42 protein-coding genes and 1 tRNA gene are annotated in these 52,174 nt (G+C 72.5%); 14 read left to right on the top strand and 29 right to left on the bottom strand.

The annotated features are described in order from the left end of the window. Positions 1-35: 35 nt before the first annotated feature. Positions 36-109: transfer RNA gene (locus tag ABZ854_RS13145), tRNA-Met, on the bottom strand. 41 nt (positions 110-150) lie between these two features. Next, a complete protein-coding gene (locus ABZ854_RS13140) occupies positions 151-3,018 on the bottom strand; it encodes a UPF0182 family protein (RefSeq protein WP_361208740.1) in 2,868 nt (955 codons plus the stop codon). Positions 3,019-3,181: 163 nt separating this feature from the next. Here ABZ854_RS13140 and ABZ854_RS13135 point away from each other — a divergent pair, with 163 nt between their 5' ends. Next, positions 3,182-3,724 (top strand): PPA1309 family protein, encoded by a 543-nt coding sequence (locus tag ABZ854_RS13135; RefSeq protein WP_361208733.1) that lies wholly within the window; start codon positions 3,182-3,184, stop codon positions 3,722-3,724. A 95-nt stretch (positions 3,725-3,819) separates the two neighbouring features. On the opposite strand, the gene ABZ854_RS13130 is transcribed toward ABZ854_RS13135, so the two are convergent. The 4 genes from ABZ854_RS13130 to ABZ854_RS13115 all read right to left on the bottom strand — a co-directional run bounded on the left by ABZ854_RS13130 (position 3,820) and on the right by ABZ854_RS13115 (position 7,012). Continuing rightward, positions 3,820-4,917: a PDZ domain-containing protein gene (locus tag ABZ854_RS13130; protein ID WP_361208731.1), complete on the bottom strand. Its 1,098-nt coding sequence runs from the start codon at positions 4,915-4,917 to the stop codon at positions 3,820-3,822. Between the two features lie 50 nt (positions 4,918-4,967). After that, entirely contained in the window at positions 4,968-5,141 is a 174-nt protein-coding gene (locus ABZ854_RS13125; protein ID WP_361208728.1) for a hypothetical protein, read from the bottom strand. A gap of 96 nt (positions 5,142-5,237) precedes the next feature. Next, entirely contained in the window at positions 5,238-5,699 is a 462-nt protein-coding gene (locus ABZ854_RS13120; protein ID WP_361208726.1) for a molybdenum cofactor biosynthesis protein MoaE, read from the bottom strand. 200 nt (positions 5,700-5,899) lie between these two features. Continuing rightward, positions 5,900-7,012: an SDR family oxidoreductase gene (locus tag ABZ854_RS13115; RefSeq protein ID WP_361208723.1), complete on the bottom strand. Its 1,113-nt coding sequence runs from the start codon at positions 7,010-7,012 to the stop codon at positions 5,900-5,902. A gap of 193 nt (positions 7,013-7,205) precedes the next feature. On the opposite strand from ABZ854_RS13115, the gene ABZ854_RS13110 reads away from it, so the two are divergent. Next, positions 7,206-8,681 (top strand): zinc-dependent metalloprotease, encoded by a 1,476-nt coding sequence (locus tag ABZ854_RS13110; RefSeq protein WP_361208721.1) that lies wholly within the window; start codon positions 7,206-7,208, stop codon positions 8,679-8,681. Next, on the top strand, positions 8,678-9,193 hold the full coding sequence (locus ABZ854_RS13105) for an NUDIX hydrolase (protein WP_361208718.1): 516 nt from the start codon (positions 8,678-8,680) through the stop codon (positions 9,191-9,193). Before ABZ854_RS13110 ends, ABZ854_RS13105 begins: the two co-directional genes overlap by 4 nt. 68 nt (positions 9,194-9,261) lie before the next feature. Here ABZ854_RS13105 and ABZ854_RS13100 read toward each other — a convergent pair whose 3' ends face one another. The 4 genes from ABZ854_RS13100 to ABZ854_RS13085 all read right to left on the bottom strand — a co-directional run bounded on the left by ABZ854_RS13100 (position 9,262) and on the right by ABZ854_RS13085 (position 13,144). Continuing rightward, the gene (locus ABZ854_RS13100; RefSeq protein ID WP_361208715.1) at positions 9,262-10,017 is read right to left on the bottom strand and encodes an AIM24 family protein; all 756 of its coding nucleotides are present in this window, start codon (positions 10,015-10,017) and stop codon (positions 9,262-9,264) included. A 15-nt stretch (positions 10,018-10,032) separates the two neighbouring features. Beyond that, a complete protein-coding gene (locus ABZ854_RS13095; RefSeq protein ID WP_129306726.1) occupies positions 10,033-10,713 on the bottom strand; it encodes an AIM24 family protein in 681 nt (226 codons plus the stop codon). An 11-nt stretch (positions 10,714-10,724) separates the two neighbouring features. After that, positions 10,725-12,425 (bottom strand): TerD family protein, encoded by a 1,701-nt coding sequence (locus tag ABZ854_RS13090; protein WP_361208712.1) that lies wholly within the window; start codon positions 12,423-12,425, stop codon positions 10,725-10,727. Between the two features lie 122 nt (positions 12,426-12,547). Then, the gene (locus tag ABZ854_RS13085; protein ID WP_361208709.1) at positions 12,548-13,144 is read right to left on the bottom strand and encodes a M48 family metallopeptidase; all 597 of its coding nucleotides are present in this window, start codon (positions 13,142-13,144) and stop codon (positions 12,548-12,550) included. A gap of 274 nt (positions 13,145-13,418) precedes the next feature. Here ABZ854_RS13085 and ABZ854_RS13080 point away from each other — a divergent pair, with 274 nt between their 5' ends. Both ABZ854_RS13080 and ABZ854_RS13075 read left to right on the top strand, forming a co-directional pair. After that, positions 13,419-14,633 carry a TOMM precursor leader peptide-binding protein gene (locus ABZ854_RS13080; protein WP_361208706.1) on the top strand — a complete coding sequence of 405 codons (1,215 nt, stop codon included), beginning with the start codon at positions 13,419-13,421 and terminating at the stop codon, positions 14,631-14,633. After that, positions 14,626-15,978: an AarF/ABC1/UbiB kinase family protein gene (locus tag ABZ854_RS13075; protein ID WP_361208703.1), complete on the top strand. Its 1,353-nt coding sequence runs from the start codon at positions 14,626-14,628 to the stop codon at positions 15,976-15,978. The genes ABZ854_RS13080 and ABZ854_RS13075 overlap by 8 nt, the downstream gene beginning before the upstream one ends. A 26-nt stretch (positions 15,979-16,004) precedes the next feature. Here the strand turns inward: ABZ854_RS13075 and ABZ854_RS13070 are convergent, their stop codons facing one another. From ABZ854_RS13070 to ABZ854_RS13050, 5 genes are all read right to left on the bottom strand, one after another. Then, the gene (locus ABZ854_RS13070; protein WP_361208701.1) at positions 16,005-16,217 is read right to left on the bottom strand and encodes a hypothetical protein; all 213 of its coding nucleotides are present in this window, start codon (positions 16,215-16,217) and stop codon (positions 16,005-16,007) included. Positions 16,218-16,352: 135 nt separating this feature from the next. Then, the gene (locus tag ABZ854_RS13065) at positions 16,353-16,676 is read right to left on the bottom strand and encodes a hypothetical protein (protein ID WP_361208698.1); all 324 of its coding nucleotides are present in this window, start codon (positions 16,674-16,676) and stop codon (positions 16,353-16,355) included. Further along, the gene (locus ABZ854_RS13060) at positions 16,673-17,041 is read right to left on the bottom strand and encodes a WhiB family transcriptional regulator (protein ID WP_129306739.1); all 369 of its coding nucleotides are present in this window, start codon (positions 17,039-17,041) and stop codon (positions 16,673-16,675) included. Before ABZ854_RS13060 ends, ABZ854_RS13065 begins: the two co-directional genes overlap by 4 nt. 175 nt (positions 17,042-17,216) lie before the next feature. Beyond that, positions 17,217-17,549, bottom strand: coding sequence for a hypothetical protein (locus ABZ854_RS13055; protein WP_129306741.1), 333 nt, complete (start codon positions 17,547-17,549; stop codon positions 17,217-17,219). Positions 17,550-17,713: 164 nt separating this feature from the next. Then, positions 17,714-19,912 (bottom strand): ATP-dependent DNA helicase UvrD2, encoded by a 2,199-nt coding sequence (locus ABZ854_RS13050; RefSeq protein ID WP_361208694.1) that lies wholly within the window; start codon positions 19,910-19,912, stop codon positions 17,714-17,716. A gap of 183 nt (positions 19,913-20,095) precedes the next feature. Between ABZ854_RS13050 and ABZ854_RS13045 the strand changes: the two genes are divergently transcribed. Further along, on the top strand, positions 20,096-20,353 hold the full coding sequence (locus ABZ854_RS13045) for a mycoredoxin (RefSeq protein WP_129306745.1): 258 nt from the start codon (positions 20,096-20,098) through the stop codon (positions 20,351-20,353). Between the two features lie 96 nt (positions 20,354-20,449). Here ABZ854_RS13045 and nudC read toward each other — a convergent pair whose 3' ends face one another. The 5 genes from nudC to ABZ854_RS13020 form a co-directional block, all read right to left on the bottom strand. Beyond that, positions 20,450-21,394: an NAD(+) diphosphatase gene (gene nudC, locus ABZ854_RS13040; protein ID WP_361208691.1), complete on the bottom strand. Its 945-nt coding sequence runs from the start codon at positions 21,392-21,394 to the stop codon at positions 20,450-20,452. Positions 21,395-21,479: 85 nt separating this feature from the next. After that, positions 21,480-22,892 carry a dipeptidase gene (locus tag ABZ854_RS13035; RefSeq protein ID WP_361208688.1) on the bottom strand — a complete coding sequence of 471 codons (1,413 nt, stop codon included), beginning with the start codon at positions 22,890-22,892 and terminating at the stop codon, positions 21,480-21,482. Positions 22,893-22,939: 47 nt separating this feature from the next. Further along, complete coding sequence (locus ABZ854_RS13030; RefSeq protein ID WP_361208685.1) at positions 22,940-26,413, bottom strand: UvrD-helicase domain-containing protein; 3,474 nt, start codon at positions 26,411-26,413, stop codon at positions 22,940-22,942. 93 nt (positions 26,414-26,506) lie between these two features. Then, positions 26,507-29,929 carry an ATP-dependent DNA helicase gene (locus ABZ854_RS13025; protein WP_361208682.1) on the bottom strand — a complete coding sequence of 1,141 codons (3,423 nt, stop codon included), beginning with the start codon at positions 29,927-29,929 and terminating at the stop codon, positions 26,507-26,509. Between the two features lie 257 nt (positions 29,930-30,186). Continuing rightward, the gene (locus ABZ854_RS13020; RefSeq protein ID WP_361208680.1) at positions 30,187-30,573 is read right to left on the bottom strand and encodes an MGMT family protein; all 387 of its coding nucleotides are present in this window, start codon (positions 30,571-30,573) and stop codon (positions 30,187-30,189) included. Between the two features lie 186 nt (positions 30,574-30,759). Here ABZ854_RS13020 and ABZ854_RS13015 point away from each other — a divergent pair, with 186 nt between their 5' ends. From ABZ854_RS13015 to ABZ854_RS13005, 3 genes are all read left to right on the top strand, one after another. Continuing rightward, positions 30,760-33,636: a lysylphosphatidylglycerol synthase domain-containing protein gene (locus tag ABZ854_RS13015; protein ID WP_361208677.1), complete on the top strand. Its 2,877-nt coding sequence runs from the start codon at positions 30,760-30,762 to the stop codon at positions 33,634-33,636. A gap of 129 nt (positions 33,637-33,765) precedes the next feature. Beyond that, the gene (locus ABZ854_RS13010) at positions 33,766-35,310 is read left to right on the top strand and encodes an alpha/beta hydrolase (RefSeq protein WP_361208674.1); all 1,545 of its coding nucleotides are present in this window, start codon (positions 33,766-33,768) and stop codon (positions 35,308-35,310) included. Between the two features lie 133 nt (positions 35,311-35,443). Beyond that, on the top strand, positions 35,444-36,988 hold the full coding sequence (locus tag ABZ854_RS13005) for an alpha/beta hydrolase (protein WP_361208671.1): 1,545 nt from the start codon (positions 35,444-35,446) through the stop codon (positions 36,986-36,988). 77 nt (positions 36,989-37,065) lie between these two features. Here the strand turns inward: ABZ854_RS13005 and moeZ are convergent, their stop codons facing one another. The 8 genes from moeZ to ABZ854_RS12965 all read right to left on the bottom strand — a co-directional run bounded on the left by moeZ (position 37,066) and on the right by ABZ854_RS12965 (position 46,389). Then, complete coding sequence (moeZ, locus tag ABZ854_RS13000) at positions 37,066-38,244, bottom strand: adenylyltransferase/sulfurtransferase MoeZ (RefSeq protein WP_361208669.1); 1,179 nt, start codon at positions 38,242-38,244, stop codon at positions 37,066-37,068. Positions 38,245-38,307: 63 nt separating this feature from the next. Continuing rightward, positions 38,308-39,126, bottom strand: coding sequence for a spherulation-specific family 4 protein (locus tag ABZ854_RS12995; protein ID WP_361208666.1), 819 nt, complete (start codon positions 39,124-39,126; stop codon positions 38,308-38,310). Continuing rightward, positions 39,114-40,073, bottom strand: coding sequence for an NAD-dependent epimerase/dehydratase family protein (locus ABZ854_RS12990; RefSeq protein ID WP_361208663.1), 960 nt, complete (start codon positions 40,071-40,073; stop codon positions 39,114-39,116). Before ABZ854_RS12990 ends, ABZ854_RS12995 begins: the two co-directional genes overlap by 13 nt. 67 nt (positions 40,074-40,140) lie before the next feature. Beyond that, on the bottom strand, positions 40,141-40,425 hold the full coding sequence (locus ABZ854_RS12985) for a hypothetical protein (RefSeq protein ID WP_361208660.1): 285 nt from the start codon (positions 40,423-40,425) through the stop codon (positions 40,141-40,143). After that, entirely contained in the window at positions 40,422-41,558 is a 1,137-nt protein-coding gene (locus tag ABZ854_RS12980; RefSeq protein WP_361208657.1) for a hypothetical protein, read from the bottom strand. The genes ABZ854_RS12985 and ABZ854_RS12980 overlap by 4 nt, the downstream gene beginning before the upstream one ends. A 260-nt stretch (positions 41,559-41,818) precedes the next feature. Then, entirely contained in the window at positions 41,819-43,540 is a 1,722-nt protein-coding gene (locus ABZ854_RS12975; RefSeq protein ID WP_361208654.1) for a DUF3492 domain-containing protein, read from the bottom strand. Positions 43,541-43,774: 234 nt separating this feature from the next. After that, positions 43,775-45,352 carry a DUF3152 domain-containing protein gene (locus ABZ854_RS12970; RefSeq protein ID WP_361208651.1) on the bottom strand — a complete coding sequence of 526 codons (1,578 nt, stop codon included), beginning with the start codon at positions 45,350-45,352 and terminating at the stop codon, positions 43,775-43,777. An 8-nt stretch (positions 45,353-45,360) separates the two neighbouring features. After that, on the bottom strand, positions 45,361-46,389 hold the full coding sequence (locus ABZ854_RS12965; RefSeq protein ID WP_361208648.1) for an alpha/beta hydrolase: 1,029 nt from the start codon (positions 46,387-46,389) through the stop codon (positions 45,361-45,363). Positions 46,390-46,620: 231 nt separating this feature from the next. Here ABZ854_RS12965 and ABZ854_RS12960 point away from each other — a divergent pair, with 231 nt between their 5' ends. The 4 genes from ABZ854_RS12960 to ABZ854_RS12945 all read left to right on the top strand — a co-directional run bounded on the left by ABZ854_RS12960 (position 46,621) and on the right by ABZ854_RS12945 (position 48,515). Then, on the top strand, positions 46,621-46,845 hold the full coding sequence (locus ABZ854_RS12960; protein ID WP_361208645.1) for a hypothetical protein: 225 nt from the start codon (positions 46,621-46,623) through the stop codon (positions 46,843-46,845). 157 nt (positions 46,846-47,002) lie between these two features. Next, positions 47,003-47,644 (top strand): TetR/AcrR family transcriptional regulator, encoded by a 642-nt coding sequence (locus ABZ854_RS12955; RefSeq protein WP_129306775.1) that lies wholly within the window; start codon positions 47,003-47,005, stop codon positions 47,642-47,644. A gap of 179 nt (positions 47,645-47,823) precedes the next feature. Then, complete coding sequence (locus ABZ854_RS12950) at positions 47,824-48,051, top strand: DUF3107 domain-containing protein (protein ID WP_361208641.1); 228 nt, start codon at positions 47,824-47,826, stop codon at positions 48,049-48,051. Positions 48,052-48,245: 194 nt separating this feature from the next. Then, positions 48,246-48,515, top strand: a complete 270-nt coding sequence (locus tag ABZ854_RS12945; protein ID WP_361208639.1) for a hypothetical protein — start codon at positions 48,246-48,248, stop codon at positions 48,513-48,515. 126 nt (positions 48,516-48,641) lie between these two features. Here ABZ854_RS12945 and ABZ854_RS12940 read toward each other — a convergent pair whose 3' ends face one another. Then, positions 48,642-49,409, bottom strand: coding sequence for a ferritin-like fold-containing protein (locus ABZ854_RS12940; protein ID WP_361208636.1), 768 nt, complete (start codon positions 49,407-49,409; stop codon positions 48,642-48,644). A gap of 529 nt (positions 49,410-49,938) precedes the next feature. On the opposite strand from ABZ854_RS12940, the gene ABZ854_RS12935 reads away from it, so the two are divergent. Next, a partial coding sequence (locus tag ABZ854_RS12935; RefSeq protein WP_361208633.1) for a DEAD/DEAH box helicase occupies positions 49,939-52,174 on the top strand: 2,236 nt, incomplete at its 3' end.

Below are 52,174 nucleotides of genomic sequence, written 5' to 3'. Positions count from 1 at the left end.
CGGGTTCCCGTGTGGTTCGGGGCCTTCGACTTCAGTAGCGGGGACAGGATTTGAACCTGCGACCTCTGGGTTATGAGCCCAGCGAGCTACCGAGCTGCTCCACCCCGCGCCGTTGCCTGGTAACAGTACCACGGTACGGGGTGGAGTTGATCAACCCTTCTTGCCGGACTGGGCCTCCTGGGCCTTCTTCAGCGCCTCCTGGAGGTCCTTCTGGGCCTTGGCGTACGCGTTCCAGTCCGGGCCGCCCTGCTTCGTCAGCGCCTGCTGCCCGGCCTCGTAGGCCTTCTGCGCGTCGTTCAGGGCCTGTTGGACCGTCGGGTTGCCGGTGGAGGGCGGTGGCTTGGTGCCCGTGTCCGAGGGTGGTGTCGTGGACGGCTTCGCGCCGAACACCACGTCGAGCGCCTCGTCGAGGGTGTTCTCGAACGCCGTCTTGCCCTCGTAGGTGACCAGAACCTTGCGCAGCAACGGGTACTTCAACCCGCCGCCGCGTACGTAGACCGGCTCCGCGTACAGCAGGCCCCCGTCCAGCGGGACGGTCAGCAGGTTGCCGTACTCCACTTCGGAGTCGCCGCCCTTGAGAAGCTTGATGGCGGCGGCGATCTCCTGTTCGGAGTTGAACTTGCTCTGTACCTGTTTGGGTCCGTCGACCGTCGTACTGGTCGGCAGTTTCAGGATTCTGATCTTGCCGTAGTCGCTGCTGCCGGCCTCGGAGTCGACCGTCATGAACGCGCTGAGGTTGGGCCGGCCGTTCGGTGTGAACGTCGTCGACAGCGAGAACGCCTGCTTGCTCTGGTCGGGCATCCGCAGGCTCAGGTAGTACGGCGGCACCGCGTTGCCCGATTTGTTGGTCGGGTCGTCCGGGACCTGCCAGACCTCGCTGCCGGTCAGGAACGTCTGCGCGTCCGTGACGTGGTAGCGGGTGAGCAGCTCGCGCTGGACCTTGAACAGGTCCTGCGGGTACCGCAGATGGGCCATCAGGTCCGGGGAGATCGACTCCTTGGACTTCACCGTGCCGGGGAAGGCCTTCATCCAGGTCTTCAGCACCGGGTCCTGGGTGTCCCACTGGTAGAGCTTGACCTCGCCGGTGTACGCGTCGACGGTCGCCTTCACCGAGTTGCGGATGTAGTTGACCTGGTTCTGCTGGGCCACCACCGCACGGGAGTTGTTGGTGGCGGTCAGTGAGTCGGCGGTGGTGTCGCCGAGGGTCGTACGCGAGGAGTAGGGGTAGCCGTTCGTCGTCGTGTAGGCGTCGACGATCCACTGGATGTGGTGGTCCACGATCGCCGGGTAGGCGTCGCCGTCGATGGTCAGCCAGGGCGCGACGGCCTCGACGCGCTCCTTGGGCGTGCGGTTGTACAGGATCCGCGAGCCCTTGCCGATCGCTCCCGAGTACAGGATCTGCGGCTCGTTGAACGCCACCGCGTACGCGGCCCGGTTGAGCGGGTTGGCCAGGTTGACGCCGCTCTTGCCCCGGTAACTCGTCGTCTTCTCACCGTCGTCGGTGGAGTAGTCGATCTCCTTCTGGGGGCCGCCGACGATCGAGTACGTGGTGGTCTTCTCGCCGTAGTACACCCGCTGCTGGTACGACGGAAGGTCACCGGTCGTGGGCAGGTTCTTCTCCGTGAAGACCGGTTCGCCGTCGGCGGCCTCGGTGCCCTTCGCCGCCACGAAGCCGAAGCCGTGCGTGTACCGGAAGTGGTCGTTGATCCAGTTGTTCTTCGGGATGCCGTCCAGGTTCAGCTCGCGCAGTCCGACGACGGTGTCCTGGTCCTCGCCGTCCTTGGTGGAGTACCGGTCGACGTCCAGGTTGGTCGGGAACCCGTAGAAGTTCTTCATCTGCTGGAGCTGCTGGAACGTGGGCGAGACGATGTTCGGGTCCATGATGCGGATGCTGGCCGCGCCGTTCACGTCGTCGCGCAGCTTGCCCTTGTCCGAGGTGCTGGGCTTGCCCGAGTAGTCGGTGACCTTGGCGTCGTCGATGCCGTAGGCCTCGCGGGTGGCCTTGAGGTTCTTCTGGACGTACGGCGCCTCCTTGGCCTGCTCGTTGGGCTGCACCTGAAACTTCTGCACGATGGCCGGGTACAGGCCGCCGATCAGGATCGCCGAGAGGACCATCAGGCCGAAGCCGATGACCGGCAGCTGCCAGGTGCGCCGCCACAGCGTCGCGAAGAACAGCAGCGCGCAGATGACGGCGATGCAGAACAGGATCGTCTTGGCCGGCAGGTACGCGTTGGCGTCCACGTAGCGCAGGCCGGTCCAGTTGCCCGTCGCCTTGAAGTCGCTGGACTTGACCGCGAGGCCGTACCGGTCGAGCCAGTAGGCGACCGCCTTCAGCGCGACGAAGATGCCGAGGAGCACCGACAGGTGCCCGGTCGCGGCGGCGGTGGCGCGCGCGCCGGGGCTGGTGACCCGCAGACCGCCGTACAGGTAGTGGGTGAGCGCCGCGGCGACCAGGGACAGGATCGCCGCGGCGAAGCCGAAGCCCAGCAGGAAGCGGTACCAGGGCAGCTCGAACGCGTAGAACGAGATGTCCAGGTGGAACTGGGGGTCCGTCTTGTGGAAGGGGACGCCGTTGACCCACATCAGCCAGGTCCGCCACTGGCCGGCCGCCGAGGCGCCGGCGATCAGGCCGATGAGCGCGGTGATGGCCAGCAGCAGCCACGTCTTGTACGGCGCGATGCCCATCCGGTAGCGGTCCAGGCTCTGCTGCTCCATGGACATGGCGCTCAGCGGGGGCCGCAGCCGGTGCGCGAGCCAGATGTTGACCCCGACCGCGACGGCCATCAGCAGGCCGAAGACGAAGAACAGCCCGATCTTGGTCCACAGCGTGGTCGTGAACACGGACGAGTAGTGCACCGACCGGTACCACAACCAGTCCGTCCAGAAGCCCGCGAACATGGTGAACGCCATGCCGAGGACGGCCAGGACGCCCAGGGTCATGAGCAGGGTCCGGACACCCCGGGACGGGCGGCCCGCTCTGATCCGCGGTCCCGTCGGACCTCCGCCGCGGTCCGGCATCTGGAAAGCCAAGGTGCGCCCCTCGAAGTCGCTCTCGATCCGTCCGGCCCCCGTGTTCGCGGGCCGTCCGTGGCCCCCCGTGATCGCGGGCCCACACCTATGCAACTTACTCACGGTTCACACGGTTCCCGGTTCCGGCCGGGAACGAGGCAGGATTGTGACCATGTCCAACACTCCCATGGCAGCGAACCCGCTCACCCGGGCCGTACTCGAGATCGACGAGTACGCCTCCGGCCTCGGCTGGGACCAGCCCGCTCGCCTCTTCGCCCTCGTCGACACCGCACGGCTGCGGGCCCAGGAACCCTCGCTCGCGGCCCAGCTGGGCCTGCGGGACGAGCCCGAGACCACCGGTCTCACCCCGATCGAGCAGGACGAGATCCCCGCCGGCAAGCAGCTCGACGAGTTCCTCGGCACCATCGCCTGGCCCGACGCGGTGGCCGGCTGCGCGCTGACCGTGGAGCGCCTGATGCTGCCGCCGTCCGCCGAAGCTCAGGTCCCGCAGGGGCTGGGCGAGGCCAAGCTGGCGAAGTGGGTGGCCGAGCACCCCGAGCGCCAGGAGGTCAGGATGACGGTCGCGGTGCTGCGCGACGGCAGCCGCGACTCGGCGCTGCGCCTGCGCGAGAAGGACTCCCCCACGGAGGTTCTGACGGGCCCGGACCTGGTGCCGCGTCTGGCGGAGGCGCTTACGGCCACGTTCGAGGACTGATTCCGGGGGCACGAGGACGAGGATGCCGGGGGCGCCCGAGTGGCGGGGGCGCCCCCACCGGCAGCGGCGCCCCCGGACGGCTCACCGACGGTGGCTCAGCCCTTGGTGGTGCACTTCGGCAGGGCGTCGGTGTGGTGGGTGCGGATGTCCTTCAGGGCGGCGAGGGCGTCGCCGATCGTCCTGACCTTGACGAGCCGGAGCCCGTCCGGGGTGTTCTTGGCGGCGCTCGCGCAGTTCTCGGCGGGCGTCAGGAAGTACTGGGCGCCCTTCCGGCGCGCGCCGATCGTCTTCATCTCGATGCCGCCGATCGGGCCGACCTTGCCGTCGTCGTCGATGGTCCCGGTGCCCGCGACGAACGCGCCGCCGGTGAGACTGCCCGGGGTGAGCTTGTCGTAGAGCCCGAGGGCGAACATCATGCCGGCGCTGGGGCCGCCGACGTCGGCGAGCTTGATGTCGATGCTGAACGGGAAGGCGTGGTCGGTCCCGGCGGTGATCCCGACGATGGCGCGCTTGGCGCCGGTGTCGTGGGATGTGGTCGTCGTCAGGGTGACCTTCCGTGTCGCGGTGGCCGGCTTGCCGGCCTTCGCGGCGGCGGCCTGGTCCTTGGCCGGGACGACGGTGAAGACGACGTTCTGGCCGGGCTTGTGCTTGGTCACCAGCTTGGCCACGTCGGAGGGCTGCTTCACGGCGGTGCCGTCCACCGCCTTGATCGCGTCGCCCGCGTGCAGGCTGCCCTCGGCCGGGGAGTCCTTGACGACGGCGGAGACGATCACCCAGGACTTCACGGGGATGTGCAGCTGCTCCAGGGCGGCGACCTTGGCGCTCTCCTGGGACTCGCTGAACTCCTCGGCGTTCTCCTGGGTGGACTGCTGCTCCGTCTTGCCGTCCGGGTACAGGGTGTCGTGCGGCACGATCACGCTGTCGTGTGCCAGCCAGCCGTAGACGGCCTCCACCATGTTCATCCGGAAGTCGGCGCTGGTGACCCGGACGGTGGTCATGTTCAGATGCCCGTCCGTCGGATAGGTCTTGTGCCCGGAGATCTGCAGCACCGGCTCGCCGCCGTGGTTCCCGAGCGTGTTCACGGTCGGCCCGGGGGACATCTCCGCGTACGGCACGGGGATGAGCACTCCCGCGCACAGGAGCGCGATCAGCATCAGGGTGGAGGCGAGCATCGTCGCGGTGCGGCGTGGCATGGAACGACAGTACGGGACGCCTCTGTCAGCGGACCGTCAGGGCACCCCGGTCACGCCCTGCGGGCGCCCGGGTCGGACTTCTCCATGGCCGCGCGGAAACGCGCGTACCCGTCGAGCTCGGGGCCGTCACTACGGGCCTTCCGGGTCCGGTTGGCCCAACTTCCCCACAGCCCGGCCGCGATCGCGGCCACCAGCGGAATCAGCAACCAGACGAGTGCCGCCATGCCGACCTCCCAACCCCATGAGCGTCCGCGACTGACTGATCAACAGATTAACCATTCGCACGGACAACGCTCACGCGCGCCCCCCGGTTACGCAACTCAGCAGGCGCCGACCCACTCCTCCGTACCATCCGAGAACCTCTGGTGCTTCCAGATGGGCACCTCGTGCTTGAGGTCGTCGATGAGCTTGCGGCACGCCTCGAAGGCCTCGCCCCGGTGCGGGCACGACACGCCGACGACGACCGCGAGGTCCCCGATCCTGAGGTCCCCCACCCGGTGAACCGCGGCCAGCGCCCGCACCGGGAACTCGGCGACGACCTTCTCGGCGATCCGCCGCATCTCGGCCTCGGCACTGGGATGGCACGAGTACCCGAGCGCGTCGACGTCGGCACCGCCGTCATGGTTGCGCACGGTCCCGACGAACAGGGCGGTCCCGCCCGCGGCGTCGTCCCCCACGGCCCGGAACACCTCGTCCAGCGACAGCGCCGTCTCCCGCACCCCGATCAACTTGATCGGATCCTGCGCGGCCTGCTCACCGGGGTGATCGCTCATAGCTCCCATACGCCCATGGTGCCGCACACCCCCGACATCCAGGAATACGAGGTTCCCCCGTCAGGCACGCACACGCGTTAGAGGCTTCTACAGCGGACCTGCGCAGCTGCGGGCATGCGTGCCGCTGGGGGCGGCACGGGGGGCGCAGCGGCGCCCGGCAAGCGCCGGTGAGCGGACCCACCCCCGCCCAGCCCCAGCGCCGGGCCCTGTCACAGGCGCCGCCGAGCCTTCCGCGCCCGGCGCACCACCGCGGCCGCACCCAGCAGAGCGACCGTCGCCCCCGCCGCCCCCGCCGCCGTCGCGTCCTTCCGCCCCAGCCGCCGCCCGGCCACCGTGTGCCGCCCGGCGACCTCCTCCAGCAGCTCCGCCAGCACCTCCTCGTTGGTCCAGCCGGGCCGCCACCCCGCGTCGTGCAGCCGGCTCCCGCTGACCACCCAGGGGTACATCGTGTACGCCAGGTCCCCCGCCGGGGACGGGGTGAGCCCGATCCGGTGCAGCCGGGCCGCCGCGCCGAGCGCCACCGCCGACGGCAGCTCCATCCGCCGGATCCCGCTCAGCTCCTCGACCTCCTCCTGCTCCAGCCACCCGTCGCAGCCGACCGCCAGCTCCCCGTCGACCTTCTCCAGGACGGCGTACTCCAGGGCCCCGCACAGGTCCTCGACGTGGCAGAACTGCCACGCCGGCCGCGATCCGGCCACGACGAGGAGGCGGGGCGACTCGAAGTACCGGGTCAGCGCCGTGTCGGTGCCGCCGACCAGCAGGGCGGGCCGTACGACGGTGACGTTCAGCCCGGGGTGCGCGCGCGGGGCGCGCCGTGCCAGCCGTTCGATCTCCAGCATGTCGCCCACGCCGGTGGCCTCCGCGGTGGCACGCAGCTCCGCGTCCTCCGACAGCGGCAGCTCGTTGTCCGGGAGAGCGCCGTAGACCATCGCGGAGGTGCACAGCACCACCCGGTGCACGCCGGCCGCCGCGGCGGCGGTCAGGACGGTCTGCGTCCCGCGCACGTTGTAGGCCGTCCGGGCGGCGGCGTCACTCCCGAGGTCGAGATCGAGCGCGAGGTGCACGACGACGTCGGCACCGCGCAGCTTGTCGGCGATCGCCGGGTCGCGCACGTCGAGGATGTGCCACTCGGCGGCCGCGCACTCCCCGCGCCGCTCGTCCAGGGCGATGACCTGCTTGATCTCCTCGGAGGCGGCCAGCCGCTCGGTGAGCAGAGCGCCGACCCCGGTGGCGGCACCGGTGACCGCGACGACGGGCCCGCGCAGGGCGTGCGAGGTTGAGAGGTTTCGCGCTGCGCGAACCTGCGGATCTGGGGAACTCACCGGGCGTCTCCAGAGGTTGTCTTCAGTACGGGCGCGAGTGACGCGTACGTACCAGGTGCATCCATCCTGCCGCAGGCGTTGTGTCGGCGGAGCACCGAGGCCCGATCGGGGTCCGGGTGTCTACGCTGGGTGGTGTTGTCGGGCAGCCGCGCCGCCGGAGACAGACCGGTGGCCTTACCAGCCGAGGAATCCCGTGAGTGACACCCCATTCGGATTCGGCCTTCCGCCGGAGGAGCCGGAAGACGGCGACGAGGGCAAGAAGAAGGACCAGCAGAGCGGTGGTGGGCAGGGACCGGCCAACCCGTTCGGTTTCGGCGGCCTGCCCGGAGCCGGAGGCTTTGGCGGCCCCGGCGCCGACAATCCGCTCGCAGCCATGTTCGGTTCGCTGAACCCCACCGACCTGGGCGCGGCCTTCCAGCAGCTCGGCCAGATGCTCTCGTACGAGGGCGGGCCGGTGAACTGGGACATGGCCAAGCAGATCGCCCGCCAGACCGTGGCCCAGGGCACGGCCGACGGCGTGAAGGACGCGAGCGTCGGCGCCTCCGACCGCTCGTCCGTGCAGGAGGCCGTCCGCCTGGCCGACCTGTGGCTGGACGACGCGACGTCCTTGCCGTCGGGCGCCGGCTCGGCCGTGGCCTGGTCCCGCGCGGAGTGGGTCGAGGCGACCCTGCCGGCCTGGCAGGAGCTGGTCGACCCGGTCGCCGAACGGGTCGGCGCGGCCATGGGCGACGTCCTGCCGGAGGAGATGCAGGCCATGGCGGGCCCGCTCATCGGCATGATGCGCTCGATGGGCGGCGCCATGTTCGGCACGCAGATCGGGCAGGCCGTCGGCGTGCTCGCGGGCGAGGTCGTCGGTTCGACGGACATCGGCCTGCCGCTGGGCCCGGCCGGGAAGGCCGCGCTGCTGCCGGCCAACATCGAGGCGTTCGGCAAGGACCTGGGCGTACCGCAGGAGGAGGTGCGGCTCTACCTGGCCCTGCGGGAGGCGGCGCACCAGCGCCTGTTCACGCACGTACCGTGGCTGCGTTCGCACCTGTTCGGCGCGGTGGACGGATACGCGCGCGGGATCAAGGTCGACACGGCCAAGCTGGAGGACGTGGTCGGCCAGTTCGACCCGCAGAACCCGGAGCAGTTGCAGGACGCCCTGCAGCAGGGCATGTTCCAGCCGGAGGACACGCCCGAGCAGAAGGCCGCCCTGGCCCGTCTGGAGACGGCTCTGGCGCTCGTCGAGGGCTGGGTGGACGCGGTGGTCCACGCGGCAGCGAAGCCGCGTCTGTCGTCCGCGGACGCCCTGCGCGAGACCCTGCGCCGGCGCCGCGCCACCGGCGGCCCCGCGGAGCAGACGTTCGCCACGCTGATCGGCCTGGAGCTGCGGCCGCGCCGCCTGCGGGACGCCTCCCGCCTGTGGGCCTCGCTCACGGACGCGCGCGGGGTGGACGGCCGGGACGCCCTGTGGCACCACCCGGACATGCTGCCGACGGCGGACGACCTGGACGACCCGGACGGGTTCGTGCACCGCGAGCAGCTGGACTTCTCCGAGCTGGACAAGATGCTCGGCGAGGCGGCGGGCAAGCCGGACCTCAAGAAGGCCGACAAGCCGGACCTCGGCAAGAGGGACGAGGGCACGGCACCGGGCGACGGCGAGACCGAGGGTGACGACACCGAGTGAGCCTGCATGACGACGCGGTCCTCGTGCTGAAGGAGTACGAGGACCAGGGGGAACTGCGCCAGGTCTACCTGGAGCACCTCCAGGCGCATCCGGACGGCATGTGGAAGGCCTGCGCGGAGGGGCACATCACGGCGAGCGCCCTGGTCGTCGACCCGGAGCGCGAGCGGGTGCTGCTGACCCTCCACAGGAAGCTGCGGATGTGGCTTCAGATGGGCGGCCACTGCGAGCCGGCCGACGCCACGCTGGCGCAGGCCGCGCTGCGGGAGGCGACGGAGGAGTCCGGGATCGCCGGGCTGACCCTGCTGCCGGGAGGGCCCGCGCGCCTGGACCGCCATCACACGCCGTGCGCCTGGCACCTCGACGTGCAGTACGCCGCCGTGGCCCCGCCCGGGTCCGTGGAGATGATCAGCGAGGAGTCGCTGGACCTGCGCTGGTTCGGCTACGGCGAGGTCGCCGACGTGGCCGACGGGTCCGTCGTACGCCTGCTGGAGGCCACGCGCGCGAGGCTGTGAAGGCGAGGGCTGATCGGTAAGGGGCGACCGCCACGGCGATCGCCCCTTACCGACGGCTCGGATCGTGCTCAGTTCCAGACGTTGCCCTGGTTCTGCGCCCGCGCCCCGTGCTGGCCCATGCCGTACTGGGCGGCGAGTCCCTGACCGATGTGGGCGTGCTGCGGCGGCAGCAGCTCGCTGGGCTGGACGAGCGCGAAACCGGAGCCCATGAAGCTCAGCTCCCAGCCCTCGCCGGTGCTGCCGCGGCGCCGCCACACCCCGGAGGAGTGCGTCTGGGCCTGCATCTGCACGCGCAGCCCGGTCGACCAGGCGACGATCGCGTCGGCGTCGCAGTTGACGTACTTGTCGGGCGTGACCTGCATGAGCAGCGGCGCGCCGGAGGTCATCAGGGCGACCCTGCCGCGGCCGGTGATGTTCAGCTGGTACTTGCCGGACCCGGAGACGCCGTACTGGCTGTCCACGGCGATGACCTCGTGGTGCAGCGAGGAGTCCATGGCGAGGACGTAGGAGCTGTCGACGGTCAGCCCGTCCTGCTCGACGTCCATGATGTGCACGTGCTGGGCGAGGTTGGCGAAGTACACCGTGCCCTGCCCGTGGCAGCGCATCAGGTCCAGGCCCTCGCCGGTGCGGGCGCGCGAGCGGCGCTGGGTGTTGCTCTGGTACTCGGCGTCGAACTCGACCAGTCCCTGGTAGGCGACCATCGTGCCCTTGCGGGCGAGGATGTCGTCGTGGCCCTCCAGGGTGACGCGGAGCAGCTGCTTGTTCTGCAGGCTCCAGCGCTCCTGGGCCTGGGTGTCGTTGAACGCGAAAAGTGGGCTCTGCATGTGTCCTGCTCCCCCTCAGCCCCGGATCCGGAGGCGGTCGGTGCTGTCCTCGCTGGGCTGCACGACGACGATGCCCTGGCCGGAGAAGGCCATCTGGTACGCCTCGCCGCTGCCCCGGCCGATCAGGGACTGCGCCTTGAAGCTGCGCTTGCCCTTCACCTTCAGGTTCGGCGACCAGGCGACCAGCGCGTCGGGGTCGACGTACGTCTCGTCCTCGCCGCCGCCGCAGTCGACGACGATCGGCTTGCCCCGGGAGGTCAGCGCGACCCAGCCCTGCCCGGAGATCCTGGTGTTCCACAGGCCCTGCCCGGCGAACTTGGCGAGCCCCTTGACGCGCTCCACGCCCCAGCTGAGGTGGGCGTCGAAGGCGAGCAGGTTGGTGGCGTTGACGGAGATGCCGTCGCCGTTCAGGTTGATGACGACGACGTCGGCGCCGTAGTCGGCGAGGTACAGCAGGCCGTCGCCGGTGCACTTCATCAGGGGTGCGCCCTCGCCGGTGATCCAGTCGCGGGCGATCTGGCGGACGGCCGGCGGGTTCGGCTCGTACTGGACGAAGCCCTCGTAGGCGACCATGGAGCCCACGCGCGCGAAGAGGTCGTTTCCGGTCTGCATGGCGACCTTCAGCATGTGGCCGCCGTGGTTCTCCATGCGGGCGGTGACGGGTGCGGGGGCGAAGCCCGCGAGCGGCTGGTTCATGACGGGCTCCCTCAGACCTCGTACGGCTGGACGACGATGAAGTTGCCGGGGGCGCCCCGGAACTGGAGGTTGATGCTCTCTCCTGTGTCGCCCGGGTAGGCGTTGCGGCGCATGCGGACCTGGCTGGAGACGATCACCTGGGAGGCCGCCGACCAGGCGACGATCGCGTTGCAGTCGGCGAACGTCGTCGGCGTCACGGGCAGTACGACGGGCGTGCCGTGCGTCTTGACGACGATCGTGCCGGTCCCCTGGAACTGCATGGTGAACAGCGCGCCGCCGGGGATGCCGTGTCCCTCGATGCGGCGGACCTCGTACTGCAGGGTCTCGTCGAAGGCGAGGACGCTCTCTGCGGACACGCAGATCGCGTCCCCCTGGAGCTCGATGGGGTGCAGGTGGGTGGAGTTCTCGGCGAGGAACACCTGGCCCTGGCCGGTGCAGCGCATCAGCTGCATCTCCTGGCCGGTGGCGTTGCCGACGATCCGTCCGGCGAACCCGGCGCCCTTGTAGCTGAAGTCGACCTTGCCCTGGTAGAGCACCATGCTGCCCTGCCGGGCCAGCACGGGCTGCCCACCGATGCCGAGGTCGACCCGCATGAGCTTCTTGTTCTGCTGGGTCCAGCGCTGGCCGGTGGGCGTCTCCTTGAACATCTGGAGCGCGGCGGCCACTCCGGCGCCGGCCTGCGGGGCGCCCTGCGGTGCCCCGTAGGCCTGCTGGCCGGGTACCTGGCCGTACGCCGGCGGCTGCTGGCCGTAGCCGGGGGGCATGGGCGCGCCGGGCGGCGTTGGGCCGCCGGGCTGGCCGCCGTACGCGGGCTGCTGTGGCGGCTGCCCGTAACCGGGGGGCATGGAGGCGCTCGGCCGGCCGCCGTACGACGGCTGCTGCGGCGGCTGCCCGTAGGGCGCGGGCGCCGGGGCCGGGGGCGGGACCGTGCCGCCGGCGGGCGGGGCCAGGGGGGCGATGACGGTGGGCGCGGCGTGCACGTTCGGCGCGGGCGCCGGAGCCGGGGCCGGGGGCGGGGTCGCGCCGGGCGGCGGGGCGAAGGCCTGCGGGGCGGGCGCGGCCGGGGCCGGTGCGGCCGGTGCGCCGAAGGCGGGGGGCGCGGTGGCCTGCGCGGGCGGGGCGAAACCGGGGGCGGCGCCGGACTGCGGCTGCTGAGGCTGCTGCGGCGCGGCGGGGGCCTCCTCCTCCATCACCTCCCCGCCGAAGTTCTTCAGCAGCGCGTCGAGGCCGCCGTCGAAGCCCTGGCCGACGGCGGCGAACCGCCACACGTCCTTGAAGTAGAAGTCGCCGAGCATGACGGCCCGCTCGGTGGAGAACTCCGCACCGGTGAAGGAGTACCGGGCGACCTCCTCGCCGCCCGCGACGATCCGCAGGTAGCCGGGGCCGACCTGGGACATCTGCCCGCCACCGTCGATGGTCGCCGTGAACGACAGCTTCCGGATCGCCTGCGGGATCCGGTCCAGCGTGATCCGGAACGACTCCGTGTCGCCGGCCTGCGCGCCGAGCAGCTGGATGGACTCCTCGGGCGACTTCGGCTGGTTGAAGAAGACGAAGTACCGGTCGTCCGACAGTCGTTCGTCGGCGTCCAGACCGAAGCAGCTGATGTCGAAGGACAGTCCGGGGGCGGTGATCTGCACGCCTACGTACAGATCGGTGCCCGCGGTCAGGTCACTGATCCTGGCCTTGTGGCCGCGTTGGAATTCCCTGGCCATGCGTTACGACCGTCCCCCATCCCGAATGCGAGTGCGTCGCGACAGGCTAACCGCAAACACCGACATCGGCCGCAGTCGGTACAGACCCGGTACACAACCGCGCCCGGCCGCGTACGGGACGCTCACTCACCCCGGGCGCCGGCCACGTGCGGCAACCGTTCGGCGGCGACCACCCCTTCGAGGTAGCCGCGCGCCCGCTCCGTCCGCGGGTAGGCCTCCAGCAGCCGCCAGAAGCGGGGGCCGTGGCCCGGCACCAGCAGATGAGCCAGCTCGTGGCAGAGGACGTAGTCGACGACGTACTCCGGCATGCCCTGCAGCCGGTGGGAGAGGCGGATGCTGCCCTCGGCCGGCGTGCACGAACCCCAGCGGGTGTTCTGGTTGGTGACCCAGCGCACGGAACGCGGCCGGGCCCGGCCGTCGAAGTACTGGGCCGACAGCCGTTCGGCGCGCTCCGCCAGTTCGGTGTCGCCCAGGACCCGTTTGCTCTCCTGCGCGGCCAGCTTGTCGAGCATGAGGGTGACCCAGCGTTGTTCCTCCGCCTCGGACATCCGGGCAGGGATCAGCACGACGGTGCGATCGCCCTCGCGGTACGCGGAGACCGTCCGGCGGCGCCGGGCACTTCTGCGGACCTCGATCGCGCTCGCCCCCGAGCCGCTCGGCGGCTGGCTCGGCGTGCTGCGCTGGGGCTTTCCGGCGCGATGCAGGGGGTCGGCGGGCACGCCCCGACGTTACCCGCTGTACCTGGCCGAAGTCCCGGGTCGCGGACGGTTCCGCGCCGGATCCCCCACCATGCGTTTGATTTGTACGGTGATGTGCTCGGCCGCTCCGGATCAGCTTGTACGACGAATACCCCGGCCTGTGGACAACTTTCGGCACGGTTTCGCGGGGCCGGGCATGCTGGCAGTCGTCGGCGGAACGTGACCGGTTCCCCGGCGGACCGGAACCTGCGCGCGCTGCCGCGCGCAGGACCTTCAAGGGCAACGGGGGCCTGTCATGCATCCGATGGTGAAGCCCGCGCTCCGGCGCGGCTGGCGCGACCTCAACACCGTGCAGTTCGGGATGACCCCGGCGCACGCGCTGACACTCGGTCCGATGGACACGGCGACGGGCAGCTTCCTGGAGCTGCTCAACGGCACCCGCGGCCTGCCCCTCCTGCGCGAGGAGGGCCGCCGCATGGGCCTGCCGGACGGTCACGTCGACACGCTGGTGGAGCGGCTCACCCGGGCCGGCCTGGTCGACGACCCGGGGGGCGGCGGGCCGGCCGCGGAGGCCCTGCGCGAGAAGGCGGATGTCGTCGCCCGCCTCCGGCCGGACCTGGCGTCCCTCTCGCTGATCACCGCCGAGCCGGGCGGCGCGTTCGGCCGGCTCGCGGCCCGCCGCTCGCTGCGGGTGCAGGTGCGCGGCGCGGGCCGGGTCGGCGCGATTGCGGCATCGGTGCTGTCGGCCGCCGGCGTCGGCGAGGTCGACGTGCGGGACATCGGCCGGGTCGAGCCCTGGGACGTGGCGCCGGGTGGCCTGCCCGTCGAGTCGGTGGGCGAGCGCCGCGGCCGGGCCGCGGGAACCGCCGTCCGCCGCGTGGCGCCGGACCGCCCGCCGCGCCGCACGGGTGCCTCCCGCCGCGAGGCCCCGGAGCCGGGCCTCTCGCTGGTGATCGTCACCCCGCGGGACGACGTTGCCGTGCACGCCCCCGACCCGTTCTCCGCCGAGCCGCTCATGGGCTCGGGGACCCCTCATCTGTACGCGGGCGTGGTGGAGGGCACCGGCGTCGTGGGTCCACTGGTCCTGCCCGGGGAGACGAGCTGCGCGGGCTGTCTGCACCAGGACCGCACCGACCGCGATCCTGTCTGGCCGCGACTGGTCGCCCAGTGGCGTTCCGGTAAGGCCCGTCAGGTGGGACCCTGTGATCTGGGGCTGGCCACGGCGGTCGCCGGACTGACCGCCGCCCACGCCCTGGCCTTCCTCGACGGGGAGCGGCCGTCCAGTGCGGGCGCCCGCTGGGAAGCCTCCCTGCCCGGCCTGACCTGGCGCGCGCGACCGGTCTGGCCCCACCCGGCGTGCTCGTGCGCGGCGGCGGAGAGAGAGACGGGGGAGCACTCCTCAACCGGCGCCGAGCCGCGCGAGACAATGGCGGTGCAACGGCCGTCGACGGAGCGGCGACGCACGACTGGCGCGGCGCGGCCGACTGGGACTTGGAGGGCGCATGTCTGATCTTCCCCGGAAGGCGGTCACCCGGACCGCCAAGCTCGCCGCGCTCCCGCTCGGCTTCGCCGGCCGGGCCACCTGGGGGCTGGGCAAGCGGATCGTGGGCGAGTCCGCGGAGATCGTCGGCCGGGAACTGCAACAGCGCACGGCGGAGCAGCTCTTCAAGGTCCTCGGGGAGCTGAAGGGCGGCGCCATGAAGTTCGGGCAGGCGCTGTCCGTCTTCGAGTCCGCCCTGCCGGAGGAGATCGCCGGCCCCTACCGGGCGGCGCTGACCAAGTTGCAGGAGGCGGCTCCGCCGATGCCGACCCGCACCGTGCTCGGGGTGCTCGCGGAGCGGCTGGGCGAGGACTGGCGTGAGCTGTTCCTGGAGTTCGAGGACAAGCCCGCGGCCGCGGCCTCGATCGGGCAGGTGCACCGGGCGGTGTGGCACGACGGCCGAGAAGTGGCGGTCAAGGTGCAGTACCCGGGCGCCGGCGAGGCCCTGCTGTCCGACCTGACCCAATTGAGCCGGTTCGCCCGGTTGTTGGGTCCGCTCATCCCCGGCATGGACATCAAGCCGCTGATCGCGGAACTGCGGGACCGTGTCTCCGAGGAGCTCGACTACGCCTTGGAGGCGCAGGCACAGGCCGCGCACGCGGAGGAGTTCGCGGACGACCCCGATGTGGTGGTCCCGGCGGTGGTGCACCAGTGCGAGCAGGTCCTGGTCACCGAGTGGATCGACGGCATACCGCTCGCGGACGTCATCGCGGACGGCACCCAGGAGCAGCGCGACCGGGCAGGCCAGCTCCTGGCCCGCTTCCTGTTCTCCGGCCCCGCGCGTACCGGGCTGCTGCACGCCGACCCGCACCCCGGGAACTTCCGGCTGCTGCCGGCGGACCAGGAGGGCGAGGGGGACTGGCGGCTCGGCGTGCTGGACTTCGGCACGGTGGACCGGCTCCCCGGAGGTCTGCCGGACCCGATCGGCATCTCGCTGCGGATGACACTGGAGGGCGAGGCCGAGCCGGTGTACGAGCTGCTGTGCGCGGAGGGCTTCGTCAAGGAGACGATAGAGCTCGACCCTGACGCGGTCCTGGACTACCTCCGGCCGATCATCGAGCCGGCCCGCGTGGAGTCGTTCACCTTCACCCGCGGCTGGATGCGCAGCCAGGCCGCCCGGATCGGCGACCCCCGCTCCCCCGCCTACCAGCTGGGCAAACAGCTCAACCTGCCGCCCGCCTACCTCCTCATCCACCGGGTGACCCTGAGCACGATCGGCGTCCTGTGCCAGCTGGGCGCGACCGTGCGGCTACGGGAGGAGCTGGAGGAGTGGCTGCCGGGCTTCGTCGCGGAGGAGCACACCGAGTCGGCCTGATCGGCGCCCGGGCGGGGACGCTCCGGTCACCACCAGGCCGAGTCGAGCCGGCCCTCGATGGATCTGAGGTTCTCCCGGGAGCAGACGTCGCAGAAGTACTGGCGTACGCCGTTCTCGACCGAGCAGGTCCAGGTGACCGGCCGGCTGCCGCGGGCGGCTGTGCCGCAGCGGGCACACACGAGGGGGCGTGGCTCCGCGGTGGAGCCGCCCTGGTCACTGCCTTCGGGAAGACTCGTCACCCGGTGACCATAACTCCGCGCCCGCCGAACCCCGCGCACAACGCACCGCGGGGGCCGGTCCGTTCGCTCGGACCGGCCCCCGCGGGGAGCCATCGCCTCCCTGGGGCGGGAGGCCACCGGTTCAGGTGAGTGGTGTCACTGCATGACGGCCATGGCGAGCGCCCGGCGGGCGCGCAGCGAGGCGCGCTCGGCGCGGCGCTGCATCTTCCGGGCGTTCACCAGGCGCAGGGCCTGGCGTTCCCGCCGGGCGTCATGGAGTCGCTCGTGCATATGCGCACGGGCCAGGGCTTCTTGCATGAGTTGCATCTCTCGGTTCCTGTTCTGACGCGACTCGGTCGCGCCGGTGGTGCTGAAGTCTGTGGTCGCGGAGCCTGCGGGCTCGCTGGTGGACGGCTTCATCGGGGCCTGCTTCTTGGGGTCGTGCGTGAGGGGTCGGTCGATCGTTCCGCGGGTGTTCATGCCGCGACCGGGTTCTTGCGCGGGCGGCCACGCGGCCGCTTGCGGGCGACGACGACACCCTGGACGAACAGCTCGCCACCCCAGACGCCCCAGGGCTCACGCCGCTCCTTGGCGCCGGCGAGGCAGGCCTCGATCAGCGGGCAGGTGCGGCAGAGGGACTTGGCGTACTCGACGTCCGCGGGCGACTCGGCGAAGAAGACCTCCGGGTCGTAGGAGCGGCACGGGACGGGTACGCCGAGGTTCTCGATGGCGTCGTCGAGCGCGGTGAGCGTGGTCAGGGGGGTCAAGGTGGAGTCCTCCGTGAGGCCGGGCGGGGGGATCGTGTCTGAAGGCGGTACGGACGGGGCGTGCGCTTCGAGTTGCACGGTTGGTCTTCCTCGTCTGGTCGGTCCGGCCTGTTGACCGGGGGTCGGCTGGGTACCGGGTTCTTTTCTTGTCCCGAGGCCCCTTCGCTCCGTCGTCCACGTTCGTGGACAAACAGAAGGGCCGCGGATCCCGGGTGGGGTTCCGCGGCCCTGAAGGCGCCGGCCTGATCGGCGATCAGGCTGGATCACTCCAGGGTTCTGGCCCACGGAAGGCCCACATCAGGTGATGCTGCGTCGTCTGCTTCCGGAATCCGGCACCGGCTGCCGCAAAGGCATAGGCATGTGCCTGTGCCGCTACTGCTTCCAGTGCCTTGGTCGGTCGCTCATTGCGCTCGCGGACAGGGAGTCCCGCGAGGCCCGCGGCGGACGCCGGCCGGACGGCACGAATGCCGGACAGACCGGTGCCCTGGTGAGAGGCGCCGAGCATGCACAGGGAGACGGCCGAGCGATCGGTCAGTTTGGCCGTGCCGTTGGCCGGGCTGATGGTGCTGGTGTTGATGCTGATCACTGGACTCGCCTCCTCTCGGCGTCTCATGGACTGGGGTGAACCAGTCCGTTCGGATATGCAAGTACATCACGGAATCAGGGCCTTGGAGAAGGCCGCCGCTTCCGTGCCTAGAACCTATGGGGATTCCCGGGGCATGCGCAAACTATTTTTGCGACGAGTTCGTATCAGTCCCCCGCGCCGTCATCGCTGACCTCCTGACCAGCACAGATGGCCAGTACGTCGGCTCCGTGGCGCTGCAGCTTGCGGGCCAGGACGCCGGGGATGCGGGAGAGCTCGGCCGGGGTGGCGGGCTGTGCCTCGGCGATGGCCATCAGCGTCCGGTCGGTGAAGACGCAGAAGTCCGGCTGACCGGTGCGCTCCGCCTGGACCGCCCGCCATGCCCGCAGCCGCTCGTAGAGTCCCTCGTCCATGTCGGAGGGGCAGTCCTCGCAGCGCATGAGCTTCATGTCGCCGGGATCGGTGAGCGTGCGGCCGCAGACCCGGCAGCGGGCCGGGGTGCGCCGGGTGCGCCGCGGGGCCACGAGGGAGGCCTCCTTCGCGAGACCGCGCTCGATGCTCCCGGCGGTCCCGGCCGCGGTGCGGCCCACGGTGGCGGCCGAGCCGGGACGCAGCCCGTCGAGGAAGCGGCTGGGTCTGCGGCTCGGCCGTCCGCCGGGCGCACGGGACAGGGCCCAGGAGAGGTGGAGCCGTTCCCGGGCGCGGGTCACGCCGACGTACAGGAGCCTGCGTTCCTCCTCGATCTGCTCGTCCGTCCTGGCGTAGCTGATCGGCACCATGCCCTCGGCGACCCCGACGAGGAAGACCACGTCCCACTCCAGCCCCTTGGCCGCGTGCAGCGAGGCCAGGGTGACGCCCTGGACGGTCGGGGCGTGCTGGGCGTTCGCCCGCTCGTCGAGCTCCGCGACGAGGTCGCCCAGGGTGACGCCGGAGTGGGCGGCGGCGAAGTCGCGGGCGAGGTCGACGAGGGCGGCGAGCGACTCCCAGCGTTCCCGGACGGCGCCGGAGCCCGCCGGGGGGCGGCTGGTCCAGCCTTCGCCGGAGAGCACCGCGCGGACCTGGGAGGGCAGGTCCACGACGTCGTCCAGCAGGGAGTCGTTGGCACCGAATCGGGCGGCGGCGCGCAGGGCGGTGGTCGCCCGGCGCACCTCGGGGCGGTCGAAGAAGCGCTCGGCGCCGCGCAGCTGGTAGGGCACACCGGCGTCGGCGAGGGCCTGCTCGTAGGTCTCGGACTGGGCGTTCGTGCGGAACAGCACGGCGATCTCGGCGGCGGGGACGCCGGCGTCGACGAGTTCGCGGATGCGGCGGGCGGCTCCCTCGGCCTCGGCCGGTTCGTCGGTGTACTCGGTGTAGCCGGGTTCGGGGCCGGCGGCCCGCTGGGAGATCAGTTCCAGCCGGTGGTCGGCGGCTCGGCCGCGGGCCTGGGCGAGCAGTCCGTTGGCGAGGTGGACCACCTGCGGCGTGGAGCGGTAGTCCCGGACGAGCTTGACGACGGTGGCGCCGGGGTGCCGGGTGCGGAAGTCGAGGAGGTGGTCGGGGGTTGCTCCCGTGAACGAGTAGATCGTCTGGCTGGCGTCGCCGACGACGCACAGGCTGTCCCGCGGGCCGAGCCACAGTTCCAGCAGCCGCTGCTGGAGGGGGCTGACGTCCTGGTACTCGTCCACGACGAAGTGCTGGTACTGGGAACGGACCTGCTCGGCGATGTCCGCCCGGTCCTGGAGGATGGCCACGGTGAGCAGCAGGACGTCCTCGAAGTCGATGACCGCGCGCTCGCGCTTGAGGTCCTCGTAGGCCGCGTAGAGGTGGGCGATCTCGGCCGGGTCGCGGGGGACGTCACGGCCGGCCTTCACGGCCGCGTACGGATAGTCGGCGGGGACGGTCTGGGTGACCTTGGACCATTCGATCTCGGCGGCGACGTCCCGCAGCTCACCCCGGTCGAGACGGATACGGCCGGCGGCGGCCGCGTCGGCGACGAGCTGGATCTTGCGGTCGACGAGCCGGGGCAGGGAGCCACCGATCGCTTTCGGCCAGAAGTACTGGAGCTGGCGCAGCGCCGCGGAGTGGAAGGTGCGGGCCTGGACTCCCTGTGCGCCGAGCTGGCGCAGCCGGCCGCGCATCTCACCGGCGGCGCGGTTGGTGAAGGTGACGGCGAGCACACTGGACGGCTGGAGGATGCCGGCACGCACCCCGTAGGCGATGCGGTGGGTGATGGCCCGCGTCTTGCCCGTCCCGGCCCCGGCCAGCACGCACACCGGGCCGCGCAGGGCCGTGGCCACCTCGCGCTGCTCGGGGTCGAGCCCTTCGAGCACCGCGTCGGCCGTGTCCGGTGCCTGCGGGAACAGAGGGGAGTGCGTTGCTGCTGTCACACGGCCATGCTGCCAGGTCCGCGGAGACGACCGCGCCGGTTGTCCACAGGCGCGGCCTCGTAGTCGTACTAATGCTCACGTCGTATCAATGCCGCGGATACCCCCGGTGGGAATGGCCGGCCGGTCGCGTACGTTCTTCTCCCCGGAGGCACCTTCCCCGAGCTGCTGAGGAGCGCGAGAGACATGCAGGGCACTGTGACGATGTACAGCACGACTTGGTGCGGCTACTGCCGCCGGCTGAAGAGCCAGCTGGACCGGGAGGGCATCGCCTACACCGAGATCAACATCGAGCAGGACCCCGAGTCCGCCGCGTTCGTGGAGAAGGCGAACGGCGGGAACCAGACGGTGCCGACCGTCCGGGTCGCTCCCTCCTCCGGTGCCGGCGAGGTCGTGATGACCAACCCGAGCCTCGCCCAGGTGAAGCAGGCCCTCACCGCCTGATCCTCACTCCCTGACCTTCACGCGGAACGGCCCCCGGCGCCTTGGCGCCGGGGGCCGTCTGCATACGGTGGGGTCGTGTGCGTGCGGCGGGGCCGCTCAGAGGACGCTCCTCGTCGGCAGGGGCTTGCCGTACCACGTCTCGATCAGCCGGGCGGCGATGGAGATGCCGTAGGGCGGCAGGACCTCGCCGGACTCGAAGGCCGTGTGCAGGTCCTCGCGGGAGAACCAGCGGGCCTCGTGGATCTCGTCGCCGTCGACGTTGATCCCGGTGCTGGTGGCGTGGGCCATGAAGCCCAGCATGAGGCTGGACGGGAAGGGCCAGGGCTGGCTGGCCACGTACTCGACCTCGCCGACGGTGACGCCGACCTCCTCCCAGACCTCCCGGCGCACCGACTGCTCGATGGACTCACCGGGCTCGACGAAGCCGGCCAGGGTGGAGAAGCGTCCTTCGGGCCAGTGCACCTGGCGGCCGAGCAGGATCCGGTCCTCCTCGTCGGTGACGGCCATGATCACGGCGGGGTCGGTGCGCGGGTAGTGCTCGGCGCCGCAGGCCTGGCAGCGCCGGATGTGGCCTGCGGCGGCGATGACGGTGCGCTCGCCGCAGCGGGAGCAGAAGCGGTGGGTGCGCTGCCAGTTCTCCAGGCCGACCGCGTGCACCATGAGGCCCGCGTCGCGGGGCGAGAGCAGCAGACCCGCCTCGCGCAGGCCGGCCGGGCGGGCGGACTGGTCGATGCGGCCCGGCAGCGCGTCCTTCTGGAGCGCGAAGTAGCTGACGCCGTCCTCGTCGGTGCCCAGGAAGTAGCGGTGCGCCTCGGTGAGGGGGGCCTCGAAGGACGGTGTCATCACGAGTTCGGTCCGGCCGTCGGACGTCTCGTCGATGAGCACCTGGCCGCCGGAGACCACGAAGCAGCGGGTCGTGGGGTGGCTCCACGCCGCCGCGAGCCAGGCCTCGTCGAGCCGGTGGTGGGCGGCGCGGTCGATGCCGCTCGGGGCGGTCAGCGAGATGGGTCGGTCGGCGGTGTGGTCGGTCCAGGTGGTCACGGGTGCTTCCAACTCCCCCAGTGGAACGGTTCGGTTCTGTACGGCGGGCGGTACTGCGGATGGCGCGGCGAAGGGCCTTTGCGGGTCAGAGGGCTGGACGCCAGTTCTCGGCGAGGTCACCCCACAGGTACGCGCTGGTCTCTACGCCTTTGAGGAGGAGGTCCAGCTCGACCTTCTCGTTCGGCGCGTGCCAGCCGTCGGACGGTACGGAGATCCCCAGGAAGAGGACGGGCGCGCCGAGGACCTCCTGGAGGTCGGCGGCCGGCCCGGAGCCGCCCTCGCGCGTGAAGCGGACCGGGCTCTCGAAGGCGCGGCCCATCGCCCGGGCCACGGACTGCAGCGCGGGGTGGTCCAGCGGGGTCAGGCAGGGGCGGGTGGCGGAGCCGAAGTCGATCTCGAGCCGGATTCCGGCGGGCACCTGTTCGGCGGCCCAGGCACGGACGGCCTTCTCGATGTGGCCGGGGTCCTGGCCGGCGACCAGCCGGAAGGACAGCTTCACGAACGCCGAGGACGGGATGATCGTCTTGCTGCCCGGCCCCTGGTAGCCGCCGCCGATGCCGTTGACCTCGGCGGTCGGGCGGGCCCAGATGCGCTCCAGAGTGGTGTGACCGGCCTCGCCATGGGCGGCGTACGACTTGGCGGTGCGCAGCCAGCGCGCCTCGTCGAAGGGCAGCTCGGCGAAGAGCTCGCGTTCGCGGTCGGTCAGCTCGACGATGCCGTCGTAGAAGCCGGGGACCGCCACGCGCGCGTGCTCGTCGTGCAGGGCGGCGACCAGGCGGGCGGCGGCATCGGCCGGGTTGGGCACCGCGCCGCCGAAGGACCCGGAGTGGATGTCCTGGTCGGGGCCGTACAGCCGGATCTCGCACTCGGCGAGACCGCGCATGCCGGTACAGACCGTGGGGGTGTCCTCGGACCACATGCCGGTGTCAGAGACGATCACCGCGTCGGCCGCGAGCCGGCCGGCCCGCTCCTCGACGAGCGCCCGGAAGTGCGGGGAGCCGGACTCCTCCTCGCCCTCGACGAGCAGCTTCAGATTGACGGCGGGGGCGGTGCGGCCGGTGGCGGCGAGGTGCGCGCGGACGCCGAGGGTGTGGAAGAGGACCTGGCCCTTGTCGTCGGCCGCCCCGCGCGCGTAGAGGCGGTTCTCGCGGACGACCGGTTCGAAGGGGTCGCTGTCCCAGCCGTCCTCGCGGGCGGCGGGCTGCACGTCGTGGTGGCCGTAGACGAGGACGGTGGGGGCCTGCGGGTCGCCCGCGGGCCATTCGGCGAAGACGGCGGGGGCGCCGGGCGTCTCCCAGACCTCGGCGGTGGGGAAGCCGGTCTCCTTGAGCCGGGCGGTGAGCCAGTCGGCGCTGCGCCGCACGTCGGGCCCGTGGTCGGGCTGGGCCGACACGGAGGGGATGCGCAGCCACGCGGCGAGGTCGTCGAGGAAGGCGGCGCGGTGCTGCTCGATGTACGTGCGGACGGCGCTGACGGCACTGTCAACGGGATGGCTCATGCTCACGAGCCTATCGGCCCCCGCGGACAACCCGGACGGGCGGTTCGTCACACTTGGGTTCCCTCACGTACCTCTTCGGTGTCATCGGTGAGCAGCCGCTCCAGGGCGGCCCGGTCCGGCAGCCCCTCGGGTCGTACGACCTCGCCGCTGCGCACGTACAGGAACGCCGCCGTCACCGACTCGGGCGGCACGCCCTGCTGCTCGGCCCAGGCCAGCCGGTACACGGCGAGCTGGAGCGGGTCGGCGCTGTGGGTGCGGCCGGTCTTCCAGTCGACGATCTCGTACGTCACCCCGTCCTGGTCCTCGTGCCGGTAGACGGCGTCGATACGGCCCCGGACGACGCGTCCGGCGAGGGAGAACTGGAAGGGCGCCTCGACCCGGTACGGGGTCCGGCGGGCGTACTGGGTGCGTTCGAACGCCTCTTTGAGGGCCTCCAGGTCGCGTTCGTCGGCGATCTCGGCATCGCTTCCGGGCAGCTCGTCCGGTTCCAGCAGGGGCAGGGTCAGCTCCTCGAAGCGGGTTTCGAGCCAGGCGTGGAACCGGGTGCCCCGGCGTGCGGCGGCCTGCGGGGGGCGCGGCATGGGGCGCGCGAGTTCCTGCGCGAGCCCGTCCGGGTCCTCGGCGAGACGCAGCAGCTGGGAGGCGGTCAGGGTGGCGGGCAGGGGTACGTCCGTGACGGCCTGGCGGGAGCGGATCAGCTCTCCGGCGAGCGCGTCGAGGTCGCGGTCCCACGAGGCGATCGCACGGGCCTCCTCGGGGGTGCGGGGCGGCGCATGGCGTTCGTGATCGCCTGGGCGGGGCCGCGCGGGCGTCTCCGGCGCGGGGGCGATCGCCTGGTGCGGGACCGCGGGGCGGTCGGTGGTCCAGGAGTTCCAGTCGGCGGAATCGTCGGGTGCGTACGCGGGCTCGTCGTACGGCTCCTCGTACGGCTCGTCGTCGTCCGGTGGCGGGGGCCAGTCCGGGTCGTCGTAGGCGCCGGTGTCTTCGGGGCCGGCCGGCGGGTGGCCGTCGCCCTGGAAGGTGAGGGCGTCGAGGCGGGCGAGGACCGTCTCGGCGGCCGCTCGGCGGCGGGCCAGGGCGGTGTCGTCCAGCGGCAGGGGCCACGCATGCTCGGCGCCGGCCGTGTTCAGGGCCGGGTTCTCCTCGTCCTCGGCGGGCTCGTCGGCCCACGCCTCGATCTCGCCGTACCCGGCGGCGCAGTGCTCGTACAGGGCCCGCAGGAAGTCGGAGGGCCCGCGCGGCTTCTTCTGGCTGGGGCCCCACCAGTGGCCGGAGCCGAGGAGGAGGGAGCGGGGGCGGGTGAAGGTGACGTAGCCGAGGCGGAGTTCCTCGGTGTGCTGGTGCTCCTTCATGGCCTCGTGGAAGGCCTTCATGCCGCGGGAGTCCCACGACGTGACGTCGGGCAGGGTGGCGCTGTCGCCGCGCAGGGCGTGCGGCAGCACCTTGGCCTGCGCGGTCCACTTCTCGCGGCCCTTGCCGCTGGGGAAGGTGCCGTCGACCAGTCCGGGGACGGCGACGACGTCCCACTCCAGGCCCTTGGCCTTGTGCGCGGTGAGCACCTTGACCGTGTTCTCGCCGCCGGGCAGGGCGTTGTCGAGGCCCTTCTCGTACTGGGCGGCGGTCCGCAGGAAGCCGAGGAAGGCCAGCAGGGTGGCCTCGTTGTCCCCGGCGGCGAAGGAGGCGGCGACGTCCAGGAAGTTCGACAGGGTCTCGCGGCGGCGGGCGGCCAGCGCGTGCGGGGACGCCGACAGTTCCACCTCCAGGCCGGTGACGGCGAGGACGCGGTGCAGGACGTCCATCAGCGGGTCGGACAAGGAGCGGCGCAGGTCCCGCAGTTCGGCGGCGAGACGGGCGAAGCGCACGCGCGCGTCCGGGGAGAACGGCAGCCCGTCGGCGTCCCCGCTCTCGTCGAGGGGTGCCTCCAGGAACGTGTCGAGCGCGTCCGCGAGCGAGATCACCTCGGCCGGGTCGACTCCTTCGACGGCCTCGGCGAGCCGGCGGTCGGGGTCGTCGGCGTCGCCCCCGCGCGCGTGTGCGACGAGCAGGCGGGCCCGGCGGCCGAGCAGGGCGAGGTCGCGCGGTCCGATGCGCCAGCGCGGGCCGGTCAGCAGGCGGACCAGTGAGGCGTTGGCGCCGGGGTCCTGGAGGACCTCGCAGACGGCGACGAGGTCGGCGACCTCGGGCAGGTGCAGCAGTCCGGAGAGGCCGACCACCTCGACGGGGACGTCGCGGGCGACGAGGGCGCCCTGGATCTCGGCGAAGTCGGCGGCCGTCCGGCACAGGACGGCGATCTCGGCGGGGGCCGTCCCGGTGCGCACCAGGTGGGCGATGGAGTCGGCGGTCCAGTCGATCTCCTCGCCGTGGGTGCGCAGCAGCGCGCAGCGGACCGTGCCGTCGTGTTCGGCGCCCGGGGCGGGGCGCAGGGCCTCCACGCCCGCGTGCAGGGCGCGCAGGGGCTCGGCGAGGCCGTTGGCGAGGTCGAGCAGCCGGCCGCCGCTGCGGCGGTTCTCGCTGAGCGCCTGCCGGGTGGCGGGGCTGCCGTCGGCGTGGGCGAAGTGTTCGGGGAAGTCGTCCAGGTTGGCGACGGAGGCGCCGCGCCAGCCGTAGATGGCCTGGCAGGGGTCGCCGACGGCGGTCACCGGGTGACCGGTGCCGTCGCCGAACAGGCCGGCCAGGAGGACCCGCTGGGCCACGGAGGTGTCCTGGTACTCGTCCAGGAGGACGACGTGGAACTCCTCGCGGAGCAGGCGGCCGACCTCGGGGACGCGGGCGAGGGCGGCGGACAGGGCGATCTGGTCGCCGAAGTCGAGCAGGTCCCGCTCGCGTTTGGCGGCCCGGTAGCGCACGACGAGGTCGGCGAGTTCACCGCGGGCGGTGGCCGTGTCGGGCACTTTGCGCAGGTCCGCGTTGCTGAGCCTGGCGCCCTCCAGGGTGTGCAGCAGGCCGGTGTCCCAGGCGCGCAGGTCTTCGGGGCGTACGAGGTGTTCGGCGAGTTCGGCGTCGAGGGCGAGGAGGTCGCTGACGAGGTCGGCGAAGGAGCGGGTCAGTGCCGGATAGGGGCCGGGTGCCTCGCGCAGCACGCGCGCAGCGAGCTGGTAGCGGGTGGCGTCGGCCAGCAGGCGGGAGGCGGGCTCCAGGCCGATGCGCAGGCCGTGGTCGGTCAGCAGCCGGCCGGCGAACGCGTGGTAGGTCGAGATGACCGGTTCGCCGGGCGGGTTGTCGGGGTCGATGACGTCCGGGTCGGTGACGCCAGCCTTGATCAGTGCCTTGCGGACGCGTTCGGCCAGTTCACCGGCGGCCTTGTTGGTGAAGGTCAGGCCGAGGACCTGTTCCGGGGCGACCTGCCCGGTGCCGACCAGCCAGACCACGCGGGCGGCCATCACGGTGGTCTTGCCCGATCCGGCTCCGGCCACGATCACCTGCGGGGCGGGCGGCGCGGTGACGCAGGCCATCTGCTCCGGGGTGAACGGGATCCCCAGGAGCTCCTTGAGCTGCTCGGGATCGGTGATACGGGCGGGCATGTCGTCAGAGGCTAGCGGCGCCCACTGACAACCACTGCCGGGGCGGCCGTACAAGAGGTGAGAAGCGCAGGTCAGCGACGGTAGTGCCGTGCGTCACTCGACCACGTGCCGGCCCTCCGGCCGGGCGCTGCACGAGGCCTGGAAGGCGCAGTGGGTGCAGTGCTGGCCGGTGGTCGGGGTGAACCGTTCGTCGAGGACCTTGCCGGCGGCGGTGGCCAGCAGGTCGCCGACCCACTCCCCCGACGGCGGTTCCTGCGCCTGCACCTTGGGCAGGCCCTCGCCGCCGTCCCGCTGGGCGGCGGGCTGTCTGAGGTGCACCAGTTCGGCGCCGCCGGCTTCCGGCCGTACGCCGTCGAACGCGGTGTCCACAGCGCCTTCGCGGACGGCGAGCTGGTAGACGGCCAGCTGGGGATGGCGGGTCACCTCGGCGGCGCTGGGGGCCTGCTTGCCGGTCTTGAAGTCCACGACGTAGGCACGTCCGTCGCCGTCCGCCTCGACCCGGTCGATCTGGCCGCGGATGCGGACCTGGTAGTCGCCCGCTTCGAGGGTGACGTCGAAGTCCTGCTCGCTGGCGACCGGGGTACGGCCGGTTCGGTCGAGGACGTGCCAGTTCAGGAAGCGTTCGAGCGCCCCGCGCGCGTTGTCCTTCTCCTGCGCCGACTTCCAGGGCGCGTCGAAGGCGAGCGCGTTCCACACCGACTCCAGGCGTTCCATGAGGACGGCCAGGTCGGCGGGGGTACGGCCGGAAGCGACCTCGTCGGCGAGGACGTGAACGACGTTGCCGAAGCCCTGGGCGGCGGTGGCGGGCGCGTCCGCCTTCACCTCCCGGCCCAGGAACCATTGCAGGGAGCAGGTGTTGGCGAGCTGGTCCAGGGCGCTGCCGGACAGGACGACGGGCTGGTCGCGGTGGCGCAGCGGCACCTTGCTCTCGGTCGGCTCGAACATGCCCCACCAGCGGTGGGGGTGCGCGGACGGCACCAGGGGGCGGCCGTCGTCGTCGGCGAGCGCGGCCAGCCGGGCCAGACGGTGGGCGGCGGCCTCCCGCAGCGCGGCCGAGGCGCCCGGGTCGACCGTGGTGGCGCGCAGCTCGGCGACGAGCGCGGCGACGTTGAGCGGGCGGCGGGGGCGGCCGGTGACGTCCTGCGGTTCGACGCCGAGTTCGGTGAGGAACCGGGACGGCTGGTCGCCGTCGTCGGCCGGTGCCTTCACCGCGGTGACGACGAGGCGCTCACGCGCGCGCGTGGCGGCCACGTAGAACAGGCGGTGCTCCTCGGCGAGCAGCGCACCCGGCGTGAGCGGCTCGGCCAGTCCGTCGCGGCCGATGCGGTCGGCCTCCAGGAGGGAGCCGCGGCGCCGGAGGTCGGGCCACAGGCCCTCCTGGACCCCGGCGACCACGACGAGCCGCCACTCGAGGCCCTTCGCGCGGTGCGCGGTCATCAGGCGGACGGCGTCGGGGCGCACCGCGCGGCGCGCGAGCGTGTCGGCGGCGATGTCCTCGGCCTCGATCTGCTCCAGGAAGTTCAGGGCGCCCCGGCCGCCGGTACGCTCCTCCGCGCGCGCGGCGGTGGCGAACAGCGCGCACACGGCGTCCAGGTCGCGGTCGGCGTTCCGGCCGGCGGCGCCACCGCGTCGAGCCGCGCGTTCCAGGCGGGCGGGCCACGGGGTGCCCTCCCAGAGGTCCCAGAGCGCCTCCTCCGCCGTGCCGCCGCCCGCGAGGCGGGTCCGGGCCTTGCGCAGCAGCGCGCCGAGGCGCTGCGCCCCGCGGGCGTACGCGGGATCGTGCGCGACCAGGCGCTCCGGCTCGGCGAGTGCCCGCGCGAGCAGTTCGTCCGACGGCGGCGGCACCGGGTTGCCGGCCGCGCGTTCCTCCTCCCGCAGGGCCCGCCCCAGCCGGCGCAGATCGGCGGTGTCCATGCCGGCGAGGGGGGAGGTGAGCAGGGTGAGGGCGGTCTCGGTGCCGAGCCAGTTGGTCCGCGAAAGGACGTCGGCTGCGGCGGGGCCGGGCTCTGCGGGGCCGGGAGCCGCGAGCGGACGGGTGGCTTCGGGCGGCTCGGCGGGGCTGGGGGCTTCGGGCAGCTCGGCGCGGCTGGGGGCTTCGGGTGGCTCGGCTTGCCTCGAGGGCCCTTCTTCGGCACGGGCCACCGCGCGCAAGGCCGTCAGCAGGGGTGCCACCGCCGGTTCGTGGCGCAGGGGGAGGTCGTCGCCGTCGATGTCCAGAGGTACGCCCGCCGCCGTGAGGGCGCGGCGCAGGGTGGGGAGGGCGGAGCCCGCGCGGACGAGGACGGCCATGTCGCTCCAGGGGACGCCGTCCTCCAGATGCGCCCGGCGAAGGATGTCGGCGATGTTGTCGACCTCCGTGCCGGCCGTCGGATAGGTGTAGGCCTCGACCCGGCCGCCGTCCCTGACCGGGCTCAGCCCGCGGTGGGCGCGGACCTTGTCGGCCGGGAGCCTGGTCAGCGGCATGCGCTGGGTGAGCAGGCGCGTCGCGGTCAGCAGGGCGGCACCCGAGCGGCGGGAGGTGCGCAGCACTTCGACGGGAGCGGGGCGGCCGTCCACGCGCGGGAAGGCCGCCGGGAAGTCGAGGATGCCGCCCACGTCGGCCCCCCGGAAGGCGTAGATCGACTGGTCGGGGTCCCCGAGCGCGACCAGGGTGCGCCCGCCGCCCGCCAGCGCGTGCAGCAGCCGTACCTGGGCCGGGTCGGTGTCCTGGTACTCGTCGACGTACACGGCGTCGTACTGCGCGGAGAGCCGGGCCGCGACCTCGGGACGGCGGGCCAGTAGGACCGCACGGTGGACCAGTTCCGCGTAGTCGACGACGCCCTGCAGGTCGAGCACGTCCAGATACTCGGCGAGGAAGGCGGCGGCGGCCCGCCAGCCGGGGCGGCCGATGCGGCGGGCGAAGGAGTCCAGGGCGTCCGGGCCGAGGCCCAGCTCACGGCTGCGGGCGAGGACGGCGCGGACCTCGTCGGCGAAGCCACGCGTGGTCAGGCAGGCGCGCAGCTCGTCCGGCCAGCGCACGTGCGTCAGCCCGAGCCGTTCCAGTTCGGGCTGACCGGCCAGCAACTCACGGACCGTGACGTCCTGCTCGGGGCCGGACAGCAGCCGCAGCGGCTCGGCGAACAGTCCGCTGTCCTGGTGGGCGCGGACCAGGGCGTAGCCGTAGGAGTGGAACGTGGTCGCCCGGGGGGCTCGGGCGGCGCCGATGCGCAGGGCCATGCGGTCGCGCAGTTCCATGGCGGCCTTGCGGCTGAACGTCAGCACCAGGATCCGCTCCGGGTCCGCGCCGCGGTCGATGCGCGCCGCGACGGACTCCACCAGCGTGGTGGTCTTGCCGGTGCCCGGGCCCGCGAGGACGAGCAGCGGGCCGGAGCGGTGGTCAACCACGGCGCGCTGAGCGGCGTCCAGAGGAGGGGGAGCCAGAGCGGCGGGTGGCGTACGGACCAGTCGGTAAGCGCCACGGCTCCCCTGCCGCGCCGGGGGCTGCGGCAGGCGCCTGGTGGAGGAAGAGGAGCTCACGTGGTTCGCCGGTCCTGGTGGTCGTGCTGATGGTCGGGCGGTCACGCGTGCGAGGCGGTGGCCGCGGGGTGAGGGGAGGACGCGCCGCCGACGCTACGCCGCCGCACCGGTCGGAAGCAGGGCTTCCGCTTCTTCCCCTACGACGCTCGGGCCACGCCTGTCCCTCGTCTCACGAACGTACGTCATGCCACGGACTTCCCCGGTGTCCCTCGTACGGGCCACGAGGTGCCCACGCGGGCATCGGATGGCGGAAGCTGTCAGGTGTGACCCTCCGTGTCCGCGTCGCCGTCCCACCGGGCCCGCCGCATGTCGAGCCGGGGCAGGTGGCCCTCCGCCGCTCTGCCCGCCTCTTTCAAAGGCGTGCCCTCCGCGCGGTACCGGTCCAGGGCGCGCAGTTCGTGACCGGGGAGCAGTGCCCCGTCGGCGCGCACGACACGCCACCACGGGACGGCTCCCCCGTAGAGGGCCATCACACGGCCGACCTGGCGGGGCCCTCCCTCCTCCAGCCATTCCGCGACGTCCCCGTAGGTCATGACGCGGCCCGGCGGGATCCGTTCCGTGACGTCGAGGACCCGCTCGGCGTACTCGGGCAGCGCGTCCTCGGGCGCTCCACGGGGGTACTCGGCAGGGCTCTGCTCGCTCATTCACCCCATCCTGCCGCACCCCACCGACAGCCCGTGCCGCCCCGCACGGCTTCGGCCCTCTCGCCCGGGCGGGGCACTTCGGGCAGACTGTCCGCTCCGCATCGGCACCCTGATGCCCGTGTGTGTCGGTGGGGCATGCCACCATCGTGCGGGCGGTGACCGGTGATACGAGACCAAGAAGAGACCATGAAACAGCAGGGTGTGCACCCCGAAGGCGCGGAGGGCACCCCTGACGACGCCGCACGTCCCGACACCGCCCGGGCGGCCGCGGACGACACCGGCACGGACGACACCGGTACGCATGGGGACGATCCCCGCGCGCGGGAGAACGCACCTCCCACGCGGGAGGACGACGACCGAGCGGAGAGTGACCGGACGGACGGCGCCCTGACGGGCGGGGGCGCCGGCGAGGAGACGGACGGCCCCGACGGCCCGCGGCCGGCAGCCGGGCCGGACGAGGCCGACGATCCGCACGCCGAGGAGGTGGAGGGCGACGAACCCCTCCTCCCCGCGCGCGTGCACCGCCCCTCCGACCTCATGCGGCTGCTGGTGGGCCTGCTCGCCATCATCGTGCTCTTCGCGATCGCCGCGTTCGCGCACGGCACCACCTCGGGCCTCGAACAGGACATCCACAAGGGCACCGGGCAAGCCCCCGACCTGCTGATCAAGATCGCCGGCCTGGCGTCCAGCATCGCCATCCTGCTGGTCCCGGTGGCCTTCGCGATCGAACGGCTGATCAAACGCGACGGTCTGCGCATCGCCGACGGTGTCCTCGCGGCCGTACTCGCCCACGGGGTGACCCTCGCGACCGACCTGTGGGTCGCCCGGGCCGCCCCGGACTCCATCCAGGAGGCGCTCACCCAGCCCTCACCGGGCGACATCCATGCCCTGACCGACCCGGTGCACGGCTACCTCGCGCCCGTCATCGCCTACATGACGGCCGTCGGCATGTCCCGCAGACCCCGCTGGCGCGCGGTGCTGTGGATCGTCCTGCTGCTCGACGCGTTCTCCATGCTGGTCACCGGCTACACCACCCCCTTCTCGATCATCCTCACCGTGCTGATCGGCTGGACCGTCGCCTACGGCACGCTGTACGCGGTCGGCTCCCCCAACGTGCGCCCCACCGGGCAGACCCTGATGGCGGGCCTGCGGCACGTCGGCTTCCACCCCGTCAGCGCGGCCCGCGAGGAGGTCACCGAGGCCGAGACCGGCGACCGCGGCCGGCGCTACTTCGTCACCCTGGAGGACGGCCCCCCGCTGGACGTCACGGTGGTCGACCGGGAGCAGCAGGCCCAGGGCTTCTTCTACCGCGCGTGGCGCAACCTGACCCTGCGGGGCTTCGCCACCCGCTCCAGCCTGCAGTCGCTGCGCCAGGCGCTGGAGCAGGAGGCGCTGCTGGCCTACGCGGCGATCGCGGCCGGCGCCCACGCGCCGAAGCTCATCGCCACCTCCGAGCTGGGCCCGGACGCGGTCATGCTGGTCTACGAGCACACCGGCGGGCGCACCCTGGACTCGCTGGCCGACGAGGAGATCACCGACGAGCTGCTGCGCAACACCTGGCACCAGGTGCGGGCCTTGCAGTCCCGCCGCATCGCGCACCGCAGGCTCGCGGGTGACGCCATTCTGGTGGATCGTTCCGGCAAGGTGATCCTCACGGAGCTGCGGGGCGGCGAGATCGCGGCCGGTGACCTGCTGCTGCGCATGGACATCGCCCAGCTGGTCACGACGATCGGCCTGCGGGTGGGCGCCGAGCGCGCGGTCGCCTCCGCGGTCGGTGTCCTCGGCCCCGACGCGGTCGCCGACTGCCTGCCGATGCTCCAGCCCATCGCGCTGACGCGCTCCACGCGCGCGACGCTGCGCAGGCTGGGCCGGGAACGGGCCGAGCGGGAACGCGAGGCGGTGCTGGAGGCGTCCCGGCAGACCAAGCAGGCCCGCCTGGACGAGGCTTCCGGCGACGCCGGGACCGTACGGGAGAAGCCCGACAAGAAGTCCGTACGCGCGGAGCAGCGGGCGGAGAAGCGGGCGATCGACGAGGCCATCGACGAGGCCCGCGAGGAGGATCTGCTCACCCAGATCCGGCACGAGGTGCTGCTCATCAGGCCGCAGGCACCGGTGGAGCCGGCCCGTCTGGAGCGAGTGCGGCCGCGGACGCTGATCAGCTTCATCGCCGGCGCGATCGGCGCCTACTACCTGCTGACCCAGCTCACCCACATCGAGTTCGGCACGTTGTTCGCGCAGGCCCAGTGGGGCTGGGTGATCGCCGCGGTGCTGTTCTCCGCGGCCAGCTACGTGGCCGCGGCGATGGCGCTGCTGGGATTCGTCCCGGAACGGGTGCCGTTCGTGCGGACGGTAGCGGCCCAGGTCGCCGGGTCCTTCGTGAAGATCGTGGCACCGGCGGCGGTCGGCGGTGTCGCCCTGAACACGCGGTTCCTGCAGCGGGCGGGCGTGCGCCCCGGGCTCGCGGTGGCGAGTGTCGGCGCGTCGCAGCTGTTCGGGCTCGGCTGTCACATCCTGATGCTGCTGTCCTTCGGCTATCTGACCGGAACCGAGAAGACGCCGTCGCTGTCGCCGTCCCGGACGGTCATCGCGGGTCTGCTGACGGTCGCGGTGCTGGTGCTCGTCGTGACGTCGGTGCCGTTCCTGCGGAAATTCGTCGTCACGCGCGTGAGGTCGCTGTTCGCGGGTGTCGTGCCGCGCATGCTCGACGTGCTCCAGCGGCCGCAGAAGCTCGTCACGGGTATCGGCGGCATGCTGCTGCTGACCGGCTGCTTCGTGATGTGCCTGGACGCCTCGATCCGCGCCTTCGGCGACGACTCGGCCTCCCTGAGCATCGCCAGCGTCGCCGTGGTGTTCCTCGCGGGCAACGCGCTCGGCTCCGCCGCGCCGACCCCGGGCGGGGTGGGCGCGGTCGAGGCGACCCTGACGGTCGGTCTGATCGCCGTGGGCCTGCCGAAGGAGGTCGCGGCCCCCGCCGTCCTGCTGTACCGCCTGCTGACACTGTGGCTGCCGGTGCTGCCGGGCTGGCTGGCCTTCAACCACCTCACTCGCAAGGGCGCCCTGTAGAGGCGGACGGCGGGCGTCACGGGCGCGCACTGCGGGCGTCGCCGGGCGTGTGGGAGGGCGTGCGGAAGGTCGTACCTCATACGGCCCGTGTCCCGCGCGCCCCGGCGTGCGCGCCCCCAGGATGGGAGCATGGCGAACCCCTCCCGGCCGCGTGCCGCCGCGCTGACCGCCACCGCCGTGCTGGTGTGCTCCCTGCTGGCGGGGTGTGGCGGCGGCTCCGAGCACGGGGACCTGACGGAGCAGAAGCTGGACTGGAAGGACTGCCCGGCCCCGTCGGAGGCGGAGGGCGGGGGTGACTCCCCGTCCCCACTGCCGGGCGGCGGCCAGTGGCAGTGCGCCACCATGAAAGCCCCGCTGGACTGGAGCAGACCCAAGGGCGACACCATCGACCTCGCTCTGATCCGCGCCAGGTCCGACGGCGGCGCGGACCGGCGGATCGGCTCGCTCGTCTTCAACTTCGGCGGGCCGGGCGGCAGCGGTGTCAGCACGCTGCCGGCCTTCGGCGAGGACTATGCCGCCCTGCGCACCCGTTACGACCTGGTCAGCTTCGACCCGCGCGGCGTCGGCCGGAGCGCGCCGGTGAAGTGCGAGAGCGACTCCCAGCTCGACGCCTACTTCCAGCAGGACGCCACTCCCGACGACAGCGCCGAGCGCGCCCAGTTGCTGAAGCGCACCAAGGACTTCAACACGGCCTGCGAGAAGCACTCCAAGGAGATCCTGCCGCACGTGCGCACGACGGACGCGGCCCGTGACATGGATCTGATGCGCCAGGTGCTCGGCGACGACAAGCTGCACTACTTCGGCATCTCCTACGGCACCGAACTGGGCGGTGTGTACGCGCACTTGTTCCCCCAGCACGTCGGCCGGCTGGTGCTGGACGCCGTCGTCGACCCGACACAGGACCCCGAGCAGAGCGCGCTGGGCCAGGCCAAGGGCTTCCAGCTCGCGCTCGACAACTTCGCCGAGGACTGCACCTCCAAGGCCACCGACTGCCCGCTCGGCGCGACCCCGGAAGACGTGAAGAACCGTATCGCCAAGCTGCTGAAGGACTTGGAGAAGAAGCCGATCCCGGGCATCTTCCCGCGCGAGCTGACCCAGACCGCGGCGACCAACGGCATCGCCCAGTCCCTGTATTCCAAGGACTTCTGGGAGTACCTCACCGAGGGCCTGCAACAGGCGTACGACGGCGACGGCAAGATCCTCATGCTGCTGTCCGACTCGATGAACGGCCGGGACCAGAACGGCGAGTACAGCAACATCACCGCGGCCAACATCGCCATCAACTGCTCCGACGAGAAGCAGCGGTACACCACGGACGACGTCCAGCGGAAGCTGCCCGACTTCCGGGCCGCTTCCCCGCTGTTCGGGGACTACCTGGCCTGGGGCATGGTCAGCTGCACCGACTGGGCCGTGCCCGGCGCCGCCGACCACCCCGACGTCAGCGCGCCAGGTGCGGCGCCCATCCTCGTCGTCGGCAACACCGGCGACCCGGCCACACCGTACGAGGGCGCGAAGAAGATGGTGGACGCGCTGGGCAAGGGCGTCGCCGTCGAGCTGACGTACAAGGGTCAGGGGCACGGGGCCTACGACAGCAAGAACAAGTGCGTGCAGGGCGCGGTGAACGGCTATCTGCTCGACGGGAAGGTCCCCAAAGCCGGCACGGTCTGCTCGTAGAATCTCACGGGCGCACTGAAACAGCAGGTCAGAGCGTTATCCACAGGCCGTCACAGGCTCGGGGCGATCCGCCTACCATGGCGTCAACGCCCGCCGCGGCACGAAGCGGAGGGCCTGTGACGGGGGGTGCGCGATGCCGCGATTCCTTCGGTGGACGGCCGCCGCGGTCGCCGTGCTGCTGACGGCCGGGTGCGGTGGTTCGCCGGGCGGGGGCGGGAACCGTGACGAGGGCAAGGGGACGGGAGCGACGGCCGCGCCGGCGCCGTCGCCCGCAGGGAAGCTGCCGTCCTCGCTCACCGCCCAACGGCTCGACTGGCGCCGCTGTCCGGCCACCGGTGGGTCACCGGCGCCGGGTGACGCCTGGCGGTGCGCGACGCTCAAGGTGCCACTGGACTGGTCGAAGCCCGGGGGGACGACGATCGGGCTCGCCCTGATCCGCGCGCGGGCGACCGGGTCCGACCGCATCGGCTCGCTGCTGTTCAACTTCGGCGGCCCCGGCGGCTCGGGGGTGTCGACGATGCCGTACTACGACGCCACGGTCGCCTCGTTGCGCGAGCACTACGACGTGGTGAGCTGGGATCCTCGCGGGGTCGGCGCCAGCGAGGGCGTCCGGTGCCGCGGTGACCGGGACATCGCGGCCGCCGAGAAGATCGACGCGACCCCGGACACACCGGCCGAGGAGAAGGCGTACCTCCGGGACGCCGTCGCCTTCGGCCGGGGCTGCCAGAAGTCCGCCGGGAAGCTGATGGCGCATGTGTCGACGACCGACACGGCACGCGACATGGACCTGATGCGCCAGGTCCTGGGCGACCCGGCCATGCACTACTTCGGCATCTCGTACGGCACGGAGCTCGGCGGGGTCTACGCGCACCTGTTCCCGAAGAAGGTCGGCCGGATGGTGCTGGACGCGGTCGTCGACCCCACCGCGGACACCGTGGGCCACGCGGAGAACCAGACCCGGGGCTTCCAGCGGGCGCTCGACGACTATCTCAAGTCCACTGGCCAGTCCCCGCGGCAGGGCTCGCGGAAGATCGCGGACCTGCTGACCCGGCTCGACGCGAAGCCGCTGCCGACCGCTTCCGGCAGGCCGCTGACCCAGACGTCGGCCACCACCGGCATCGCCCTGGCGATGTACAGCAAGGCGAGCTGGCCGACGCTGACCGGCGCTCTGAGGTCCGCGGAACGGGGCGACGGCTCGGGGCTGCTGGCGCTGGCCGACCGGTACGACGAGCGGGACGCCTCGGGGCACTACGGCACGACGAGCCATGCGCAACGGGTCATATCGTGCCTGGACGACAGGCAGCGGCCCACTCCGGAACGGACGAGGAAGCTGCTGCCCCGGTTCGAGCGGATCTCACCGGTGTTCGGGGACTTCCTGGGCTGGGACATGGCCGGCTGGTGCCACGACTGGCCGGTGCCGGGCCAGTTCGACACCCCGCAGGCCAGCGCCCCGGGAGCGGCACCGATCCTGCTCGTCGGCAACACCGGCGACCCGGCGACCCCGTACGAGGGCGCCCGCAGAATGGCCGACGAACTGGGCAAGGGTGTCGGGGTCGAACTGACCTGGAAGGGCGAGGGACACGGGGTCTACGGCAACGGCAGCGACTGCGTCGACTCGACGGTGAACGCCTACCTGGTGCACGGCTCGGTGCCGAAGGAGGGCACGGTCTGCTCATGACGACGGCGGGGGCTCCGCGCACCGTCGGTGCACGGAACCCCCGCCGTTCGGACCACCGGTGGGGCCGGGTAACCGGCTCAGTAGACCGGCTTGTCCGGCTCGATCTGGTTGACCCAGCCGATCACGCCGCCGCCGACGTGGACCGCGTCCGCGAAGCCCGCGGACTTCAGGACGGCGAGGACTTCCGCACTTCGGACACCCGTCTTGCAATGCAGGACGATCTTCTTGTCCTGCGGCAGGCTCTCCAGGGCGGAGCCCATCAGGAACTCGTTCTTCGGGATCAGCTTGGCGCCCGGGATGGAGACGATCTCGTACTCGTTCGGCTCGCGGACGTCGATGATCTCGATGTTCTCGCCGTCGTCGATCCACTCCTTGAGCTGCTTGGGAGTGATCGTCGCGTCGGCCGCCGCCGCCTGGGCCTCCTCGGAGACGACGCCGCAGAAGGCCTCGTAGTCGATGAGCTCGGTGACGGTCGGGTTGTCGCCGCAGACCGCGCAGTTGGGGTCCTTGCGGACCTTGACCTGGCGGTACTGCATCTCCAGGGCGTCGTAGATCATCAGCCGGCCGACCAGCGGCTCGCCGATGCCCGCGAGGAGCTTGATGGCCTCGTTGACCTGGATGGAGCCGATGGACGCGCAGAGCACGCCCAGCACGCCGCCCTCGGCGCAGGAGGGGACCATGCCCGGGGGCGGGGGCTCCGGGTAGAGGCAGCGGTAGCAGGGGCCGTGCTCGGACCAGAACACCGAGGCCTGGCCGTCGAAGCGGTAGATCGAACCCCACACGTACGGCTTGTTCAGCAGCACACAGGCGTCGTTGACCAGGTAGCGGGTCGCGAAGTTGTCCGTGCCGTCGACGATGAGGTCGTACTGGCTGAAGATGTCCATCACGTTGTCGGCCTCGAGCCGCACCTCGTGGAGGACCACGTTCACCAGCGGGTTGATGCCCCTGACGGTGTCCCGCGCGGACTCGGCCTTGGAGCGGCCGATGTCGGACTGGCTGTGGATGACCTGACGCTGCAGGTTCGACTCGTCGACCTCGTCGAAGTCCACGATGCCGAGCGTGCCCACGCCCGCCGCGGCCATGTACATCAGCCCCGGCGAGCCCAGGCCACCGGCGCCCACAAAGAGCACCTTGGCGTTCTTCAGCCGCTTCTGCCCGTCCATCCCGACGTCGGGGATGATCAGGTGGCGGGAGTACCGGCGGACCTCGTCTACGGTGAGCTCAGAAGCTGGCTCGACCAGGGGTGGCAGCGACACGGGGACTCCGTTGGTCGGTCAATCACTACGGTTGTTCTCCCCGTAACACTGCCACGGCCATCTTCATTCCGAGACACCTGTTCCGATACGCGAGACGATTTCGTCCCAGTAGCCGGGCATGGTCTCCCACGGGTCCACGCGCCCGCCGCGATCGGTGTGGTCGGTGAGGTAGATCGTGGCGGCGCCCTGCCAGCGCGCGATGCGCAGTGCCTCGTCCAGGTGGCCCAGCGGCACACCGTGCACGAAGTGGCAGAAGCGGTCCGGCGGATAGTCCGCGGTCCATTCGGCGACCTGCGACCAGCGGTAGGCGGACCAGGGACCGGAGAAGGTCACCAACTGCTCGGCGCTCTCGGCGAAGCCCGGGTGCGGGTGGGTGCCGTGGCCGAGGACGATGTGAGCGTCCTCACGCAGCGCCCGCAGGCAGGCGACGGTGCGGCGCACCTCGGGGAGCGCGGTCCGCTCGGCGGGACAGTGGTCGATCAGGAAGCCGTCGACCTGGTACCAGTCGAGGTAGCGATGGGCGTCGGGAAGCAGGTCCGGAAGGGTACTGCCCCGGACGCCGCGCCCCCGGCCCCCGGTGTACCCGCTGCCGTACCCGCCGTAGCGGCCGCCAGGACCGCTGCCGGGGTCGGCGTCCAAGTGGCCGAGGACGCGGACGCCGGCGTTGCGCAGCCGGCCCGCCGCCTCCAGGCAGTGCGGGTCGGGACGGGTGCCGGGCCCGGCGGCGACGTTGAGCACCACCCAGTCCACGGGCGCGCCGGGGCGGGCGAGTTCGGCCCACTGGGCGGGGGCGACGAGGGGGTGGGCGTAGCCGGGGACGCCGAGAGCGGTGCGTACGCCGGTGCCGGTGGTGCCTGTCGTGGTGCTGGTCAGATGCGGCATGCCGCCTCCATCCAGATGTCTGCCAGGGATTCTTCGAGGTTGATCCGGGGCCGCCAGCCGAGCCGGTCGCGGGCGGTACGGACGTCGGCCTGCTGCCAGCTGCCGCAGCCGTCGGGATACGGGTACGCGACCGGTGACGCGTGGTCGGAGTCGGGGCGCGGGTGGCCGATGGCTGCGCGCAGGGGTCCGGGCGGGGCGTCGAGTTCGTGCAGCGCGCCGCCGTATCCGGCGACGCGGGCGAGGACGGCGGCCGCGTCGCGCAGCCGGACGGCGCGGCCGGAGCCGATGTTGATGACGCCCTGCGCGGCCGAGAGCGAGGCGGCGTGCACGGCGCGGGCGACGTCACGGACGTCGACGAAGTCCCGCTGGACACCGAGGCCGCCGAGCTTCAGCTCGCCGTCGCCGGACTGCATGGCGCGGCGCATGGCCTCGGCGAGCCGGCCGAGCGGTGACCCGGCCGGGGTGCCCGGTCCGGCGGGTGAGAACACGCGGAGCACGACGGCGTCCAGGCCGGAGCCGAGGACCAGTTCGGTCGCGGCAAGCTTGCTGACGCCGTACGGGCCGCCGGGCCGGGGGACTGCGTCCTCGGCCGTGGAGGAGCCGGGCTGGCTCGGCCCGTACTCGGCACTGCACCCGAGCTGCACCAGGCGGGCGCCGCAGCCGCTGCGCCGCAGCGCCTCGCAGACGGTGGCCACAGCGACCGTGTTGTGCCGGGTCAGGTCGCGGGCACCGCCCCGGGTGGCTCCGGCGCAGTTGACGACGACCCCGGGGTGGACCGCGTCGAGGAAGCGGGTGAGCGCGCCGGGGCTGCCGGTGGCGAGGTCGAAGCGGACGTCGGCGTCGTCGCCCCGGCCGAGCGCGGTGAGCTGGACGGCGGGGTCGGCGAGCAGACGGTCGGCCACGAAGCGGCCGAGGTATCCGTTGGCTCCGATCAGCAGGACCCTCATCGGGCGGCTCCCGGAGTGTGCGTTCCGGCTGTTCCGGAGCTGGTGGACGCTCCGGGTCGGGAGGTGGTCATCTGGTCTTCTCCTTCGCGGGGATGGTGGGGTCGCCTCCGGCGTGCCGGGCGCCTGCGGCCGGATGGGGTGCCGCCACGCGGTTGCGGTGGTCGGCGGTCTGAGTGCCGTCAGGGGACGGGCGGGTGACGGTGGTCTGCGCGGCACCCCGGGCCGGGCGGGTGACGGAGGTCTCGCTGCCGCCGCTCGTCGGTCCGGTAGTGAGGGTCGGCGCGGTCCCGGTGCCGTCGTGCGCCGGGCGGGTGGTGGAGGACCGGCGCCGGGGCGGGGGCGGGGGCGTCACTCGGGGGCTCCCGTCGGTGCGTGGGCCGAGGCTCGGGTGAGGGTGCGGGTCGCGTGGAGCATCAGGGCCAACGCGGCGGTGCCGCAGGCGAGTGCCGGGACGCTGCCGGGCCCCCACGTGTCCACGAGGGTGTCGACGGGGGTGGCCAGGAAGCCGCAGCCCGGCAGCCGGCCGGCCAGGGCCAGGGCGGGGGCCGCCGCCTCGGTCATCGCCGCCGCGAAGAGGGCGAGTGCGGGAGCGTGCCGACGGCGGTGCACGGTGAGGAGGCGGGCGAGCAGCAGGAGGGCACCGAGGGTGAGGGTCTGCGGGTAGGCCGCCGACTCGTGCAGCAGGCCGCCGCACAGGGCGAGCAGGGCCGCGAGGGCGCCGAGGAACAGGACGAAGGCGCCCCACAGCAGGGGTTGCGCGGCGGCCCTGAACTCGTCCAGGCCGCGGCTGCGGGCGAGCCTGCGGCGGGCACCCGCGGTGAGCAGGTGCGCGCACCAGGCCGCCGGGGCACAGGCCAGCAGGAGCGCCAGGGCGGGTGCGGTGGCGAGGGGCCACGGGTCGTCCGCCGCGCCGGTCGGCAGGCTGTCGGGGCCGCCTTCGACGACGGAGCGCAGGAGTCCGTCGCCGAGGACGGCGTAGCCGAGGAGCCAGAGGGCGCACGCCCGTGTGCCGGCCGCGGCGCGCCTCGCACGCGTGCCCAGGGGCGCTCTCAGGGGGCCGCGACGCAGGGCCGCGCGGATCGCGAGGGCCACCATGAGCAGTCCGCCCACGACCAGCAGCGGGCGAACCCGGCCATGGGTGAGGTGCAGCCCCACCACGACGGCCGTGCCGAGGGCGCCCGGCAGGAGGCTGAGCAGTACCCAGTCCGCGCGGACGCGGGGCGTGGGTAGGGGCTCGGTGGCCGGGGCGGGTTCGCCGTCGCGGGGCACGCGCGCGTACAGCTCCTCCGCGAGGGAGAAGACGTCCCGGTGCCGGAACCGGGCGGCGGTGCGATCGGTGACGCCGTGCGCCTCCAGACCGGCGGCGATCTCCAGCGGGTCGACCGCGCGCTCGCACAGGTCCCGGTGCCGGTGCAGCAGGGCTTTGACGGGGTCGGCGGGACCGCGGCGAGGGGTGGCCGTACGGCTCGCGGCGTCCACCGCCATGCGGGACGGGGCTTCCTGCGCCGATGCCGCGAAAGAGGGAGAGGAAGAGGGAGAGGTGGAGGGACCGGTGGGAGCGACCGGGTCGAGGCTCTCCCGCGAGAAACCGTCCAGCCATTGAGCCGACCGCGCGTCCCACGCCTCCGCGCCGCTCGGCGCCGCGGGCAGGTCCGCGCGGGCCGGCTCGTTCGCGCTCGGGCCGGCGCCTCTCTCGGATCCGCCTCGGGTGGTGTCCGCCCCGCCAGGGGCGCTCCCGCCGGTGCTCATCGGGCCCCCTCGGTCGCCGCCAGGGTGGGGGTGCTCACGGGAGTGGTGGCGGCCCAGCCCGGGGTGGTGGGGTCGGTCCAGTGGCCGGGGACGTGGGCCTCGGGCGGGGTGGCGAACGGCAGGGGCTCACCGGTCTCGCCGAGCACGACCCGGTGCACCGGGCAGTGCGAGACGATCTCCAGGTAAATGCCGTGAAATGCCGCGATGTTCTGCTCGACGGTGAACAGTTCGAGAGCCCGGGCCCGGGCCGCGGCGCCCAGGCGCTCACGGCGCTCGGGGTCCAGCAGCAGTGCCCCGCACGCCTCGGCGAGCGCGCGCGGATTGCGCGGGGGCACGACGAGCCCCGTCCCGCCGATGACCTCCACCACCGCCCCGGCGTCCGTGGACACCGTGGCACGGCCGCAGAACATGGCTTCGACGAGGCTGATCGGGAAGCCCTCGACGACGCTGGACAGAACGACGACCGCGCCGGAGGCGTACGCGTCGGCCGGGGTCGGGGCCTCGGGACCGCCGATCTCCTCGAAGGAGACGGGGTTGTCCCCGACGGCGTGCACGCCCTCCGCCTCGTCCGGGAAGAGTTGCGCCGCCAGCGCCCGGCAGTGGCCCAGGTAGGCCTCGCCCTCCGGCCCCGCCGAGGCTCCTACGATGCGCAGGCGGGCCTTGGGCCGCTCCTTGCGGATCTCGGTGAAGGCGTGCAGGAGGGACACCAGGTCCTTGGCCGGTTCCACTCGCCCGACCCAGACCAGGGTGTCCGGGTCGGCCCGGTCGGGTGCCTCGCCGACCTCGGCGAAGGGTTCGGCGTCCATGCCGGAGTAGACCGTGCGGATCTTGGCGCGGTCGGCGCCGCAGCGCTCCTGCCAGCGCCGCGCGTGCGCGTTGCCGGGGGTGATGACGGCGGCCCGGCGGTAGGTCTCGGCGGCCAGCCGACCGTGGAAGGCGGCGAGCAGGGCGCGCACGGCGGGGGCGGCGGCGTCGGGGCCGGAGGCGTCGGGACCGAGGCCCAGGTAGTGCGAGCGGAGCCGCACGCCGTACTCGGTGACCAGCAGTGGTACGTCGGAGAAGTGCAGGGCCAGCAGTCCGGGCAGGGCGGCGGGGCCGCCGGCCGTGGCGTGACAGAGGTCCGCCGCGCCGAGGCCGTCGTCGCCGTACCAGTCGAGGGAGAGGGGGCGCAGGGCGCGTTCGAGGTGGGCGGCGACGGTGAGCAGGTCGGGCACCCGCGCCTCGCGCGCCGTGCGCGGCGCGCCGGGGGCGCGGCAGGCGCGCTCCAGGGTGCGCACGGCGGTGTCGGAGCGGAGCGCCGCCACCAGTCCGCCTTCGTCGCGGGCGAGTTCGGCGAGGCCGTACAGCGCACTGCCGAAACGGTCCGCCAGGTGAGAGCACGGGGCAGCGGAGTCGTCGGCGCCGTCCGGTTCGGGGGCGGGCGCGGCGTCGGTGCCCAGCGCCGCGACCAGTTCGCCGTAGCACTCGGTGAACCTGCGGCGCGCGCGCCTGCCGTACACGACCCCGTCGTCCTCGGCCGTCCACAGCGGGGCCGTCCGCACCCGGCTGACCTGTGGTGGGAGCGGGACCCAGCCCTCTTCTTCCTGCTGCCGACCGAGGCTGAGCGCATGGACGTCGAACTCGTGCTGCCCGAGCCCGCGCACGAGCCGGTCGCACCAGAGCCTGGCGTCACCGCTCACATACGGATAGCCACCTTCCGTAAGCAGTCCGATGCGCACGTGTGCACCCCCGATCTCCCGTGAGTCTTCAGCCGCCGTTGACCCCGGCGGCTCGCAGCGGGACGAACGTATGCGGACAAGGCGGTGGCGCGACGGACGGTTGTCCATCGCGCCACCAAAAGGGGTGAACGGTCGTAACTTTCGCGTGCGCGCCGCGTTCCGGCGCGCTAGGGAATCACAGGGTGATCGGTCGGCCGCGAAACGTTACTGCTGAGGGGTTCGGTGACCGGCGGCTCAGCCCTTCGGGTAGGGCCAGGGGTTGGCCAGGCAGTGGATGCCGTCGTGGTCGAGGAACTTCGTCTGCTGCTGCATGACGGGGGCGAGTTCGCCGTTCTTGCGGCAGAGCTCGTGGTTGTGGCCGAGACGGTGGCCGACCTCGTGGTTGATGAGCATCTGCCGGTAGGCGTAGATCTTGTCGCCGTACGTCGCGCTGCCCTGGGCCCACCGGTAGGCGTTGATCATCACGCGCCGGGTGGCGGCCGAGTCGCAGGAGACGTTCTCCTCGGCGGTGTCCAGGCCGGACTTGGCGCACCAGGTGGCGGTCGTGCCGGGGCTGGCGAGCGTGATGACGAAGTCGGCCTTGCCGGAGGAGACGCGCTCGAAGGTGCGGGCACCGTCGTGCGACCAACTGCGGTTGTCGTTCAGCGTCTTCTGGACGGCCTCGGCGAACAGCGCGCCGTCCAGGCCGAGTCCGTGCTCGATGTCCACCCGGTACGTGTACTTCTGGCCCTTGCCGGGCGCCTTGTCGGTGCCGGGGACGGTGTCGAACGTGCCCGGGCCCTTCAGCTTCACGTCGAGCGGGTACTTCTTGTTCATCTTCTGCTCGTACGTCAGCGGCACCGGGGAGGGGGTCGCCCGGCCGTCGCCGCGGGAGGCGGGGTCGTGGGTGTCGCGCCCCTGGTCCGTGGCGGACTGGGACCGCACGGCGCCGCCCTCATGCCCGTCGGCGACCTGACCGGCGACGACGACCGCGAGCACGGTGGTGACGGCCGCGGCCGCGATGCCGGTGAACGCCTTGCCCTTGCCGCCGCCCTTCCGCGGTGCGGGGACACCGCTCGGGGGCGCGTCGGCGTCCCCGTCACCGCCGCCTGCCGCGGAGGGGTCGAGCACGGGCGCGTACGGCTCCCGCGCCCGCTCGGACTCGGTGCGGCCCGGTGTCCCGGCGTGGGGTGCGAAGACGTCGACGTCCTCCTCGCCGAAAGCGTCGAGGTAGTCCTGCCGAGGCTCGCGCGCGACCGAACCGGGTGCACCGGGGCCACCCGGACCGGCCGGCCGACCCTGCCGTTGCCGGGGAAAGGCGCTACCGGCCGCGTGCGGTGCCAGGCCCGGACCGGCTCCCGGCGCACCACCGGACGGCCCGAACTCGCCCCATCCGCCCCCGCCTTCCCACTGCTCGGGATGACCACCCCGCACCTGCGGCCCGCCGTGCGGCACACCGTCCCCGGACACCCGCGGCACACCCCTCGCGGGGGTGCCGCCGGGGAAGCGCGGAACACCATGGACCGGCGTCCCGTCAGGCAGCCTTGGTACGCCACGGACCGGCGTCCCGTCGGGGTGGCGCGGCATGTTCCCAGTGCCGTATCGCGGGTCAGGGCCCACCGGGCGGGCGGGGGCGGCCCCGTCGGCCGGGCGCGGTGGCGTCCCGCCCTCCGCTGCCCGGCGCTGACCGGGCAGCCCCGGCGTCCTGGGCGATCCCGCGGCAGCTTCGGGGCTCGGGCCCGTGCCCGGCTCCGCGCCGTGTCCGCCCCTGCGGCGGGCTGTCTCCGCCGCGTCGTCCTTCGGGGCCGGTCCGCGTCGGCTGTGGCGTCCCACCTCGGCTTTCAGCTCCCTGTGTCCATGGAAGTGACATCGTCTCCGGCGGCCGCGACAGGGCCCTCCGCTCTCGACTCGTCCAACTCCCCGACCCCTCTCAGGAGTTCCCGGAAGGCGCCGGCCACCACCTCCGGGTACTCCATCATGGCCACGTGGCCGGCGTCCGGCAGGGACAGCAGGCGGGAGTCACGGAAGGAACGGGCGGCCTTCTGCGCCATGCGGTGGCCGACGAGTTGGTCGCGGCCGCCGTAGATCAGGAGGGTCGGGGCGAGGACGCGCTCGGCCTGACGCCACAGCCCCTGCTGCCCTCCGAGGGTGTAGGCGTTGACCAGCCCGCGCGCGGAGCGGGCCATCGCGTCCCAGAAGTACGGCAGGCTCAGTCGCCGCTCCAGTTCCTCGACCGCGTTCTGGAACGCCTCGGGCGACACACGCGCGGGATCGCCGTAGCAGAGCGCCATGACGCCGCGGACCCGCTGTTCGGCCGTCCACTCCCTGGTGATCCGGGTGAACAGCGCGGCCACCCCGGGTACACCCAGCAGGGCTGTCGGCACGGCGGTCCGCTGCACCCGCAGCTCCGGCAGGGCGGGCGAGACGAGGGTCAGGGTCCGGACGAGGTCCGGGCGTACGGCGGCCACGCGCGTTACGACCGCGCCGCCGAGGGAGTTGCCGAACAGGTGGACCGGGCCGCGCCCGGCGACGTCGAGGAAACGGATGCACGCGCGCGCGTGGGCGGTGACGGAGTAGTTGCCGTCGTCCGGCGGCGGCGAGTCACCGAAGCCGGGCAGGTCGACCGCCTCGCCGTCGACGACGCCGGCCAGCTCCGCCATCAGCGCCGACCAGTTCTGCGAGGAGCCGCCCAGCCCGTGGACGTACAGAGCGGGTGGCAGACCCTCGCGCGCGGGGGGCCGCGAACGGACCGACAGGGTCGCCCCCGGCAGCCGCACCGACCTCAGCCGCTCGCCCTCCCCGACACTGACGGGTGCCACCTTCGGGAGGACACTCGCGGCCGGTAGGGACGGCGACTCGGTCGAAGACATGCGGCAATGTTACGAGGTGATCACGTCGTGGTTCGTGTGTTCGCCGTCACAGCATCGCGGTCGGGATGCCGAGGCCGACCCCGGAAAGTCCCCGGGAGACAGGGCGGAAGCGGCCCGATCGGGACGGTCGATGACATGGCGTCGCGATCAGGTGTCTCCTACGCTCGTAGAAAGGGCACCCGCATGTGGCCCCTGCGTGTTCCGGGGACGTTCGTAGGAAGGGAGCCCACCATGGCCTATGACCCCACCGAGCCCGGCACCATCGATGACCTGGCACGGGACGACAGCCCGGAGATCGACGTCGAGGCCGCCGAGGGGGACGCCGTCGAGCAGCACGCGGACCTCGCCGCGGAGCGCGACGACCCTCTGACGGGAGTCGACCAGGACCGCGCGAACGAGGCCGATCTCGCCGAGCAGGCGCGCGTGGTCCGGCTCGACGAGGACGACTACCGCTGACCTCCGGCGACGCACTCCGACCGGGTCGGGACGCTTCGCGGCTTTCGTCGCCGTCCGGTACGTGAAATTCTGCGCTCTCACCGCGCACACCACGGTTACCGAAAAGTACGATGGGTCGCGCGGCCGACACCGCATGTGGACGACTTTGGGAGGCGGCGTGACAGCCATCGAGCAAACTGAGGCGGCACGCCCGCGCGGCACCCGTCTGCCGCGCCGAGCTCGACGGAACCAGCTGCTGGGCGCCGCCCAGGAGGTCTTCGTCGCGCAGGGCTATCACGCGGCGGCGATGGACGACATCGCCGAGCGGGCCGGCGTCAGCAAGCCGGTGCTCTACCAGCACTTCCCCGGCAAGCTCGACCTCTACCTCGCCCTGCTGGACCAGCACTGCGAGGCGTTGATCCAGGCCGTGCGCGGCGCGCTCGCCTCGACGACGGACAACAAGCAGCGCGTGCGGGCGACCATGGACGCGTACTTCGCGTACGTGGAGGACGAGGGCGGCGCCTTCCGTCTGGTGTTCGAGTCGGACCTCACGAACGAGCCCGCGGTGCGCGAGCGCGTCGACAAGGTCACCAACGAGTGCGCCGAGGCGATCTGCGACGTCATCGCCGAGGACACAGGCCTCGCCCGCCCGGAGTCGATGCTGCTCGCCTCCGGCCTCGGCGGGCTCGCCCAGGTGGTGGCGCGCGCCTGGCTGCACAGCGACCGCACCGTGCCGCGCGACCAGGCGGCCCAGCTGCTGGCCTCGCTCGCCTGGAGGGGCATCGCCGGGTTCCCCCTGCACGGCACCGAGCACCACTGACGCCGGGCGGTTCCCGCGGGGACGCGGCGCCGTTCCGGCGTCGTCGCGGAAATGTTCCCGCGGGCTGTTCGCTGTTGGCGTTCCCGCCGAGCAGCGTGTACGTCCCCTCACCGGGCTAATGTGTGCTGCGTACGGCGCGGAAGATCGCGCACATCACTGACCGTCGGAGGGACATAGCCGTGGAGGTCAAGATCGGCGTGCAGCACGCGCCCCGCGAGATCGTTCTGGAGAGCGGTCAGAGCGTCGAGGACGTCGAGCGGGTGGTGGCCGACGCGCTGGCCGGGAAGTCGACGCTGCTGAGCCTTGAGGACGAGAAGGGCCGCAAGGTCCTGGTCCCGGCCGACCGCCTGGCGTACGTGGAGATCGGCGAGCCGACGGTCCGCAAGGTGGGCTTCGGAGCGCTGTAGTCCTCATACAGCGACGAAGGGCCCGGCGGCACTGTGCCGCCGGGCCCTTTTCCTCGTACACGCCGTCGTGCACGCGTGCGTCGTACACACAGACGGCGCACACTTCCCTCACAGCCGATGATTGCAATGCGCAGGTCACGGGTATGACGGGCTACGACCGTGAAGCGCGGGCCGGCCGTGGGAGGGACCTCGACATGATCCTGGAAGTGCTCGGATCCGCCGTGCTGGGTCTGGTCCTGGCGTTCGCGGCGACCAGGCGCCTCGCGCACCGGCTGCCCGCCCAGCCGCTGGTGTACGCGACGGCCGTCGCCGGCGCCCTCTTCGGCGACTTCGTCACCCACAGCGCCCTAGGCCCCGGCACCGTCCTGCTGAGCCTCCTGGGCGCGGCGATCGTCTCGGCGTCCTCCCTGTCCCTCCTGCTCCGCCCGTCACACCACCTGCACCGCAGATCAGCACCGGCGTGACCAGGAGCGCGGAGCGCCCCGCAAGGGGCGCGGGACTGTGTCTGATGTGCGGCGCCGCCGCGTGGGCGCGACCAGCCACAACGCACCCGCAGCCGCGCAGGCAACCGGGCCCACCCCGCGGGAGCGCTACGCGGCCAAGCCGAGCGCGGCCATCCGCTTGGTGTGCGCCTCAGTGATCCGCGAGAACATCCTGCCGACCTCGGCGAGATCGAACCCGTCGGCCACCCCGCCCACCAGCATCGTGGAAAGCGCGTCCCGGTCGGCGACCACCCGCTGGGACTGCGACAGCGCCTCCCCCATCAGCCGTCGCGCCCACAGCGCCAGCCGGCCGCCCACGCGCGGCTCGGCCTCGATGGCGGCCCGCACCTTCTCGACGGCGAACTCGGCGTGCCCCGTGTCGTCCAGGACGGCCAGAACCAGTTCCCGGGTGTCGCTGTCGAGGCGGGCGGCGACCTCCCGGTAGAAGTCGCTCGCGATCGAGTCGCCGACGTAGGCCTTGACCAGGCCCTCCAGCCAGTCCGAGGGCGCCGTCTGCCGGTGGAAGCCGTCGAGGGCGGCGACGAACGGGTCCATCGCGGCGGTCGGCTCCTCGCCGATCTCGGTCAGCCGGTCCCGCAGCCGCTCGAAGTGGTGGAACTCGGCCGAGGCCATCTTGGCCAGCTCCGCCTTGTCCGCCAGGGTCGGCGCCAGCTTGGCGTCCTCGGCGAGCCGCTCGAACGCCGCCAGCTCTCCGTACGCGAGGGCGCCGAGCAGGTCCACGACGGCCGCGCGGTACTGCGGGTCGGCGGCGGCCTGCGCCCAGTCCTGGGCGGCGACACCGGTGTGCCGGCCGGGTGCGGCGGACCCGCTCTCAGGCTTGGCGGGCGCGTTCTCAGGCTTGTCAGAGCTAGTCATGAGGCGCACAATAGCCCGCTCCCCGCGTGCGGGAGGCGGCCGGCCGAGCGGTGTGACGGCGACTACGTGACCAATTCGGCCATCGCATGTGCGCGATTCCGGGGTATGGTGGTAATGCGCCTGCAGAGTGGGTCGACGTATCTCGACGTCCTCGACAGGCCGCACGTATGAGGATGCCCGGTCGGTGGCCCGATCGGCTCCGACCCGACAGCCCTCCCGGCCGTACGGCACAGATGCGTACGACAAGGAGAGGGACACCCTCAGCGGTGAGAGCGCTGAGCCTGTCCGGTGGACAGGCTCTAAGAGCGTCGGCAGAGGTCCCGTGCTTTACGGCAGGCCCGAGTGGTTGGCCCGTATGGCAGCCGACGTCCCCGGCACGGTCCGTCAAAGACCCCCGCGCTCGCCTCGCGCCGCGCCACACAGAAGAGGCAGCATCCTGACTACGACGTTCCGAGACCTTGGGATCCTTCCCGAGACGGCCGAGGCCCTGGAGGCCGTCGGCATCATCACCCCCTTCCCCATCCAGGAGATGACGCTCCCGGTCGCCCTCTCGGGCACGGACGTCATCGGCCAGGCCAAGACCGGCACCGGCAAGACGCTGGGCTTCGGCCTCCCGCTCCTGGAGCGCGTCACCGTCCCCGCCGACGTCGAGGCCGGCCGCGCCGCCCCCGAGGCGGTCACCGACACCCCGCAGGCGCTCGTCGTGGTCCCCACGCGCGAGCTGTGCCAGCAGGTCACCAACGACCTGCTGACCGCGGGCAAGGTGCGCAACGTGCGCGTCACCGCGATCTACGGCGGCCGGGCCTACGAGCCCCAGGTGGAGGCCCTGAAGAAGGGCGTCGACGTGGTCGTCGGCACCCCCGGCCGGCTGATCGACCTCGCGGGCCAGAAGAAGCTCAACCTGAGCCACGTCAAGTGCCTGGTCCTCGACGAAGCCGACGAGATGCTCGACCTGGGCTTCCTGCCCGACGTCGAGAAGATCATCAACCTGCTGCCGACTCGCCGCCAGACCATGCTGTTCTCGGCGACCATGCCGGGCGCGGTCATCGGCCTCGCCCGCCGCTACATGTCGCAGCCGACGCACATCCGCGCCACCTCGCCCGACGGCGAGGGCGTGACGCTCGCGAACATCAAGCAGTTCGTCTACCGCGCGCACAACATGGACAAGCCGGAGATGGTCGCGCGCATACTGCAGGCCGAGGGCCGCGGTCTGGCGATGATCTTCTGCCGGACCAAGCGCACGGCGGCCGATATCGCCGAGCAGTTGCAGCGCCGCGGCTTCGCCTCCGGCGCGGTCCACGGCGACCTCGGCCAGGGCGCGCGCGAGCAGGCCCTGCGGGCGTTCCGCAACGGCAAGGTCGACGTGCTCGTCTGCACCGACGTCGCCGCGCGCGGTATCGACGTCGAGGGTGTCACGCACGTCATCAACTACCAGACGCCCGAGGACGAGAAGACGTACCTGCACCGCACCGGCCGTACGGGCCGCGCGGGCGCCAAGGGCACGGCGATCACGTTCGTCGACTGGGACGACATCCCGCGCTGGCAGCTGATCAACAAGGCGCTGGAGCTGGACTTCAACGACCCGGCGGAGACGTACTCGAGCTCCCCGCACCTGTTCACCGACCTCGGCATCCCCGAGGGCACCAAGGGCACCCTGCCGCGCTCGGAGCGGACCCGCGCCGGGCTCGACGCGGAGGACCTGGAGGACCTGGGCGAGACCGGTGGCCGCGGTGGCCGCGGGCGCGGTGGCCGAGGCGACCGGGGCGGCCGCTCCGAGTCCGGCGGCCAGGAGCCGGAGCGTTCGGCCCGTACGCCGCGCCGGCGCCGCCGCACGCGCAACGGAGCCCCGGTGGACGCCGGTACGGCCCCTGCGGCTACGGCACCCACGGCGCCCGGCACCGAGCAGGGCTTGGTGGAGGAGCCCGGGGCGAACCGCACTCCGCGCCGCCGTCGCCGTACCCGCGGCGGAGCGAACCGGACGGAGCCGGTGACGACCGCGGCGACCGTGACCACTGAAGCCCCTTCGGAGGCCGCCGTGGAGACGGTGGCCACGGCCGAGGGCGCGGCCACGCCGGCCGCCTCCGAGAAGCCGCGCCGCCGCCGCACCCGCAAGTCCGCGGAGACCCTTCCGGTGTCCGAGGCGCCGGCGACCGACGCCCCCGCGGCCGAGGTCCCGGCGACGGACGCCCCGGTAGTGGCAGAAGCCCCCGTGGTGGAAGCCCTGGTGGCGGACCCGGCCCCGAAGGCCAAGCCGCGCCGCCGCACCCGCAAGTCGGCCGAGTCGGCCGCGGAGGCCACCGAGGCCACCGAGGCCACCGAGGCCGCCGAGGCTGCGGTCGCGACGGCCGAGGTCATGGAGGACGCTCCCCCGGCGACCAAGCCGCGCCGGACCCGCAAGAAGGCCGTCGCCGCCGCACCGGAGACGGTCGAGGCCGAGACCGAGGCCAAGCCGCGCCGCACGCGCAAGACGGCAGCCGCCGCGGAATCCGCCGTCGACACGGCCGAAGCGGAGACCGAGGTCAAGCCGCGCCGGACCCGCAAGAAGGCCGTCGCCGCCGCACCGGAGACGGTCGACGCGGAGGCCGAGGTCAAGCCGCGCCGCACGCGCAAGACGGCAGCCGCCGCCGAAACCGCCGTCGACACGGCCGAAGCGGAGACCGAGGTCAAGCCGCGCCGGACCCGCAAGAAGGCCGTCGCCGCCGCACCGGAGACGGTCGAGGCCGAGACCGAGGCCAAGCCGCGCCGCACGCGCAAGACGGCAGCCG

It is taken from the genome of Streptomyces sp. NPDC047028 (assembly GCF_040644095.1).
Classification (GTDB): domain Bacteria; phylum Actinomycetota; class Actinomycetes; order Streptomycetales; family Streptomycetaceae; genus Streptomyces.
This window is presented reverse-complemented; position numbering and strand designations above follow the sequence as displayed.

Coding starts and splice junctions, on each gene's coding strand:
- ABZ854_RS12945 (WP_361208639.1), top strand. CDS start 48,246: ATGATCCTGGAAGTGCTCGGATCCGCCGTGCTGGGTCTGGTCCTGGCG.
- ABZ854_RS12965 (WP_361208648.1), bottom strand. CDS start 46,389: ATGTCTTCGACCGAGTCGCCGTCCCTACCGGCCGCGAGTGTCCTCCCG.
- ABZ854_RS12995 (WP_361208666.1), bottom strand. CDS start 39,126: ATGCCGCATCTGACCAGCACCACGACAGGCACCACCGGCACCGGCGTA.
- ABZ854_RS12960 (WP_361208645.1), top strand. CDS start 46,621: ATGGCCTATGACCCCACCGAGCCCGGCACCATCGATGACCTGGCACGG.
- ABZ854_RS13140 (WP_361208740.1), bottom strand. CDS start 3,018: ATGCCGGACCGCGGCGGAGGTCCGACGGGACCGCGGATCAGAGCGGGC.
- ABZ854_RS13080 (WP_361208706.1), top strand. CDS start 13,419: ATGCATCCGATGGTGAAGCCCGCGCTCCGGCGCGGCTGGCGCGACCTC.
- ABZ854_RS13135 (WP_361208733.1), top strand. CDS start 3,182: ATGTCCAACACTCCCATGGCAGCGAACCCGCTCACCCGGGCCGTACTC.
- ABZ854_RS13100 (WP_361208715.1), bottom strand. CDS start 10,017: ATGCAGAGCCCACTTTTCGCGTTCAACGACACCCAGGCCCAGGAGCGC.
- ABZ854_RS13020 (WP_361208680.1), bottom strand. CDS start 30,573: ATGAGCGAGCAGAGCCCTGCCGAGTACCCCCGTGGAGCGCCCGAGGAC.
- ABZ854_RS13005 (WP_361208671.1), top strand. CDS start 35,444: ATGCCGCGATTCCTTCGGTGGACGGCCGCCGCGGTCGCCGTGCTGCTG.
- ABZ854_RS13065 (WP_361208698.1), bottom strand. CDS start 16,676: ATGAACACCCGCGGAACGATCGACCGACCCCTCACGCACGACCCCAAG.
- ABZ854_RS13125 (WP_361208728.1), bottom strand. CDS start 5,141: ATGGCGGCACTCGTCTGGTTGCTGATTCCGCTGGTGGCCGCGATCGCG.
- ABZ854_RS13075 (WP_361208703.1), top strand. CDS start 14,626: ATGTCTGATCTTCCCCGGAAGGCGGTCACCCGGACCGCCAAGCTCGCC.
- ABZ854_RS13130 (WP_361208731.1), bottom strand. CDS start 4,917: ATGCCACGCCGCACCGCGACGATGCTCGCCTCCACCCTGATGCTGATC.
- ABZ854_RS13030 (WP_361208685.1), bottom strand. CDS start 26,413: ATGCCCGCCCGTATCACCGATCCCGAGCAGCTCAAGGAGCTCCTGGGG.
- ABZ854_RS13045 (WP_129306745.1), top strand. CDS start 20,096: ATGCAGGGCACTGTGACGATGTACAGCACGACTTGGTGCGGCTACTGC.
- ABZ854_RS13015 (WP_361208677.1), top strand. CDS start 30,760: ATGAAACAGCAGGGTGTGCACCCCGAAGGCGCGGAGGGCACCCCTGAC.
- ABZ854_RS13120 (WP_361208726.1), bottom strand. CDS start 5,699: ATGGGAGCTATGAGCGATCACCCCGGTGAGCAGGCCGCGCAGGATCCG.
- ABZ854_RS12980 (WP_361208657.1), bottom strand. CDS start 41,558: ATGGCGGTGGACGCCGCGAGCCGTACGGCCACCCCTCGCCGCGGTCCC.
- ABZ854_RS13010 (WP_361208674.1), top strand. CDS start 33,766: ATGGCGAACCCCTCCCGGCCGCGTGCCGCCGCGCTGACCGCCACCGCC.
- ABZ854_RS12990 (WP_361208663.1), bottom strand. CDS start 40,073: ATGAGGGTCCTGCTGATCGGAGCCAACGGATACCTCGGCCGCTTCGTG.
- ABZ854_RS13090 (WP_361208712.1), bottom strand. CDS start 12,425: ATGGCCAGGGAATTCCAACGCGGCCACAAGGCCAGGATCAGTGACCTG.
- ABZ854_RS13035 (WP_361208688.1), bottom strand. CDS start 22,892: ATGAGCCATCCCGTTGACAGTGCCGTCAGCGCCGTCCGCACGTACATC.
- ABZ854_RS13095 (WP_129306726.1), bottom strand. CDS start 10,713: ATGAACCAGCCGCTCGCGGGCTTCGCCCCCGCACCCGTCACCGCCCGC.
- ABZ854_RS12940 (WP_361208636.1), bottom strand. CDS start 49,409: ATGACTAGCTCTGACAAGCCTGAGAACGCGCCCGCCAAGCCTGAGAGC.